The following is a 40,464-nucleotide window of genomic DNA, read 5'->3' as shown; positions in this document are numbered from 1 at the left end:
GATTACTCATTTTATATGCTACTCTTTCCATTTTCTTTTCTTTTATGTGTTCTATCCTGGAAGCCGCTCTATTGAGTGTAACCCCTTCTTATATAAAAATAAAAAATAAGGAAGGAAAAGCATATGCTAAAACCCTTGCTAATTTTAAGCAGGATATAGACAAACCTTTAATAGCGATTTTAACCGTTAATACCATTGCGCATACGGTTGGTGCTATTTTAGTGGGAGTACAGGCCGAAAAGATATACGGGGATGGTGGCAATGCAGTAGGAATTGTCTCAGCGATTATGACGATGGCTATTTTAGTTCTTTCTGAAATTATTCCGAAAACCATTGGCGCCACATACTGGCAAGGCCTGGGGAATTTTACTGCAAAAACCCTTAAAATAATGATCTTCCCACTGAAGTATACCGGGATACTTTGGCTTATGATGCTCACCACAAAATTAATAGGCAAATCGGCTCACGTTTCTTCTATGAACAGAGAAGAATTTGCGGCAATTACAGATGCAGCAGAGGAAGAAGGCGTGTTTGATGAAAGTGAAACCACGGTAATTAAAAATCTACTGGTATTTAAATCGGTTAAAGCAAAAGACGTAATGACGCCATATTCTGTGGCTATTATTGAAAATGAAGATACCAGCATAGAAGAATTTCACCGAACCCATAAGAATCTTAAATTTTCCAGAATTCCAGTTTATAAAAATCAAACCAACAATGTTACCGGTTTTATTCTGAAAGATGATGTGTTGGAGGAAATGATAGATGATAAAGGTGGTGAACCTTTGAGCACTCTAAAAAGAGATATTTTTATGAGCGCTGAAGATACTCCCATACCAGAGCTCTTTGAAAATTTTGTTCAAAAAAGAGGGCATATTTCCATGATCGTAGACGAATTTGGCAATACCGTAGGCCTGGTAACTATGGAAGATATTATTGAAACTTTACTGGGGCTTGAAATTATGGACGAGAGCGATAGTATTGAAGATATGCAAATGCTTGCCCGTCAAAACTGGGAAAAGCGCGCAAAACGTCTTGGATTAATTCAAAGGAAAGATAATGATGAACCAAAATCAGATATTTCTGAAAACTCCACTGGGGACAGCCAGGATTAGTGGAGACGAAGAAGGAATTTGGGCCATTCAAATTCTGGATGAGCAGATCCCGACTTCTACAGAAATTCCCGATTTTCTTCAGTCTGCCGCACAACAATTAGACGATTATTTTAAAGGAGAACTGCAAGAATTCAGTTTAAAATTAAACCCTAAGGGTACCAATTTTCAGCAAAAAGTCTGGAAAGCTTTAAGTGAAATCCCTTTTGGAAAAACCTGTAGTTACCTGGAACTTTCAAGAAAATTAGGTGATGAAAAAGCGGTGCGAGCGGTTGCGTCTGCAAACGGAAAAAATCCGCTTTGGGTGGTAATTCCCTGTCATCGTGTAATTGGAAGCGATAGATCTTTAACTGGCTATGCAGGCGGTTTACATAGAAAACAGTGGCTCTTAAATCACGAAAATAACACGTCACAACTCTCAATGTTCTAAAATTTCAGTTTTATGATTAGATTTTTAAAGATTTCCGGAACCGTAATTTTTGTACTTCTAATCGCTGTAATTATTCTTATAACTTTCGATTTTGGATATATTTTCCGCGGAATGCAGGCCACTTATTTCCAGGGAGAAAAAACAGCATTTATAGATGATTATCCTCATTTTGACAATCGACTTATTGAAGCGGGAACTGAAGTGGATACCTGGCCCGAACATTCAAATTACAACACTGCCACGACCACTGGTGATCTTGCCGAATTAAACGAAGAACTGGAAACTGCGGCTTTTTTAATTATAAAAAATGATAGTATTTGGTTTGAAGAATATTACCAGGAATATGGCCCCAATTCTAAGACCAATTCGTTTTCTATGGCTAAAAGTATTGTTTCAGCAATGCTGGGAAAAGCAATTAAGGATGGCCATATTACCAGTTTAGAACAACCGGTTTCCGATTTTTTTCCGCAGTTTAAAGAAGAATTAAAAGTTGGGGATTTGGCTTCTATGGCTTCCGGGTTAAACTGGAACGAGAATTACTACAATCCTTTTGGGATGACTGCCAGAGCTTATTTTGATGAAAATATTCGGGAACTGGTTTTGCGTCTTCAAGTTACCGAAACCCCAGGAGAAAGCTTTAAATACCTTAGCGGAAACACTATTCTCCTTGGGATGGTTATAGAAAAAGCCACGGGAGAAAATCTTTCAGAATATTTAAGTAAGAGTTTCTGGAAACCCCTGGGAATGCAAGAAGATGCGCTTTGGCAATTAGACAGCGAAGAAAGCGGAATGGAAAAAGCATACTGTTGTATTGCCTCCAATGCCCGCGATTTTGCAAGATTTGGTAAACTCTACAAGAACAAAGGAAAATGTAACGGAAAACAAATCCTGGATTCAGAATTTGTAGCACGATCTACCGAACCGCGTTTTGAAGATAGCCCGCAATATGGGTATGGGTTTTGGCTGAGTGATTATAAAGAAAAAGATATTTTTTATATGCGCGGCATTTGCGGGCAATATGTGATTGTAATCCCCAAGGACGATTTGATTATTGTAAGATTGGGGGAAAACCTTATTAAAAAAGACGAAGACGAAGAACACGCGCCCGATTTCTATAAGTATATTGATGAGACTTATAAAATGCTAAACGATGCTGCAAACAATTAAGCTGGAGAATATTCTATTTCTCGATATTGAAACCGTGCCCGAATTTGAAAATCACGGCCAACTTTCTGAAGACAAAAAATTGCTTTGGGAAGAGAAAACCCAATACCAGCGTAAAGATGAATTTACTGCAGAACAGTTTTATGACCGGGCCGGGATTTGGGCAGAATTCGGTAAGATTGTGTGTATCTCTGTTGGTTTTTTCAGCTTTAAAAATGGGGGAAGAACTTTTAGACTCACCACTTTTAGAGATAAAGAAAAAACCCTGTTACAGGAATTTGCTAATTTATTACAGGAACATTTTTCAAAACCGCATCACCTGCTTTGCGCGCACAACGGTAAAGAATTCGATTTCCCCTTCATAGCCCGCCGAATGTTAATTCACGACCTGGCACTTCCTTTAAAACTCAATTTATTTGGTAAAAAACCCTGGGAAGTTCCACACCTGGATACGCTGGAACTATGGAAGTTTGGTGATTATAAACATTTTACTTCGCTAAAATTACTCACCAATGTTTTAAAAATCCCATCGCCAAAAGATGATATTTCGGGTAGTGATGTTAGAAATGTGTTCTACAATGATAAAGACCTGGATAGAATTGTAAACTACTGTGAAAAAGATGTACTTGCCATTGCCCAGGTTATTTTAAAACTGCGGCAGGAAAAATTGCTGGAAGCTTCTGAAGTAGTAAGCGTTTAAGAACCTATTTTTAAATATGAGTTTTATCAGCAATAAAGCATTTTAACCTTCCCTAAAGATTTAACTATCATTTTATTACTAACTTTAGGTTATAACCAATAAAACCAACAGTTATGTATTTGTATATTGAAATGTGGAATGTAACCGGGAAATGGATAGACCTGTCTAAAGATAAGAGGCGGGAGCTCATGGAAAATATGCAGGATAGAATTACCGGTTTAAAAGATAATGGAGTAGAAAATCTTGGTTGGGCTCTAAATGACGAGCACACTCACTACCGAAGTCAATATCGCTACGTTACGGTTTGGAAAATGCCCTCTTTAGATAATGTGGAGACTTTAGAAGAAAATCTAAAAAAAGTAGGCTGGTACGACTATTTTTCTCAAGCAAATACCCGTGGAAAAATTATTTCGCAGGGAGAAGCTATAGACTTTCTCGTTAATCTTGAAGCAGAATCTACTTCACTAACTTAATATGAATTAAAATAGAAATATTTTCCGGCAGTAGTTTAGAGTACTGCCGGATTTTTTTTATAACTGCATTTCAGGAATATCACCTTCTACAAGTAACTTTCCTTCTGTAGCTTTTTGAATCTCTTCTACACTTACTCCGGGGGCTCTTTCCAGCAATTTAAAACCATCTTTAGTAACTTCAATAACCGCAAGGTTAGTTACAATTTTAGTCACACAGGCCACGCCGGTTAAAGGCAGCGAACATTTTTTAAGCAATTTAGAATCACCCGCTTTGTTGGTATGCATCATCGCTACGATAATATTTTCGGCACTGGCTACAAGATCCATGGCGCCGCCCATACCTTTTACCATTTTCCCCGGAATTTTCCAGTTGGCGATATCGCCGTTTTCAGCAACTTCCATTGCTCCTAAAATAGTAAGGTCTACGTGCTGCCCGCGGATCATCCCAAAGCTCATTGCTGAATCAAAGAAACTCGCACCGGGAAGTGCGGTTATGGTTTGTTTTCCAGCATTAATAAGATCGGCGTCTTCTTCTCCTTCTATTGGAAAAGGTCCCATTCCTAAAATTCCGTTTTCACTCTGAAATTCTACTTCTATATCATCGCGTACAAAATTGGCTACAAGGGTAGGAATTCCAATTCCCAAATTCACATAATACCCATCTTTCACCTCTTTGGCAATACGTTTTGCTATTCCTTCTTTGTCTAACATAATTCTAATTTTGTCATTTCCGCGAAGGCGGAAATCTATATTTCTTCAAAAAGACCGATTCGAAAAGACCCTAAAATCACTATTAAAAAATGAATGATTCTCAAATTACCACATTTTCAAATCTTCAAATAATCTTTTATTAGTTATTCGTTAACTGGTTATTTGTTCAATGGTCACTTTTAACTATTAACCTCTAACTCCCTTTTCGAACTGTTCTTTTCTCAATTCGCTTTTCGTAATTTTTTCCTTCAAAAATGCGTTGCACAAAAATCCCTGGAATATGAATCTGGTTTGGATCCAGTTCACCCGGTTCTACCAGTTCTTCAACCTCAACAACAGTTACTTTCGCTGCACCACACATTAACGGATTAAAATTACGGGCGGTTCCTTTAAAAATAAGGTTTCCGGCTTTATCGCCTTTCCATGCTTTTACAAAAGCAAAGTCTGCTTTAAAAGCTTTTTCTAATACGTACATTTTTCCATCAAACTCACGGGTTTCCTTAAACTGGGAAACCTCGGTACCGTAACCGGCAGGCGTGTACATTGCGGGATACCCTTGTTGGGCTGCCTGGCAGCGCGCGGCTAATGTTCCCTGCGGAATAAGCTCTACTTCCAGTTCTTCGCTAAGCATTTGGCGCTCAAACTCGTCGTTTTCTCCCACATAGGAAGAAACCATTTTATCTATTTGTTTCTTTTGAAGTAAAAGTCCGAGGCCAAAGTCGTCTACCCCGGCGTTATTGGAAATGCAGGTAAGATTTTTTACGTTAAGACGTACTAATTCTGAAATGGCATTTTCTGGAATCCCGCTAAGGCCAAAACCACCCAGCATAAAGGTCATACCATCTTCTACGCCCTGCAAAGCATCTTCTACATTTGCTACAGTTTTTCTAATCATCGGTATTTAATTTTACCGAAAAATACGAAAATAAAAATGCTGTTACAATGCTTTTAGGCTTGTAGATTATATTTTCCTGAAAAATAAAGCTGAATTTTTGCTAAATCCTAAAAGTCAAGTTCATCTGGAACACTATTATTTTCAGAATCACTTTCCTGATTATACTCGTCGCAATTTATTTCAATGGAGAGATTATCTGGTCTGGGAAAAGCATCCTGCGAAATATCCAGCGCTTCATCGGCATAAAGATCTTTCATATACATTCCCCAAATTGGTAAGGCCATAGTAGCACCCTGTCCATAAGTTAAATTTGGAAAATGTACCGCTCTATCTTCGGCACCAACCCAAACACCAGTTACAAGATTAGGAACCATTCCCATAAACCAGCCATCACTTTGGTTTTGTGTGGTTCCTGTTTTACCGGCAATAGGATTTTTAAAATCATAAGGATAACCGGTTACCCCGCGTTTGTAATGATCAAAATCTTTAGCGTAAGTTCCGCGTAAGCGAACCCCAGATCCATATTGAGTTACCCCTTCCAGAATATTTACCGTCACGTAAGCCGCTTCTTTATTTAAAACATCACGGGTTTCTGGTACGTGCTGGTAAAGAACCGTTCCATTTTTATCTTCAATACGGTTTACAATTACCGGTTTAACATAAACCCCTTCGTTTACAAAAGTGCTGTAAGCCGAAACCATTTCAAAAAGGCTCATATCTTCGGTTCCCAAAGCAATTGCAGGGCCTTCGGAAAAGTTTTCAGTATCAACTCCTAATTTTTTTACTAAGTCTAAAACCGGGCCCGGACCTGTTTTATCAATTAATCTTGCAGTTACTGTATTCACAGATTGAGCAAGCGCATTTTTTAAACTTATCATCCCTTCATATTCTCCATTGGCATTTGAAGGTGTCCAATCTTTAATATTTCCATATTTCCCCGCCTCAATAGTAAACCTATTTTTAGGCATAACATCACAAGGAGAAAGCTTTAACTGATCTATAGCTGTAGCATAAACAAAAGGCTTAAAGGTAGAGCCAACCTGGCGTTTTCCCTGTTTTACGTGATCGTACTTAAAATGTTTAAAGTTGGTGCCACCAACCCAGGCTCTAACTTCGCCGGTTTGAGGCGTCATAGACATAAGACCTGCCTGTAAGAATCCTTTGTAATAGAAAATAGAATCTTTAGGAGTCATAATCGTGTCTTTTATTCCATCCCACGAAAAAACACGCATTTTAGTTTCTTTATCAAAAGAAGCCAGAATATCTTCTTCAGATTTTCCCTGGTCTTTCATTTCCTTCCATCTTACAGATCGGCGCATTGCACTTTTCACAATACCATCAACCTGTCCCTGGTCTATATCCCGAAACGGGGCAGTTTTGTTATTCTTATTTTGCCGGTCAAATTCTTTCTGAAGGTGGGAAATATGCTTTTCTACCGCAGTCTCAGCATATTGCTGCATTTTAGAATCTATACTGGTATAAATTTTTAATCCGTCGCGGTAGAGACTATATTCACTTCCATCGGGCTTCGGATTTTTTTGAATCCAATCTTTCATAAATCCTTGTAGGTAAACGCGGAAATATGTTGCCATCCCTTCGTCGTGACCTTCGGGAGAGAAATCAAGGTTTAAAGGTAGCTTCTGAAGAGAATCTTTTTCCTGTTCAGAGAGATATCCGTTTTTATTCATTTGAACAAAAACCTGGTTACGGCGTTGTTTTACCAATTCGGGTCTACGTACAGGATTGTATAGAGCGGCATTTTTTAACATCGCCACCAAAACTGCCGATTCTTCTATACTAAGGTTTTTGGCTTCTTTCCCAAAGTAAATTTTTGAAGCTGAACGAATTCCTACTGCCTGATACACAAAATCGTATTTATTAAAATACATGGTAATAATTTCTTCTTTCGTGTATTGTCTTTCCAGCTGGGTAGCAATATTCCATTCTTTAACTTTTTGTAAAATCCGGGCAAAAGGATTGTTTGAAACCTGCTCGGTAAACAAAAGTTTAGAAAGTTGTTGGGTTATGGTACTGGCACCCCCGCGGGTTCCCAGGTAAAAAGCAGCCCTAAGGGTTCCTTTTGGGTCTATCCCGGCGTGTTTGTAAAATCGCTCGTCTTCAGTAGCTACAAGGGCTTCAATAAGATGATCGGGAAGATCGTCATACTTTATAGGAGTTCGGTTTTCACTGTAATATTTCCCTAAAGTTTCCCCATCTGATGAGAAAATTTCGGTTGCGAGATTGGTTTCAGGATTTTCCAGCTCTTCAAAATCTGGCATCTTACCAAATGCGCCCCAACCGGCCAGTAAGAAAATTAAAACTACAGCTAATAAACCAATGCCAAAAATCGTCCAAAAACCAATTATATAAGATCTTTTGCTGGTTTTAGACTTTTGCTGCTTCTTTTTTGTTGCGGCCATTTATTCAAAAATTATTGTAGGTTTTCTTCTATTCTAAAACCTATGTGGGTAATTCCTTCTAAATTTTTTATTCCTTCCACCTGGTCGTTTTTACGCATTGCCTGTTTAATGGCAATTTTATATTCGCCGGGTTCAGTAAAACTCACATTTTCTTTATACCACAGCTTACTTTCTTTTACATCACCAAAACCCGTACCAAGCCAACTTCCATTTGGCGCCGCCATTTCATATTCAAGGGTATCGGTTACCACTTTCCCCTGTGGAAATCGCATTTCGGTTATTAAAAACAGGTTTCTGTAATTATAATCTTTATTATTTCTAACGTTTATAAATAGGTTATAATTTTGCAAAGAATCAAGCTCGCCTAAATTAAAAACTAAAGTAGAATCTCTTTCCCATCCTCCCTGTATGGGCTTATACTCATCATAAACCCGTTTTTCATCACAGGAAACTATTAAGGTAAAAAGACCAATAAAAATTGAAAATACTGCAGCTTTACGCATTATTCGAAGGTTTTCCTTTACGTTTTCTCCGTTTCTTTGACTTGTGTTTTTTCTGTTGACCTTTAGGTTTATCAAAACGTGTTAAGCTATCCTGCCCCACCACATTATTGAAATCTCGTTTTTCTTCTAACTGAAGCTGAACTTCAAACTCTTCAAGGCTGCCAACGTCTTCTTTCTTTCTATTGGCTGCAATTATTTTATTCGCCTGCTCTGCGGTTAATTGATGCCAGTTCATCCATTCGCCTTCATAGGCATACCATAACACTCCTTTAAAAATGTCTATTTTTTGACAAACAGCTGTTCCTTTTTTGGTAAAAAGCTTGGTATCGGTGCGTGGAAAGGTTTTTAAAGCTTCAAGGTAAGAATCAAGTTCGTAGTTAAGACAGCATTTTAGCTTTCCACATTGTCCCGCTAATTTTTGGGGATTTAAGGATAATTGCTGATATCTCGCTGCAGAAGTACTTACCGATCTAAAATCTGTTAACCAGGTAGAACAACATAGTTCACGCCCACAAGAGCCAATTCCGCCAAGGCGGGCAGCTTCCTGGCGCAAACCAATTTGCCGCATTTCTATGCGGGTATTGAATTCTCTCGCAAATTCTTTAATTAACTGGCGGAAATCTACGCGATCATCTGCTGTATAATAAAAAGTTGCTTTTGAAGCATCTCCCTGAAACTCAATATCGCTAATCTTCATACTAAGATTAAGGCGAATTGCAATTTCGCGGGCTCTTTTCTTTATCGCTTCTTCTCTACCACGAACTTCCTCCCAAACGTCAATATCTTTTTGGGTGGCTTTTCGGTAAATCTTTAAAACTTCTTCGCTATCGGTTTTTACTTTTTTCTTTTTCATTTGTACCCTAACCAATTCTCCGGTAAGGCTTACCATACCAACATCGTGGCCGGGAGAAGCTTCTACAGCTACTACATCGCCCATACTTAGGCTTAGGTTTTCGGTATTTTTAAAAAAGTGTTTTCTTCCGTTTTTAAAACGAACTTCTACATAATTAAAAGGTTCTACACCATTAGGCATAGACATATTTGAAAGCCAATCGAATACAGAAAGTTTATTACAGGAATCTGTACCACAGGTTCCGTTGTTTTTACATCCTTTTGGCTGACCGTCTTTGGTTGAGCAACTGCTACAAGCCATAAATATTTATATGTTGTAAGTCTTGCAAATTGTTTTGCAGACTTTTTGGGTTTATATTGAGTTTCTAATCAAGAGCCTTGGGGCACTCCCACAAGTTATGAAACGAAAATTTATTATTTCACTAGAGACAAATCTCAGTACAATTAAATCTCGATTATCGAGTAAATATACCAATATTAATTGGCACTCACTTTTTAGAACGCTTTGTTAACTTTTATATTTTAAAACCTCTGAACGTCCTTTTTTGAATATTTTATTACTGTTGCCTTTTCCTTTTCGCAAAGCTTTTTGCTCCTCATAAGGTAAAGCGGCAATTTCCATACAATCTTTAGAACAGCAATTATTCATTTTCTCGGCACATTCTTCACACTGAATAAAAAGTAAATGACAGGCTTCATTTGCACAGTTCACGTGCTTATCGCAAGGTTTTCCACACTGGTGACAGTGCGCAATTACTTCTTCTGAAATCTGCTCGGCGCGGCGATGATCAAAAACGAAGTTTTTTCCTATAAATTTATTTTCCAGTTTTTGGTTTTCAACCTGGCGGGCATATTCAATAATTCCACCTTCCAACTGATACACGTTTTTAAAACCTTTGTGTTTATAATATGCGCTAGCCTTTTCACAACGAATTCCGCCGGTACAGTACATTACCAGGTTTTTATCTTCTTTATGCTCTTTTAGATCATTTTCAATAATGGGCAAAGAATCTCTAAAAGTATCTACATCTGGAGTAATTGCTCCTTGAAAATGACCAATTTCACTTTCATAATGATTTCGCATATCTACCAAAACAGTGTTGGGATCGCTAATAAGTTCGTTGAATTTTAAAGCATCAACATGAACTCCTTTATTGGTTACATCAAAAGTCGCGTCGTTCAATCCGTCTGCAACTATCTTTTTACGCACTTTTACTTTCAGTTTTAAAAAGGCTTTTGCATCGTGTTCTATGGCGATATTCAGCCTAACACCTTCTAAAAAGTAGATATTATCTATAAACTCTTTAAATTCTTCAAAACGTGTTGCCGGAACTGAGAGTTGGGCATTAATCCCTTCGTGGGCTACATAAATACGGCCAAGCACATCCATTTGGTCCCAGGCAATAAAAAGGTGATTTCTAAATAAATGTGGATTGCCAATTTTGGCGTAGGCATAAAAAGAGAGCGTTAAACGGTCTTCTCCCGCTTCGTCTATAAGTGCTTCCCTCTCTTTAGCGCTTAATTTATTGTACAGTTGCATGCTATACTAATTAGTTAAGGTTAAAGATATTTTTTGCAAAGATACTTAAAATTGAAGGAAGAAAAAATGCCCTGAAAAGTCATTTCCCAGGGCATTTTTTGTGTGGCTAATTCGGTTTGTAATCTTTTTTACTTTGTTTCATAAATTAGATTTTTAGTTTCTAGCCACCATCAACCCGGCAACTTACGTTCAACAAAATAATTGCTGAAGTACTACAACCACCAGGCATAATCAGACTTTTTTTCAAAAATCTCATAGGCAGGGTTAATTTTTAATTTTCACTCGAAAATCGAGATTTAAAACATTTTTTACAAATTCAAATATGCTTTAAACCTCAGGTTAGACAGTAAATATACAAAAGCTGCCCATATAAAATTGTGATGAAGGAAAACTTATAGTAATTTAGCAACTCTCTAAATAGATTATTCAAATTATGAGCAACGATAAAGAAAAAGAAGCAAAATTAAAGGCCTTAAAGCTTACCCTGGACAAAATGGATAAAACCTATGGAAAGGGTACCGTTATGAAGATGAGTGACCAGGCCATATCTGATGTAGATGCGATTTCTACGGGTTCTTTAGGCTTAGACCTGGCTATGGGTGTAGGCGGGTATCCACGAGGACGGGTTATAGAAATTTATGGACCGGAATCTTCGGGTAAAACCACTTTAACTTTACACGCAATTGCCGAGGCACAACAAAAAGGAGGTATTGCTGCTTTTATTGATGCAGAACATGCTTTTGACCGTTTGTATGCTGAAAAACTTGGCGTAGATATAGAAAACCTAATTATTTCTCAACCCGATAACGGGGAGCAGGCTCTAGAGATTACCGATAATTTAATTCGGTCTGGTGCTATAGATATTATCGTGATAGATTCGGTCGCAGCACTTACTCCTAAAAGTGAGATTGAAGGAGAAATGGGAGATTCTAAAATGGGATTACACGCCCGTTTAATGTCCCAGGCCCTTAGAAAACTTACCTCTTCAATTAGTAAAACCAATTGTACCGTAATCTTTATTAACCAGCTTAGGGAAAAGATTGGGGTAATGTTTGGAAATCCTGAAACCACTACCGGTGGTAATGCCCTTAAATTTTATGCTTCGGTTCGATTAGATATTAGACGTTCTACGCAAATAAAAGATAGCAATAGCAATGTAATGGGTAATAAAACCCGGGTAAAAGTTGTAAAAAACAAAGTGGCCCCACCTTTTAAAATGGCTGAATTTGACATTATGTATGGCGAAGGAATCTCTAAAATTGGTGAGATTATAGATATTGGGGTAGATTATGAGATCGTGAAGAAAAGCGGTTCATGGTTTAGCTACGAAGACACTAAATTAGGCCAGGGCCGTGATGCGGTAAAAATCTTGCTAAAAGACAATCCAGATTTAATGGAAGAACTTGAAGAAAAAATTAAAAATGCTATAAAAGTAGCCAAAGAAGCTTAGTATCAGCAATTAAGTTCACTTAGCTTTTTGTATTTTTAAAAGCAAATAATAATCAAATCTTAAAAATCCCTTAAAATGAGGGATTTTTTTGATGCTGGACGCAACCTTTTCATTCATACTGCATCTATGAAATAGATAACCCTAAAATAATTATTTTAAAATGAAAAGAATTGCCTTATTAATGGTCCTGGCGCTAAGCTTTTACAGTTGTGACACAGATGATGACGGTCCTAACGTAGCTTACGAAGTTGCAGAAATTACTGCCTATGAATTACCCGAATATTTTGAAACAGGAGAGGATTATGAGATTGAAGTCACCTATGAGCTAGCTGATGCATGTCATACTTTTGCAGGTTTTGAACAAGGTCCTTCTGAGGATGAAGATGATGAGGATGTTATCTTATATTACATCCACGCATTGAGTTCATATGACCCTAACTTAATTGAATGCAACGAAGAAGGCGAACTCACTGAAACTCGACTTGCCCGAAATGATTTTAGAGTAGCTTCTAATACAGAATACACTACTGTTAGGTTTATGTTACTAAGAGGTGTATCTTCTACTAACGAAAGTGATTACATCACAGTAGATGTGCCAATTGGAGAGCCGGAAGATGAAACTCCAGAAGAGAATACTAACGAATAACAATCTAAGTGAGTGAGTTTAGAAAAACTCATACTTCAGTGTAAAAAACAGGATATTAGGGCACAGGAAAAGCTTTACCGTATGTACTCCGGTAAACTTTTTGGCCTGTGCCTTAAATATTCTAATAACTACCAGCAGGCCGAAGACAACCTGCAGGATGGTTTCATTACCATATTCAATAAAATAGATCAATATGAAGATAAAGGATCTTTTGAAGGCTGGATGAAACGAATTGTGATAAATACCACCCTACAAAAGCACCGAAAAGAAAAATATTTTGAAATCATTAATGAAAACCTCCTGGAAGATCCGGTTGTGGAAATTGATGACGATGAAATTACTACCGATTTTCTATTAGAGAGCATTCAGGAATTACCTGAACGTTATCGCCAAATTTTTAACCTCTATGCGTTAGACGGATTTTCTCACAAAGAAATTGCCGAAATGCTAAACATAAGTGTTGGAAGTTCAAAATCTAATTTGGCCCGCGCCAGGAATATTTTGAAAGAAAAAATAGAAAACCACCTCAACGACAATAAGGTGCAATCACTATGAAAGAAAGAAAGAACATAGACCGGCTCTACCAGGAAAAGTTCAGGGATTTTGCCCCCGAACCACGACCTGAGTTATGGGATAATATTGCCGGCAAGCTGCAGGAGAAAGATAAGAAAAAGCCTTTTATAATTCCGTTATGGTTTAAAGTTGGCGGTGTGGCCGCGGTTTTAGCATTAATGCTGGGCGGCTATTTTTTTAGTCAGAATAATTTTACCAATACCGAAGTAGTTTTTGAAGTAGAAGAAACTGCAAAACCCCAAATAAATTTACCCGAAATCAATAAAAATGAACAGTTTGTAAATGCTTCAGAAATTCTCAAAAATGTTAATGAAGCTACTTTTTCAACTTCTGAAGGCGCCAACACCTCATCAGCTAATAACAATTCGGCTTTAGCTTCAGAAAATACTAATTCAGAAGCAACAAAAATTTCTAATACTTCAACTGAAACACAAAATTCAGGAAATACCGCAGCTAAATTAAATGAGCAAAATTCAGCAATAGCGGAAGAAGATCACCAGGATTCCGAAGAAGAAAATTATAAAAATCAGGATTTCATCATTCCAAATTCAAAAAACGAACAGCCTGAAGCAATTGCCGAAAACAGTGATGAAAATACTGAGAAAGAAGAAGCAATTTCCCTTAAAGACAGCCTGGAAGTTGCAGAGCAATTAGCCCAAATTGAAGAAGAAAAAAACCTTGATAAGGAAGAAGAATTAATTGCAGAGGCTTCTAAAAAGAAACTTAGGTTAAGCACTTTTGCGGCTCCTGTATTTTACGATAATATTGGCAGCGGGAATGCAATAGACCCACAATTTGCCGGCAATAATACCAGCTCGCAGGTAAGTATGGCTTACGGGATGAATTTAGCTTATGCTATTTCAGAAAAAATTAAAATAAGAAGCGGAATTTCTAAAGTTGCGATGAGCTATAATGTAGAAGATATCGTGTTTTCTGCATCCATAAATCCAAATACCATAAGTTCTATAAATTATGAGTCTGGGGGAAATAATGTGCAGTTAGAGAATGCGGCACCAAGCGGTCTACCGGGCCATAGTGATAGGGACAATTCTAACTTTTCTTCTGTCAATAATATGGCATTACCTGGGGAGATCAATCAGCAGTTTGGTTTTATTGAAGTTCCCTTAGAAATAGAATACAGCCTTCTAGACAGTAAAATTGGGCTTAACTTAATAGCGGGGGGAAGCAGCTTGTTTTTAGACCAAAACAGTATACAGGTAAATACCAATAATCAAAACACCAGGATTGGTGAAGCCAACAATATTAATAAAGTAAGTTTTAGCACTAATGTTGGTGTGGGATTAGATTACAAATTAACCGATAGTTTTAAGTTGAATGTAGAACCTATCTTTAAATATCAACTTAATACTTTTGATGATGCTCCCGGCGTACGCCCATTTTACTTTGGCGTGTACTCTGGAATAAGTTTTAGTTTTTAACACCTATGTAGTGAGTGGAATCCTTCAGAAGTTTTATTCTGAAGGATTTTCATTCTTTAAATCTTTAGAAAGCTCTTCAAATATTACCTGCCGTGTTTTATTTCTTAATTCCCTTCTATCTCCAGGCTCCATTCCTTGGGTATTAATAAATTGGTGGATTTTTACTCTAAGCTTCCCCGGTGATCCTGAAATAAATTTATACGAAAAACGCTTTTTATTATCGTAAAAAGTAATGGGCACAATGGGAATATGATGCGCAATTGCCAGTCTAAATGCTCCATCTTTAAAAGTGTCTAAAACCAGCGATCTATCTGCTGGCACGCCTCCTTCAGGGAAAATACAAATGCTTTCACCCATATCTAATCTTCTTCGAGCCTCAGTAACTACGTCCTGTTTGCTTTTAGCGCAATTTCTATCTACGGTAATATTTGTTTTTCGGTAGAAAAAGCCAAAAATAGGAATCTTTGCCAGCTCTCTTTTTCCAACAAAAATGAATGGTTGCTTAATAATAACCAGCATCATCATAATATCTATCATAGACGTGTGGTTGGCAACCAACATATAATTCTTGCTGGGATCAAGCTGTTGCATTCTGGTAATTTCAGGATAAAAACCCATTCCATATAAGATACATTTTGCCCAAATACGAGCGCAAACATAATATTTAGGATAAAGCCTTTCAGAAGAAGAGAAAACTACAAGCACGGGAAACATTACTAAAATTGGTAATACAAGAAGAATATAAAACCAAATTCTCCATAAAATAGTAAGTATTGTGCGTAGCATGTTCATAGAAACCAAAAGTACTAAATTGAACCGAGGGAATTCCGCAAAAAAAGTACCTTTGCAGAAAACAGAAAAAGCAGATGTCCAGAATTCTTACAGGAGTACAAAGTACAGGAACTCCACACTTGGGAAATTTATTGGGAGCAATTTTACCGGCTATAGAAATGGCCAACAAACCGGATAACGATTCTTTTATTTTTATTGCAGATATGCATTCGTTAACCCAAATAAAAGATGCCGAAACCTTAAGAAACAACACTTACTCTGTGGCCGCAACCTGGCTGGCTTGCGGTATAGATATTGAAAAAACGGTTTTTTACCGTCAAAGTGATATTCCACAAACGGCAGAACTTTCCTGGTATTTAAGCTGTTTTTTTCCTTTTCAACGTTTAACCCTGGCACATTCTTTTAAAGATAAATCTGATAGATTAGAAGATGTAAACGCGGGACTTTTCACTTACCCAATGCTCATGGCGGCCGATATTTTACTTTACGATGCCGAAATTGTGCCGGTAGGAAAAGACCAGCTTCAGCATTTGGAAATTACGCGAGATGTAGCTTCCCGTTTTCATTCAAAAATGGGCGAAACTTTTGTAATTCCTGAAGCGAAAGTCCAGGAAAATACGATGTATGTTCCGGGCACTGATGGTGCTAAAATGAGTAAATCTAAAGGAAACACGATAAATCTTTTTGTAACCGATAAAAAGCTTCGGAAACAAATAATGGCCATCGCCACCGATAGTACACCTTTAGAAGAACCTAAAAATCCTGATACCTGCAATGTTTTTGCTTTATACAAATTAGTAGCTTCTGAAGCACAAATCGCTGAAATGCGAAAGAACTATGAAGCAGGTGGATTTGGTTACGGACACGCCAAACAGGCTTTATACGAAGTACTTTTAGAACAATTTGAAGAACCCAGAAAAAAATATGATTATTATATGAATAACCTTGAGGAGCTTGACAAAGCCCTGGAAGTTGGCGCTGAAAAAGCGAGAAATGTAGCCAATGAAGTTATAAAAAGAGTACGAACAAAAGTGGGTTACTAAATTAATTCAAATAGTTTACCGGGTAAGGGGCGTACCACGCCTTTTAATTCCATATTAATTAAAATACCTGCAGTTTTATATGAGGGAAAGTTACAGTTTAGCGCAATGCTATCTAACTGGGCTTTCCCTTCTTTTTGTAAAAATGTAAATACGCTATTTTCTTCATCATCCATGTCTACAAAAAGCTGTTTTTGAACGGCTTTTGTCTCTTTCTCTGGTTGCCAGTTTAAGAGATAAACCAAATCGGCCGCAGAATTTAATAACTGCGCTCTTTGGGATTTTATTAAATTATTGCAGCCTTTACTCAATTTATCTGAAGGTCTTCCCGGCACCGCAAAAACTTCCCTGTTATAAGAATTCGCAATATCTGCAGTAACCAGTGAGCCGCCTTTTTCGGCACTTTCTATAACCACGGTTGCTTCGCTTAAACCTGCGATTATTCTGTTTCGTTTTAAGAAATTATTCCTGTCGAAGTTATCACTGCTCCAAAAATCGGTAAAAAAGCCACCGTTTTCTTCTACCGAAGCTACATATTTATGATGCACTTTAGGGTAAATCTGATCGAACCCATGCGCCAAACAACCAATTGTTTGTAAATTATTGGCGATGGCTGATTTTTGGGCGGTAATATCCACTCCATAAGCAAAACCAGAAACGATTACCGGGTTTAACGGACTCAATTCTTCGATGAATTTTTCACAAAATGCGATCCCGCTTTGTGTAATCTTTCGGGTTCCCACCACACTAATTATTCTTTGATTCTTTAAGTTGATATTTCCGCGTTGGAATAGCAATACCGGGCCGTCTATACAATGTTTTAATTTTTCAGGATAGTTTTCATCCTTAAAATAAAGCGTTTCAATATTGTTCTTTTCAATAAAATTTAGTTCCTGCTCGGCTGCTTTCAGGTGAGAAGCATCAAAAAATTCTTTTAAGCGAGAAACTCCAATTCCGTCAATTTTAAGTAAAGTTTGTTTCTTTTGCTCTAACACATTTTTTGCCGACCCAAAATGCCTGATCAGTTTTTTAGCAAGGGTATCTCCCAGGTTTGGAATGTGTTGCAAGGCCAAAACATACTGTAACTCTTCAGTAGACATATCTCGATTTTCATTAAAATTACAGAAAAAAAGGTTTGTTAATAAAATTTCTTTGGGTAACTTTAGGAGGATTAAAATAACACCTTATTTTTGCGGCAATGAAGATAGCTAACTACATACAGGATTTACTTTATCGTTACGAATGTGTAATATTACCCGGCTTTGGGGCATTTCTTTCCCAAAAGGAGCCGGCTTATATAGACAAAGAAAGTGAGGTTTTACATCCGCCGAAAAAGGTAGTTTCCTTTAATTCGCAGTTAAAGAAGAACGATGGGCTTTTAGCAAATTATATTGCTGCCACACAAAACGTGTCTTATTCTACTGCGGTTAATAAGATTACTGATTTTGTAAGTAAACTGGAAGAGTCTTTTAAGGAAGATGGTAAGGTAGAACTGGAGAATATTGGCCGTTTTTATTATGCAGAAGAAAAACTTCAGTTTGAACCTGTTGAAAAGGTAAATTACTTAACCGATTCTTTTGGGCTGGAAAACGTAAAAGCTTCTGCGATAAGTCGGGAAGTTTACAAAAAGCAGATTGAAGAACTGGAAGAAAAAGCCCCAATACATTTCACTCCAGAAAGAAGAAAATCTCCTTCTTATCTTAAATATGCCGCTCTTGGGCTTATAGCTTTGGGAATTTCGGGATTTGCAGGATTAAATTTTTACAGCAGCCAGGTTTCTCAACATAATATTGCCGAGCAACAACAAGCGCAGGAACAACTACAGGAACAAATTCAGCAGGCTACTTTTATAATTGATAATCCATTGCCGGCGGTTACTTTTAACGTTGCCAAACAAACCGGAAATTACCATATTGTAGCCGGTGCATTTCGTGTAGAAGAAAATGCAAAAACAAAGGTTACAGAACTTAGAAAAGAAGGCTATAAAGCACATCTTCTTGGCGAAAACAAGTATAGTCTTCACCAGGTTGTTTATGCCAGTCACGAAAAAAGACGTGATGCAATAAATATGCTACGCAAAGTAAAATCTTCTAACGAAGGTGCGTGGTTATTGGTGCAGGAACTTTAATAGTTCTTTAAGCGGTAAATTGCGCAAAGCATCTTATTTTTGCCCAAAATTGGCAAAATGCAGGCAAAACATCCAAAGGAATCCAGAACTACTTTAACCGATTTGGTTTTACCAAGTGAAACCAATCCCCTAAACAATCTATTTGGTGGCGAACTACTCGCCAGGATGGATCGTGCTGCCAGCATTGCTGCAAGAAGGCACAGTCGCCGTATTGTGGTTACCGCTTCGGTAAACCACGTGGCTTTTAATAAAGCTGTTCCCTTAGGAAGTGTTGTTACTGTAGAAGCTGCAGTTTCCAGAGCTTTTAAATCTTCTATGGAGATCTTTATTGATGTTTGGGTGGAAGATCGCGAAAGCGGAAACCGCTCTAAAGCTAATGAAGCCATCTACACATTTGTAGCCGTGGACGAAACGGGTTCTCCTGTTGCCGTTCCTCCTTTAGATCCCGAAACAGAACTTGAAAAACAACGTTATGACGCTGCCTTAAGAAGAAAGCAACTTAGCCTTGTACTTGCCGGTAAAATGAAACCAAATGAAGCCACAGAGCTTAAAGCTTTATTTAAAGACTAACCGTCTGGGTTTTGTAAATGAAGCCTTACTCCAAAACTAAGCAGTAATAAGCTGTGTTTGTTAAAATAATCATCCAGAACTGGCAGAGTATCTATTTTCATTCTGTCCCAGCGCAATGTTGCTTTAATAAAAATCGCGGCGGTTTTATCAAACCGATAGCCTAACTCGCTTCGCAACATTAAACTGTTTCCCTTTTCAGTAAAACGAGAATCTGGGGCGTGGTTCACATTATTAACCTCCCCAAAACCGGCCAGGGTATGTAAGTTCCACTCTTTATTAAAAGCGTAATAATAACCAAGATGAAGGCCCAAATAATGGGACTTAATTCTATTTATCCTCCCGGTATTACTTATATTTTCCTCTTTAAGATTTCCGCTCATAAAATTATATTCTCCACCAATTGTCAAAAAAGGTAATACAAACCAATTAAAATCCAGGCCAAAACCTAATTGAGAATAGTTCTCCCAGCTTGAATTATTTACACTATAACCTCTAAAAAATTCTCCTACAAAAAATACGGTTTCAGGATCTGTAGCTACATATTGATTTCTATGAGGTTCAGGAAGAGTATCTTGCGCAGTAAGTAACAGCGGAAAAAAGATTGCGATTAGGAAAAACTTAAAAGTTGAATTCATAAACCGGGTTTTCAGGAGATACTTCAACATTTATTGTATCGTAAACGGCTTCAGCGCTAAATTTATAATAAAACTGAATATTGCTGTTTTCTATGGTTTTAGCTGAAATTGTCATTTCGTCTTCTCCCGGCAATATTCTATTCCAATATTCGCTCTCCCCCTGAAACCGAAGGGAATTATCAAATGAATCTTCGCGAAGTTTTCTATATATTTCAGTAGAAGAATAAGAAAATTCAAAAAACAAAGTATCGTTTCTGGCCGAATTATTATTCAGCTTAACCTGAAATTCCTGAATTTTGGGCAGTTGTATATTTGTCAATTCAAAAGAATTTCCTCTCGAGCCAATAGAATCTAAATAGTGAATAGTGATAAATTCTTCCCTGTAATTCTGGTAATTTGGGTGATTTATACTTACTCCATAAAAACTATTATCGGTATCTAAACTTACAAAAGAAAATTCCCCTGCCACATTGGTAAAACCTTCGCCCAGGATCTCTTCAAGTCTGCCATTTAGAATAATACTTTCAGAACCCGAAGCGATAACATTTATGTTTTCTAAAGGTGCATTTTCGGTATCAAGAATATTTCCTGAAATCTGCATTCTTTTGTCGCCAATCACCGAAACACTATGATCGACACAACTTACGAGCAAAACCAAACTAAAAAGAAGTACTGCTTTTTTCATAGGTAAATAACCAGGCTTATACTTTTAAGATGCAAAAAAACGATAAAGGTTGCGTGGGGAAATTACATTTCCAGGATCCAATCTGCCGGATCCATCTTCTGCATGTTTTTGTAAATCAGGAAGTGTAAAGTAGTTTTTCCTGAAGTTCGGCTCGTAGCCACGGCGCCCAATTCCTGCCCGGTATTTACCACATCTCCTCTTTTTACAAAAACTTTCTCAAGATTATCGTAAATAGTTATGTAATCTCCGTGTCTCACCATAACCGCTTTATTAGCTCCTTTCAACACCTGGACTTCACTCACGGTACCGTTAAAAACAGCCCGGGCTTTTCCGCCGGGATCGGTATCAATATTTACCCCATTATTATTAATACTAATGGTTTTTACAACCGGGTGAGGTTGTTTTCCAAAACGGGAGGTAACAACACCAGACCTTACCGGCCAGGGCAAACGCCCTTTGTTTTTTACAAAATCGGCTGCGAGAGCTTTTGCTTCGGGAGTTAACTCGTAAACATCTCTTTCAGCAGAACCACTTTCTTCGTTGGATTTTGCAATAGACTCACGAATCATTTTCTCAATTTGTGCGTCTATTCTATTTATCTCCTGCTGTTTCTGTCTTATTTGTGCAGCAAATTCCCCTTCTTTACTTCTAATATTCTGCATTAAATCTTGCTGTGCCTTTTTATTTTTTTCTAATTGGGCACGGGTTTGCCTATTCTCGGCGATAAGGACATCTTTAGTTTCTTTTTGGTCGGCTAAATCGGCGTTTAGTTGCTGTAATTCTTCTGTACGCGCCTGTATCTCATCACCCTGTTGTTTTCTGTAGTTTGTGTATTGCTTCATATATTGCAGGCGTTTATAGGCCTGCAAAAAATTTTCTGAAGAAAGCAAAAACATAATTCTACTTTGGGTAGATTTACTTTTGTAAGATTTCTCAATCATACGCGCATAATCTTCCTTAAGCTGTTCTAATTCTTGCCTAAGACGGGAAATTTTATTTGTATTTGCACTAATTTGATTAGTAAGAAGGTTTGCTTGCTGGTTGGTTACTTTTATTAAATTCTCTGTGCTTCTAATTTGTTGATCCAGGTCTTCTACCTGGCTTAAAACTGAACGCTCTTTTTGTTTATTACTGCTTCGTAATTCGTTTATACGCGTAATTTCATTTCTAAGCTCTATCCGTTTTTTTTCCAGCGCCTCCCGGGTAGTTTGAGCTGATAGATTTCCCGCAGAAAGCAGTAAAAATATTAAGCAGAATAAGATGTTAGAAAATTTCTTAAGCTTCATTATAGATTAATTTCTTCATAACCGGACGGAATATCAAACGGAAAACTCAATTCTCCTCGATCAAATTCAAGAGAGCGGTAAGTGAGTTCTATCCTGGTGCTGCTTCCCGCTTCATTAGCAATAATATTAATTTCTTCCGGAAAAATCTTTCCTTCTACTTCCTGAAAATCTGAATACGTTACCGTCACACTCTTATTTTCCTGGGTTTGCGCCAGTTGCTGGGCAGCTGTTTTAAAATTTTTGGGATTCAACAGGAACATTTTCTTTATTAATCCTTCTTCAGCAGGCATAAATTGAAAGCCTTTGGCGGTTTGAGAGAATTCAAATTCTTCTTCCCTAAGATCGTAAATTGCCTGCCCTATTAGCAAATTTTGAAGTTTTTGAAAATCTAAAGGTGTTCCCAACAAATCACTTAACAATCTAAAATCCCCATCAAAATAAGTTTGGCTCACTTTTTCGTAATAGCTCACTCGCGAAGGGGTAATATAGGCTTTTGCCACCGGGAATCCCAGCACTGAAGCACTCATCCAAATCGCCTTATCTTTTTCCATTCTAAAACTAAGATTTACCGATTGGGTGCGTTCTTCGCTTTGATAAACCGTTCTTAATTTCCCGCTTAGAGTTTTAAAATCGGTTTCAGAATTATAATGACTTTCTATAATATTAGCGGCTTCGGCATTTTTAGTGGCAATCCCTTTTACTCCTTTTCGGCTTCCGCAGGAAACAACAAAAAGGCTTAACAATACCAATCCTAAAATCTTTCTATACATCTATTCAATTTCTTTAATTAATGCTTCGGCCTTCTTCAAAAATTCAACCGATTTTTCTTCTTCTCCCAGCGCTGCATGTGATTTGCTTAATTGGGTATAGAAATCTACCTGCATTTTGGGACTATCTATTAAATAATCCAGGCCAAATGTAAGTATTTCTATGGCTTCCCGATATTCTTCGAGTTGATTTAAAGCAATGCCCTGTAATAAAAACAAAACAGGCTGCGCCGGAAAAACCTCCAACATTTCCTTACTCAAATCCCGGGCCTCTTTATACTTTTCTAACTCTATTTGCAATAAAATAGTATTCTTAACTAACTGAAAATCTTCGGTACTTTCCGCCAGCCCGGCTTCAAAAAAATTAAGCGCCTCTTCAATTTCGCCTCTATTTAAATAATATTGTCCCAATTGGCCGTAGAGTTTTGGAGCATTCTCACGTTCACTAAGCATTTTGCTTACCTCCATTAAATCTTCTTCAAATTCTGGATTATTATCTACAAAAAGCAGAAAATCGTTTAGTACTTTAAATTTAGATTCTGGATCTATTTCTTCACTTTCAAAAACAATTTTCATTGAATTTACAGCGTCTTCTGGTTCTTGCCTTTCCAGGTGAAATTTATAAAGTGCCAAATGTACAAGGCTTGAACCAGGATTTGCAGCTAATAATTCCTGTGCAGTATTGTAAGCTTCTTCATTTTCTCCCAAGTCGCTGTAGATATAAATGAGGTTGAGATAATTCTGTTCGCTTTCAGGATTATTTCTAATACTTTTTTCCAGATTTTCTATTTGTGCCGCGGTATCACCGGTGCGGGCAAAAATTTGTCTTCGTAATTTATTCCGGTAAGTGCTGGGGCCTTCCTGTTGGTCCAGTTCATCTATAGTTTGCAATGCCTCGTCATACTGCTGATTCAGTAAATAAATATTAGCAAGTTTTTCTTTATAATCACCGTCAAACTTTTGAAGTTTTACCAGGGTTTCTATAGCTGCATTATATTGCTGCGCCCGGGTGTAGCTTTTATAAAGTTCATTTAAAACATCTTCTCTTTCTGGGGCTAACTGATGGGTTTTTTCAAGGTTTGCAATCGCCTTATCATAATTCTCTAATTCATTATAATTTCTGGCCATTTCAAAATACACCACCGGATTACCAGGTTCCAACTTTTGGCATTCTTCTAATGCAAGTATAGCTTTTTCGTAATTCTCAATGCCTTTTTGTTTTAAAGCCTCAAAGAATTGCTCCTGAAATTCGTCGGTTACATTTCCAAGATCATCCTGATTTACATCTTCAAGCACCACTTCTTTTTCCTGGGCAAAACTTTGTTGAAAGGAAAACAAGGCTCCTGAAAGCATAGCAATAATGAAGAAGTACTTTTTCATAAATAATTTTCAGGATAAAATTGAAGAAAAGAGGTTGTTTGAAAAATCGGGTTTCATCAAGCTGAACTGGTTTCAGCTTCTAACATGTTTTGACGAACAATAAATTAGATCCCCGAAAAAAATTCGGGGCCAGCTCTGAAATAAATTCAGGATGACGATCTTAAAAATTCTTCAAACAACCTCTTCAATAAGCTTATTCTAAAGTTGAGTAATCACCAATGCTAATTTGGGTAAAGTTCCCGTCAAATTTCGCAAAATTACCTATCATCGCATTATCCAGTTTTGCATTTCTCACTTCAGCAAAAGTTTGAATTAAGCTATTCTTTACTTCAGCATCAGTAATTTTAGTTCCGTCGCCCACTGAAACATTAGGACCAATTTTAGCATTTACCAATTCTACATTCTCACCAATATAGCAAGGTTCAGTAATTTCAGAATTAGTGATCTTCACAGAATCTGAAATCAATTTTTCACCATCCTGGTGAAGGAAATTCAGCATTCTGCCATTGGTTTCAACGGTTACATTTTTGTTTCCGCAATCCATCCATTCATCAACGGTTCCGGTTTTAAAGATCCTGTCTTCGGCCATCATTTTCTTAATACCATCATTAATCTGGTATTCGCCGCCGTGCATCAGGTTTTCATTAAGCACTTCTTCCAGTTTCTCTTTTAAAACAGCAATATCTTTAAAATAGTAAATACCAATTACGGCCTGGTCACTTACGAATTCTTTTGGCTTTTCAACCAATTCTATAATCTCGTTCTTTTCGTTAAGGTTTACCACCCCAAAGGCTTCGGGATTAGCTACTTTTTTAGTCCAGATCACCGCATCGGCATCTTTATCAAGTTTAAAATCAGCTTTTATCAAGGTATCAGCATAAGCTACAACTGCGGGGCCGGAAAGAGATTCCTTAGCGCTCATAATAGCGTGACCGGTTCCCAAAGGTTGATCCTGACGGTAAATAGATGCTTTTGCATTTAAGCTTTTTGCCAGGCCTTCTAAACTTTCTACGATATCATCTCCAAAAAAAGCAGGATCGCCCAAAATAAAAGCTATCTCGTCTATAGGTTGGTCAAGAATTTTTGCAATATCTTCTACCAAACGATGCACGATTGGCTTTCCAGCTACAGGAATTAAAGGTTTTGGTATTGTTAACGTATGAGGACGAAGTCGTGAACCACGACCCGCCATAGGAACTATAATCTTCATTTATTTAGTTTTTGTGATCTTCAATCCTTGAAAATCGATATTCATATTAATTTTCCGCACAACCGGTATTAACCGATTAAATTATATTCTTATTTATTTCCCGTACTTCCAAATCCACCTGCTCCACGAGTGGTTTCTTCCAGCATATCAACTTCTGCCCAGGAAATGTGTTCGTGTTTAGCAATCACCATTTGAGCAACACGCTCGCCATTTTCTATAGTGAATTCTTCATTAGATAAGTTTACCAAAATCACCCCTATTTCACCACGGTAATCGGCATCTATCGTGCCGGGCGCGTTTAACACGGTAATTCCTTTTTTGGCAGCCAGGCCGCTTCTTGGTCTAACTTGAGCTTCGTAACCTACCGGAAGTTCAATAAAAAGCCCGGTTTTAACGATAGTTCTTTCTAATGGTTTTAACGTAACAGCTTCAGAAATATTGGCTCTAAGGTCCATTCCTGCTGAAGCTTCAGTTTCGTAATGCGGCAGTTTATGTGCCGATTTATTGATGATCTTTACTTGCATAGTTAAGATTGTAAAATTTTAATAAGTTGTTTTCTTTCAGAAACATATACGGTTCCCAGAAAGACTATTAATAAGCTAATTCCCACGAAATAATTTCCGCGGAAAACATAAAATGAAAATACCGAAAATAAGATGGAAAGCATTAAATAGCCACCTATTTTTTTAAGGTTATAGGGAATTGGGTAATATTTTCTTCCGTAGAAATAAGAAAGCAGCATCATTACTCCGTAAGCAACCAAAGTTGCGATCGCAGAACCGGTATAGCTTATATACGGAATTAAAATAATATTGAGTGCAAGGGTAAATAGTGCACCTACTACTGAAATATAACCTCCAAACCGGGTACGATCTGTAATCTTATACCAAACGGAGAGATTATGGTAAATGCCCAGAAAGAGATTTGCCAGTAAAATAAGCGGAACAATATGCATTGCCTCCCAGTAAGTACTATTCTGAATTAAAAGTTCTTTTAAAATATCTATAAAAACAATTACGGCTACCAGTATAAAACTTCCAAAAACCACGAAATACTTGGTAATAATCGCATAGGTTTCCTGGGCGTTTTTAGCTTCAGCGTGACTAAAGAAAAACGGTTCTATTCCCAGTCTAAAGGCCGTAGCAAAAAGCGTCATAAACAAGGCTAATTTATAGCAGGCCGCATACGCACCAATCTCATCTCTGGCAATATCCTGCGGGAGCAGATAATCTAACATAATCCTATCAAAAACTTCGTTTATTGAAAAAGCAAGTCCCGCGATCAAGACCGGAAAAGCATAAGACATCATAGCTTTCCAGAGTTTGCTATTAAACCTGAAATCTATTTTAAAATAGAAAGGAAGCATCATTAACAGCGTAACACCGCTGGCCACCAGGTTGGAAATAAAAATATAACTGATCTCAAAATCTGGAACATAAATACTTTGGAAAACTGAATTTTCTAAAGCCAGATCTTGCAAAAACAGTAAAAAGAAAATATTTAACCCAAGATTTATGCAAACATTTATAATCTTAATTACAGCAAAACGCATAGGTTTTTCAGCTGCTCGAAGCCAGGTAAACGGGATAATAACCAGGGCGTCCAGGAATAGAATCCAAATAACCAGTTGAATATATTTAACCGGGATATTTACCATTTCCGCAATAAAATCCTGTGCTAAAAAAGCCACAGCGAAGAACACTAAAGAAGTCGAAACCAGAGACCAGCCCGAAGTGCTTAGAACCTCCTTCTTGTTCTTCATTTTATTGTAAAACCTAAAAAATGCGGTTTCCATCCCATAAGCAAGGATGACATTAAAAAACACAAAATAGGCGAAGATTATAGAAACTTCGCCATATTCTGCTTTTGGTAAAACGTGGGTATAAAGTGGTATTAATAAAACATTCAGCATACGCGGCAACACCGTGGCGAGGCCGTAAATAAATGTTTGCTGAAATAGTTTTTTAAAGGTACTCAACAGGAGAGGAAATTAGATTTTAGTTCTGTTCTTGGATTCCTGTTAACTTGTAATATTTGGTTTTATCATTCTGAGAAAACACGAGAATAGCTTCGTCGTCTTCAAGCTCAAACGGCATTTCTTCTGTCTTCTGTGGAACCCTGTTTTTGTTTTCTTCGGCGGGATCAGAACTCATAATATCCATACCATTGGTACCGAAATTAGCAATAAATAAGTTGGTTTGCTCGCTATCCTGAACCAATGGAGATTTCATTCCTCTAAAATAAACACTTTTTAAATTCACTCGATTATCCTGAATAACGGCCACAGGAATGTGGAGATCTAACCCATTTTCACCCTGGGTATAATAAATATCCTGAAACTGTGCGGGTGCACGCTCCTGCAGTTCTTTATTGCTACCGCAACCTGTAATTAAAGTTAAAACAAATATACTGCTGAATAAAAAAAGTAGTTTTTTCATAATAGAAAGTTTGTTGTTTAAAAGTACAAAAACAAAACGCATACCAAATAAAAAACCCGTAGTTAACTTACGGGTTTTTAGAACGGAATTACTTCCGGAATATTATTTTTTGGTTTTATCCATTCAATGCTTCAGCACCACCAACAATCTCCAGGATTTCATTGGTAATAGAAGCCTGTCTCGCTTTGTTATAAGACAATTTAAGATCGTCTCTAAGCTCTTTGGCATTATCGGTTGCCTTGTGCATAGCCGTCATACGTGCGCCGTGTTCTGAAGCGAAAGAATCTCTTAATGCTTTAAACAATTGCATTTTTAGAGATTTAGGAATAAGCTCTTTTACGATTTCGATCTTTGATGGTTCGAAAAGATAATCCAACTGTTTTTCTTCTTCGGTATCAAATTGTTCAATGGGCAAAAATTGTTCGTGTTGTACAATTTGAGTAGCCGCATTCTTAAACTGGTTATACACCAATACTATTTTATCATATTTTTCATCTAAGAACAACTGCATCAATTCTTCTGCGATTTCAGATACGTTTTCAAACGTTAGATCGTCGTAAATTTCGTTGTTATTTTTATATACTTCGAAGTCCTTTTTAAGAACATCGTTGGCTTTTTTACCTAAAGTATAAAGTGAAACATTTTTAGACTGGTAATCGTTTTTGGTTTTATACCTAACGCCTTTTACAATATTAGTATTAAAAGCACCTGCAAGACCTTTGTTAGATGAAATAGCAACAACCAATACGTTTTTTACCTCACGGTCTTCGGCGTATTTACTGCTGGTATCATCATCCAGGGTTGCACTTAAATCCTGTAACAGCTGGGTTAATTTTTCAGAATAAGGTCTCATTTGCGTGATCGCATCCTGAGCCCTGCTCAACTTTGCCGCCGACACCATTTTCATGGCGCTGGTGATTTGCATCGTTGAAGATACTGAAGTAATCCTGCTACGTAATTCTTTTAAGTTTGCCATTTTATTTAGTATTGAGTATCGAGTATTTAGATTTTAGACAAAATACCCGATACCTATAATTTATTTAAAGTTTAAATATGAACTTAAGTTTCTAACTACTCCAAGCTCAATACTCAATACTATTTTTTATACTTAGCTGAAAGCTCTTTTGCTACTGAAACTAAAGTATCTGTAACTTCATCGGTTAATTTACCGGCCTTTAGCGTATCTAAAACATCTCTATGCTTAGTATCTAAAAACTGTAAATAATCTCTTTCAAATTCTTTTACTTTCTCTACCGGCACATCCTTTAGCAAGTTTTTAGAACCTGCATAAATAATTGCGATTTGGTCTTCTACCGGGTAAGGATCGTTTTCTGCCTGTTTAAGGATTTCTACGTTACGCTTACCTTTTTGAATTACTCTTAAAGTTGTAGGATCAAGGTCTGAACCGAACTTAGCAAAAGCTTCTAATTCACGGTATTGTGCCTGGTCTAATTTTAAAGTACCGGCAACTTTTTTCATCGATTTAATTTGTGCTGAACCACCTACACGAGATACAGAAATACCAACATCAATCGCAGGACGAACCCCCGAGTTAAATAAATCTGAAGTAAGGAAAATCTGACCATCGGTAATCGAAATTACGTTGGTTGGGATATATGCTGAAACGTCTCCTGCCTGAGTTTCAATAATTGGAAGCGCGGTTAAAGAACCTCCTCCTTTTATTTTTCCTTTAAGAGAATCAGGAAGATCGTTCATATTTTGTGCAATATCGTCGTCATCAATAACCTTTGCTGCACGCTCTAATAATCTTGAGTGTAAGAAGAAAACATCTCCAGGATATGCTTCACGTCCCGGTGGGCGACGTAAAAGCAAAGATACCTCACGGTAAGCAACGGCTTGTTTAGAAAGATCATCGTAGATAATCAAAGCCGGGCGACCGGTATCTCTAAAATATTCCCCAATAGCTGCACCGGCAAATGGAGCATACACCTGCATTGGAGCAGGATCTGATGCGTTTGCAGCAACAATGGTAGTATAAGCTAAAGCTCCTTTATCTTCAAGTACTTTGGCAATACCTGCAACGGTTGATGCTTTTTGGCCAATCGCTACATATATACAATGTACAGGTTCTCCTGCATCGTAAAATTCTTTCTGATTAAGAATAGTGTCAATACAAACAGTAGTTTTACCGGTTTGACGGTCACCAATTACAAGCTCACGCTGCCCTCTACCTACCGGTACCATTGCATCAATAGACTTGATTCCTGTTTGTAAAGGTTCTGTTACCGGCTGACGGTAAATTACACCTGGCGCTTTACGCTCTAATGGCATTTGAAAAGTTTCCCCTTCAATATCACCTTTACCATCTATAGGCTGTCCTAAAGTATCTACTACACGACCTACAATTCCTTCACCAACATTGATGGAAGCAATTCTTTCGGTTCTTTTTACTACAGATCCTTCTCTAACATCCTTAGAAGGCCCTAATAAAACGACACCTACATTGTCTTCCTCAAGGTTTAGTACCATTCCTTCAAGGCCGCTGTCAAACTGAACCAATTCTCCGTATTGCGCGTTGGCTAAACCATACACATTGGCGATACCATCACCAACAGTAAGAACAGTTCCCACCTCGTCTAAAGAGGCTCCGCTTTCAAAACCTGATAATTGTTTCTTTAATATTGCTGATACTTCAGCAGGATTTACTTCTGCCATAATTATTTAAGATAAAATGCCACTATAATCTCGTGACTGTTTTTATTAAATTTTTCAAAGCCCATTATAGGCATTTTATAAATAAGACCAAAAACGATTCGAAACTGCTTTTGACCGACAAATTTTATATAGTAGAACTATATGAATTATCTTTTAATTCTCTTTTTAACCTATTGAGGTTTCGGGATACGCTGGCGTCATATTGTAAATCGCCAATTCTTAAAACAAAACCTCCTATAATATCTTTATTGATAACATTTTTAATCTTAGCGCCGGCTCCGGTTAATTTCTTTACCTTGGCTAAAATCTTTTCTTCTAGTTCTGCTGTTAATGGAACTGCGGTAGTCACTATAGCTTCCTGAGACTTATTCAAGGTATTGTAACGTACTATATAATTTCTTGCTACAAGATCAAGAAGATTAATTCTTCCATTTTCAATAAGTACATCAAAACTGCCCTGAGTAATTTCACCGGCATCTTTAAAGATTTCATTTAAACTGGCTTTTTTAACCGATGAGTTTACAACCGGACTTTTAAGCATATCGGCAAGATCTGGACTACTTGCAATGGTTTGAGAAATTTGCTGCATATCTGTAAAAACAATATCTGCTGTATTTTTCTCTTTTGCCAAGTCCAAAATTGCTTTGGCGTAACGTTGTGCTGCCCTGGTTCCTTTCATTACATCTTAGTTTAAGGTAGCGTCTTTCAACATCTTATCTATCATTTGATGTTGTTTCTCTTCGGTAGATAATTCTTTTCCAATCACTTTTTCAGCAATCTCAATAGAAAGTGTAGCTACCTGGTTTTTAATATCGGCCATTGCTGCACGCTTCTCCATCTCGATGTTTTCTTTAGCTTTGGCTACAATTTTATCTGCCTTTTCCTGGGCATCGCCTTCAGCTTCAGCAATCATCTTCTCCTTCAACTGGCGTGCTTCTTTAAGCATTTCGTCTCTTTCGGCACGAGCTTCCTGCAATAATTTTTCATTATCTGCCTTAAGATTTTGCATTTCTTTACGCGCATCTTCAGCAGAAGCAAGGGCTTCATTAATAGATTCTTCACGGGTTCTTACCGCACCAAGAATTGGCTTCCAGGCGAATTTGGCAAGAATAAGCATCAGCACTAAAAATACGATGGTTTGCCAAAATATTAGACCAACTTCTGGAGTAATTAAATCCATAATTCTTTATTTATATAATACCGTTAACATCATTTTTTTTAAAAAGCCCATTCGCAACCAACCGTTACGAATGGGTTTTTGAAATCTTCTTAGGTGGTCAATACACCTAAAAGCGCAGCTACAACTCCAAAAAGAGCAACACCCTCTACAAGTGCAGCAGCAATAATCATTGCAGTCTGGATTTTTCCAGAAGCTTCTGGTTGACGGGCAATAGCGTCCATTGCGGCACCGCCAATTTTACCAACGCCAATAGCGGCTCCAACAACTGCTAATCCAGCTCCTAAAGCTGCAAGACCTACGTGTAATAATTCCATAGTATAAAAATTAAAAATTAAAATTAATGATGTTCATGTTCCGCAACCGCCATCCCAATAAACAGGGCCGACAGCATTGTAAAAATAAACGCTTGAAGGAATGCTACTAACAATTCCAGTATTGTGATGAAAAGGGCAAAAGGAACCGAAATCCCGGCAACTCCAGCGCTTTCCAATATAAATATCAATCCAATTAAACTCAATATAATAATGTGACCCGCGGTAATATTCGCAAATAAACGAATCATAAGTGCTACCGGCTTAATGATTAAGCCAAGCACCTCTACCACCGCCAAAATTGGCTTCACAAAAGTAGGTATTCCCGGCATCCACAAAGTATGTTGCCAAAAATCTTTATTTCCGTTAATTAAAATTAAAGCAAGGGTAAAAAGACCTAAAGAAACGGTTACCGCGATATTTCCTGTTACGTTGGCTGCACCTGGCAACAAACCTAAAAGGTTAGTGATCCAAATAAAGAAGAACACTGTTAATAAAAACGGCATAAACTTCATATACTTCTTATCACCAATTTGAGGTCTTGCGATCTCATCGCGAACAAAAAGCACTAAAGTCTCTAAAATATTATTGAAACCAGCAGGAGCTTTTTTATTCTTTTTGTGGTGACCGGCCAAACCGAAGAAGAAAATCAACATTAAAATAACAGTTAAGAACATAGCAGCTACGTTCTTGGTTATAGAAAAATCCCAGGGTTTACTGGCATTTAATACGTTATGCTCTTCATCAAACTCCACAGTTTCTGCACCTGCGTCTAATTTGTAAATATCTTCGTGATAATTTACAAAACGCATCCCATCTTTTTCTACCACGTGATGCCCTTCGGTATCGTGATGAAATTCACTAGACATAAAAGTTACAAAACCACCTTCTTCAGTAAAAAGAATTACCGGTAATGGCAATGTAAAAGAACTATCTCCTTCCCCAAAGAAATGCCAGCCGTGAGAATCACCAATGTGGTGCATAATCATATCGGTAGGATTAAATTCTTTAGATTCTTCTGCCTCCGGATCTGCTTTGGCAAAAGCGTTAAAAGGAAGTAAGGCTAAGGCTAGTGTAAACGTCACTATAATCTTTAAAGATTTATGTGCTATCATAGTACCTGGTCTGCTTAAAATTATGGGCTTTAAATTCGGCTGCAAAGGTATACTTTTAATTTTTATTTGAAAGCACCCCAACTAAAATTTTAGCAAAAGCGTTATTTTTATCATTATAACTGATAAACAGTATTTTAAGTCTTGTTTATTAGTTTCACTGCGTACAGGGTCTCAAAGACCAAAAACAAAAAGTAAGGAATAAAAAAAGCAAGAACATTTACAAAGACTGCATTTACCTCGCTCAAGACTAATGGCAGCAAAAAAATTACCGCCGCTACCATTTTAAACAAGCTTAATCCCATAAATGCAAACCCGGTTTTATCGGTGAAATTCTTATAAACAAAAACCAGGCTTAAATAAATTAGAAATGTGGCCAGAAAATGAAAAAGATAAATACTAAAACTACTATAGTAAAATTCTACTTCAAATACATACTGCTGTAATAGGAATTGAATAAGCCATAGTAAAATACTAAAAGGAAGCAATCGCTCTAGGAAAGCTAATAATTCATTTTTCATTTTTTTCGTCTTCTTCGCTCATTTTAATTACACTTCTATAAACCTGGTAAAGCGCTATAAAAACGCCCAACAAGGATAAGGAAATTGTAAATGCCGAATATTTATTCGGAAATTTCCCGTCTAACCAAATGCCCAATAACACACCTCCGGCGATAATAATTCCCATCTGGAAAGCAATATTCACAAAACCCAGGTATTTATTTAAATTATCGTTTTTCATAATTTAAGCTGAAAAAATCTTAATTGATCGGTTGTGGGTATTCTTCTAAATTCTTTTGAATTTGTATAATCCTATAATTTTCTGAGGAAATAGGCATTGATTCTTGTTCCACTAAATAATCTTCATTTATTTGAAGTAATTCAGCAAAACCTTCTGCACGATTAAGATCTTCAAGGCCGTGTACCATTACAAAAATCGTTTCCGGATTATAAACATCTATAGAAACTGAAAGATGATCGTATTTAATTTCTGAAATCGCTGTCTCTATTTTTTCTTTTAAGGCTGAAGCTGCTTCCTGTTCTGAAATATCAAACCTGTAAAGTAGTTTATAATTCTGCTGAAGACTGTCGGTATTAAATTCCAAACCACTTAACTGTGGAATTGTTTTATTTAAAATTCCCTGGGCTTTTTTTCCTTCCTGGGTTTGCGGATAGGTTAAAGCCACGTGATTTAATGCATTTTTATAAGCTTCCAAACCTAAAAGTCTTCCGCTGGCCTGGGCTTTTAAAAGTTCAAGCTTTGCAACAATGGGATCTCCAGCAAATTCTGAAATATAACGGTTTGTTTCAGCAATAGCCTTTTCAAAATTTTGTGCCTCAAAATTTCGGTAAAGTTCTGCATAAATTGCTTCATGAGAATTTTCATCTTCTCTAATACTTTCAGGATTCAAAATATAGGCGGCATAGCGGGAATCTGGGTAATTCTCCAAAATTTCCTGCTTCATTTCTTCAGCCCTAAAACTTTGATTTGTGGCCTGGTAAATCTGGTACAAATTATACATAGAAGGCAAAATAAGGCGTTCGTCTGAAGAAATTTCTAAAACAGCCTCCAATCTATCCTGCGCCATTTTATATTCCCTGAAATTCTCTTTATAAATTATTCCGAGTTGATAATACGCAAAATCCCTGTCCCGGGTTATGGTATCCAAAACGGCCAAATCTGTCGGGATTTGATCTATGTAGGTATAAGGATCCAGCCGCGGATCGTTGTCTAAAACCTGCTGTGAAAGCCCGGCTTCTTCTGCCACTGCATCTTCCCTTTCAAAACTAACTTCTGCCCAGCGCCAGTTATCTGCTAACGGCCTATCTCCCCACTGATTCAAAAATTCCTGTCTCCCCTGTTGAACCCTCACTTCACTATAAAAATAAAAAGTACGCGCAGAAGCTGGTGGCTGCCTGCTTTCTATGGCCGGTAAATTCACAGGCATAGCAGCTGCATTATTATCGGCTTCTAATTTAGCTCGTAAATCTGTGGTATAATTCTTAAAATAATCCAGTTGTTCAGCCGGCATCATTTGGCTTAACTGCAAGATGCTATCGTTTTTATAAGCTATGTCTTCATACCTAATAACATCTTCCAGGTTATCCCTTTTCTTTTTTATAGTTCTAAATTCTCTTAGTTGCGGATCCATCTCTGCCAGGGTACTGTCAAAATATTTACTGGCGGCCAGGTAATTGCTTCGGTCAAAATTAATATTGGCCAGGATTTCATAATTAATGGAACTTAAATAAATATCACTCGCCGGTTCACGCAGCGATTTTTTATAATATTCTACCGCAGTATCTACAGAATCTAAACGGTTATAATATTCACCAATTTGGAAATAAATTTTATCTAAAAATGGTCGATTTTCGCGGTCTTCTTCCAATTCACGAAGCATTTCCCGCAATTGGTAATTATTGCCCTGCCCCATTTCAAAATTCCGGGCTTTTTGCACATAGGCATTAATCATATAAATTCTAGGGGCTTTCCTGTTCAAATCTATCACTTCATCAAAAGCAGCGTTTGCTTCAGAAATTTCTCCCAATCGATTATGAAGTTGGCCAAGAATATAGAAATAGCGTCCTTTTTCTTCGTTGTTTTCGGTAAATTCGGCTGCATTCCTTAAGGGAACAACCGCACTGTCTAAATGCCGCAGATTGATATAAGCCTGGGCCATAGTTGCACTGGCATCAGCAATATCCTGTTCTTCAAGATGCTCTAAATCCAGTACTTTTTTGAGATTATTCACCGCAAGACGATTATTATCCAGGCGCATATGGGTTTTTTCTCGCCAAACACGGGCGTGAATAATATTGTTGCTGGCAGGATAACGTCTTAAAATATAATTGAAAGCTTCTAACGCTGGAATAAAGCGTTGATCAAAATACCGGGCTTTTCCCAGCAATAAATAAGCTTCATCTATTTGCGGATTTCTTTCTTTTCCTTCTATCAGCATCGAGTGCCGCTGAATTGCTTTTACCGCTTTTTCTTCGGCGTAGCCAAAATTCTGATTTCTGATGCTATCTGGCAAAACGATGTTTTCATCAATTTGCATACGCTCAATGGGTAAGATATCCCAGTAATTATCGGCGTAGTTTTGGTTGAGTTCCTCCTTACCTTGCTCCAGGCCTAAATTACCGTTATAGAGCGTATTATACTCTGTAGTAATGGCGTGCCAGTTTCGGTTTACAAAGGTGTTATTTTTGCGTGAACAGCCAGCGATGCTCCCAACCAGGAGCAACAATAAAGTAAGTTTGGTAATTGTATTCAAAATTAACCGGTTCTCGATGGCTTTATAACTAAAAATCAGTTTGTTTAGTGTGCAAAAATACGCTTCTTTTTACAAACGCAAACCAATTTGCTACAGTTCTTCAGCCTGAGCCGCGCCTACTTCACCAGAAAAATAACTTTCCAATTCGCTTAAAGTAGCCTCAGAAGTTTTAATATCTTTTACCGGTATACCTTTAGCTAAAACCACAATTCGCTCACACACTTCGGTCACGTGAATAAGATCGTGGCTGGAAATTAATACAGTGGTTTCACGATTTTCGGTAAGATCTTTAATAATCTTTTTTAATCGAATTTGAGTTGTTGGATCTAAATTGGCAAAAGGCTCATCTAAAATCACCACTTTGGGATTTCCTATTAGCGCCGCAACAATTCCCACCTTTTTCTGATTTCCTTTAGAAAGGTCTCGTAAATACTTTCTACGACCAATAATTTCGCCGTGGAAAAAATCTTCAAAATTGGCTAAGAAAGCATCGATATCAGCTTTGTTGGCGCCGCGTAAATCCCCTACGAAATAAAAATACTCTTCGGGAGTTAAATAGCCAATAAGAAAGCTTTCATCTATAAAAGAAGCGGTAAAAGGTTTCCAGTCTTCACTCTGGCTTACCGTGATCTCATTATTAAAAATATTTCCCGTGGTTGGCTGAATTAAATCCAACAATAAACTGAAAAAAGTGGTTTTACCGGCACCGTTGTTCCCAACCAGGCCAAAACTTTCTCCTGTTGGAATATCAAGATGATCTATATTTAGAACTTTTGTGCCGCCGTATATTTTACTAAGGTTTGTAGCAGTTATCATATTTATAAATTTTATTCGCCGGTTTGTTTAAAACCATTAATCATTGCGTATTTTCTTTTTTGGTAAACTCCGGCAATGTATTTCATTAAACTAGATCGCAATAGCAGACCAAGAATTCCCAAGCCGGAAAGCCCAATTAAACCTGCTTCAAATCCTATGAAATAATCCAGAAGCCAGAAGATTAAAATTGGTAAAAACATTAAGGGTAGGCCAACTATCCATTGAGCTGCACCCGTGCCCTGATAATTCATAAACGGACTTTTATCCAGGTCTATTCTCTTTTTATTAAAAGAGCCTGAATACAGCAAAATAGGAACATTTACGCCAATATTATATAAAGCGGCCACCATATTTATCAATAAAATATTCCAGCCAAAATAAATATAAGGCGTGCTTAAAATAGCCAGTATTATTACGCTAAAGCTAATTAACATCGCTTTGGAAGACAGGTAATCTTTCAGCGGGATGTTTTGCGACATAATCATTGGGTAATAAGATGCATCCCACGAGGGCACAAATTGACCAAAATTGATCATAAAAATTCCGGTCATAAAAATACCTACAAATACATACATAGCTGGATGCCCATACATATCGCTAGGGTAAATAAACAAACCGTAGCATAACAAAAGCAAAGACATATAAATTGTTGTTTTGGGCCTTTTATTTCTCCAAATTAGTTTTAAATCTAATTGAAGAAAAGGCGCAAGGGCTCCAAATTTTTTAGTCCAAACAAAATCTTTTGTATCGGCATCTTTTTGTTTTTCCTTTAAACCGGCATCGAGATAAAACTTGCTTTCCAGGTTAAGTTGGTTCCATTTATAAAAAGCAATTACCAAAATTATAGGTACAATAGCCAGGTAAAAATTCAAAACCAGATAATCCATCATTTTACCAAACCAGAAACTTATCTCAAAAACTTCAAAATATTCCAGTGCGCCCAAAATCACTACTAAAAGAATGGCGGGAATTAATGCTTTTAGATTATCGGTAAATTTCTTTTTAATAATAAAATTCAGAAAATTGACGCATTGGGTAGTGGCAATCATCGCTACCATCCAACCCAGAATATTCCAGGTTCCATAATCACCTTTATAAATGCAAAAAATTCCGAACGGAATAATTATAAATAATGGCAGAAAGTTAAAAAAGGAATACATAGACTTAAGCAGCACAAAATTCACCGCTTTTCGTCTGGGAATTGGCAAATTTAAAAGTGGTTTTATATCTAAAACAGGCAGTGTTTGCAACATAAACCTAAAACCGAGTTCAAAAACCAGCCATAGTAAAACAAAACGGTTTACCATTTGTAAAGGATCCTGGTCTGGAAAAGTTTCCTGCAGCAAAGGATAAAGACCAATTCCCAAAGCGAGAAATGCGACAGAAAAATATAAAGCCAGGAAAATAAGCAGAACTTTTAATCCAATACTCTTCCCCACACTTGCAGAACGGAAAAAAGATTTCCATTCTAACCATAAAAACCGTTTAAACATAATTTAATAATTTAACCCATTACCGGGATTAAAAATGCTAACCCAAAATGATTAAATACCCGAAATAAAACACCAGTTTAATCAAGTCACGGGCATATTTACCTTACATGTATAGAAATTTAGGTATTTGTTACACTCTTTAATTTCACATACTTTGTATTTTTGCCAAAAATAAATTTTTGATGAATCAGTTTTTTCCGTTAGAAATAAAAGAAGTTATTAGGGAAACCCCGCAGGCAGTGAGCTTGTCTTTTAATATTCCAGAAAACTTAAAAGAAGAGTTTAAGTTTGAAGCGGGCCAATATATTACGATAAAAATAAAATTAGGCGACGAAGAATTAAGACGTGCTTATTCGCTTTGCTCGGCACCAAATTCAGGAGAATTCAAAGTTACCGTGAAAGAAGTTGAAGGCGGTAAATTTTCGGTAATTGCCAATAATAAACTTAATGCCGGCGATGTTTTGGATGTTCACCCGCCAGAAGGGAAATTTATTTTAAAACCTACCGGTGAAGCTAGAAATTATGCAGCCTTTGCAGCAGGAAGCGGGATTACCCCGGTGCTTTCTATTTTAAAAACTGTTTTAGCCGAAGAACCTAAAAGTCGGTTTGTGCTTACTTACGGAAATAAATCTCCAGAAGAAACTATATTTTTCAAGGAATTGCTGGAACTTCAGGCTAAATTCCCCGATAGACTTTTTATTGAATTTGTATATAGTCGTACCAGGGAAGACAATTCACATTTTGGAAGAATTGAAACCAGCACGGTGAATTTCGTGGTGAAAAACAAGTTTAAAGATCACGCCTTTGATGCATTTTACCTCTGTGGACCTGAAGAAATGATTAACCAGGTAAGCGATGTTTTAAAAGAAAACGGCGTTACCGAAGACAAAATTCTTTACGAACTTTTTACTTCTGAAGAAACGGGAGCTATAGAAACCAATGTAGAAGGTCAAACCGAACTTACCATTATGGTAGACGATGAGGAAACCACTTTCTCTATGGATACTAAAGAAACGGTTTTAGACGCTGCTTTAGAGCACGATTTAGACGTGCCTTATTCCTGCCAGGGCGGGATTTGCAGCAGTTGTATTGCCAGGATCGTAGAAGGAAAAGCCGAAATGCGTAAAAATCAAATTCTTACCGACGACGAGATTGCAGAAGGTTTGATTCTTACCTGCCAGGCGCAACCGCTTACCCCAAAATTAAAGGTAGATTACGACGATGTATAGTTTCTTACCGGAAAAGTCTGAAAAGCTTACCTTGTAGGAACAAAAAATATTTATGCTGAAACTCAAAAATGTCTCCTTTGCCTATGCTGAAGAACCGGTTTTAAAGAATATCGGATTTACACTGGAAAAAGGAGAAAACCTCTCTGTAATTGGGGAAAGCGGCTGTGGAAAAAGTACGTTACTAAAAATTATTTACGGCCTGCTGCATACCGATGGCAAGATTTTTTGGGGAGAAAAAGAACTTTTAGGCCCTAATTTCAACCTTGTGCCAGGCGAGCCGTTTATAAAATATCTTGCGCAGGATTTTGATTTAATGCTTCCTTTAAGTGTTGCTGATAATATTGGAAAATATCTCAGCAATCAATATCCTCAAAAAAAGAAAAAACGTATTAAAGAGCTGCTAGAAGTTGTGGAAATGACCGAGCTGGCCGATAAAAAAGCGAAACTCTTAAGCGGTGGCCAACAACAGCGCGTAGCTTTGGCAAGAGCACTGGCCAATGAACCCGAATTGCTTTTACTGGACGAACCTTTTAG

The 40,464-nt window shown here is 37.3% G+C and carries 42 protein-coding genes; 14 read left to right on the top strand and 28 right to left on the bottom strand.

The genetic code is table 11. From position 1 onward, the window contains the following. The 5 genes from AACZ30_RS03540 to AACZ30_RS03520 all read left to right on the top strand — a co-directional run. Window positions 1-1,115 (top strand): CNNM domain-containing protein (locus AACZ30_RS03540; protein WP_339647809.1); only part of this gene is annotated, 1,115 nt, incomplete at its 5' end. Then, on the top strand, window positions 1,060-1,542 hold the full coding sequence (locus AACZ30_RS03535) for a methylated-DNA--[protein]-cysteine S-methyltransferase (protein ID WP_339647808.1): 483 nt from the start codon (window positions 1,060-1,062) through the stop codon (window positions 1,540-1,542). The genes AACZ30_RS03540 and AACZ30_RS03535, both read left to right, overlap by 56 nt. A 12-nt stretch (window positions 1,543-1,554) precedes the next feature. Continuing rightward, window positions 1,555-2,709 (top strand): serine hydrolase, encoded by a 1,155-nt coding sequence (locus AACZ30_RS03530; protein WP_339647807.1) that lies wholly within the window; start codon window positions 1,555-1,557, stop codon window positions 2,707-2,709. Next, a complete protein-coding gene (locus tag AACZ30_RS03525; RefSeq protein ID WP_208223869.1) occupies window positions 2,693-3,406 on the top strand; it encodes a 3'-5' exonuclease in 714 nt (237 codons plus the stop codon). The genes AACZ30_RS03530 and AACZ30_RS03525 overlap by 17 nt, the downstream gene beginning before the upstream one ends. A gap of 113 nt (window positions 3,407-3,519) precedes the next feature. After that, the gene (locus tag AACZ30_RS03520; protein ID WP_208223867.1) at window positions 3,520-3,879 is read left to right on the top strand and encodes a DUF6616 family protein; all 360 of its coding nucleotides are present in this window, start codon (window positions 3,520-3,522) and stop codon (window positions 3,877-3,879) included. A 57-nt stretch (window positions 3,880-3,936) separates the two neighbouring features. Here AACZ30_RS03520 and AACZ30_RS03515 read toward each other — a convergent pair whose 3' ends face one another. From AACZ30_RS03515 to AACZ30_RS03490, 6 genes are all read right to left on the bottom strand, one after another. After that, window positions 3,937-4,590 (bottom strand): CoA transferase subunit B, encoded by a 654-nt coding sequence (locus AACZ30_RS03515; RefSeq protein ID WP_208223865.1) that lies wholly within the window; start codon window positions 4,588-4,590, stop codon window positions 3,937-3,939. A 193-nt stretch (window positions 4,591-4,783) separates the two neighbouring features. Continuing rightward, window positions 4,784-5,485: a CoA transferase subunit A gene (locus AACZ30_RS03510; protein ID WP_339647806.1), complete on the bottom strand. Its 702-nt coding sequence runs from the start codon at window positions 5,483-5,485 to the stop codon at window positions 4,784-4,786. Between the two features lie 107 nt (window positions 5,486-5,592). Further along, window positions 5,593-7,905 (bottom strand): transglycosylase domain-containing protein, encoded by a 2,313-nt coding sequence (locus AACZ30_RS03505; protein ID WP_339647805.1) that lies wholly within the window; start codon window positions 7,903-7,905, stop codon window positions 5,593-5,595. An 11-nt stretch (window positions 7,906-7,916) separates the two neighbouring features. Next, window positions 7,917-8,408: a gliding motility lipoprotein GldH gene (locus AACZ30_RS03500; RefSeq protein WP_075325488.1), complete on the bottom strand. Its 492-nt coding sequence runs from the start codon at window positions 8,406-8,408 to the stop codon at window positions 7,917-7,919. Continuing rightward, the gene (gene ricT, locus AACZ30_RS03495; protein ID WP_075325487.1) at window positions 8,401-9,561 is read right to left on the bottom strand and encodes a regulatory iron-sulfur-containing complex subunit RicT; all 1,161 of its coding nucleotides are present in this window, start codon (window positions 9,559-9,561) and stop codon (window positions 8,401-8,403) included. Before ricT ends, AACZ30_RS03500 begins: the two co-directional genes overlap by 8 nt. A 207-nt stretch (window positions 9,562-9,768) precedes the next feature. After that, a complete protein-coding gene (locus AACZ30_RS03490; protein WP_093304518.1) occupies window positions 9,769-10,800 on the bottom strand; it encodes a rhodanese-related sulfurtransferase in 1,032 nt (343 codons plus the stop codon). 433 nt (window positions 10,801-11,233) lie between these two features. On the opposite strand from AACZ30_RS03490, the gene recA reads away from it, so the two are divergent. From recA to AACZ30_RS03470, 4 genes are all read left to right on the top strand, one after another. After that, window positions 11,234-12,250 carry a recombinase RecA gene (recA, locus tag AACZ30_RS03485; protein WP_339647804.1) on the top strand — a complete coding sequence of 339 codons (1,017 nt, stop codon included), beginning with the start codon at window positions 11,234-11,236 and terminating at the stop codon, window positions 12,248-12,250. Window positions 12,251-12,410: 160 nt separating this feature from the next. Continuing rightward, on the top strand, window positions 12,411-12,896 hold the full coding sequence (locus AACZ30_RS03480; protein WP_339647803.1) for a hypothetical protein: 486 nt from the start codon (window positions 12,411-12,413) through the stop codon (window positions 12,894-12,896). A gap of 12 nt (window positions 12,897-12,908) precedes the next feature. Beyond that, window positions 12,909-13,451 carry a sigma-70 family RNA polymerase sigma factor gene (locus AACZ30_RS03475; RefSeq protein WP_208223855.1) on the top strand — a complete coding sequence of 181 codons (543 nt, stop codon included), beginning with the start codon at window positions 12,909-12,911 and terminating at the stop codon, window positions 13,449-13,451. Then, on the top strand, window positions 13,448-14,908 hold the full coding sequence (locus AACZ30_RS03470; RefSeq protein WP_339647802.1) for a hypothetical protein: 1,461 nt from the start codon (window positions 13,448-13,450) through the stop codon (window positions 14,906-14,908). Before AACZ30_RS03475 ends, AACZ30_RS03470 begins: the two co-directional genes overlap by 4 nt. 33 nt (window positions 14,909-14,941) lie before the next feature. Here AACZ30_RS03470 and AACZ30_RS03465 read toward each other — a convergent pair whose 3' ends face one another. Beyond that, window positions 14,942-15,622 (bottom strand): lysophospholipid acyltransferase family protein, encoded by a 681-nt coding sequence (locus tag AACZ30_RS03465; RefSeq protein ID WP_339647801.1) that lies wholly within the window; start codon window positions 15,620-15,622, stop codon window positions 14,942-14,944. Window positions 15,623-15,774: 152 nt separating this feature from the next. Here AACZ30_RS03465 and trpS point away from each other — a divergent pair, with 152 nt between their 5' ends. After that, window positions 15,775-16,743, top strand: coding sequence for a tryptophan--tRNA ligase (trpS, locus tag AACZ30_RS03460; RefSeq protein WP_339647800.1), 969 nt, complete (start codon window positions 15,775-15,777; stop codon window positions 16,741-16,743). Here trpS and dprA read toward each other — a convergent pair. After that, window positions 16,740-17,840 (bottom strand): DNA-processing protein DprA, encoded by a 1,101-nt coding sequence (dprA, locus tag AACZ30_RS03455; RefSeq protein ID WP_339647799.1) that lies wholly within the window; start codon window positions 17,838-17,840, stop codon window positions 16,740-16,742. The two genes, trpS and dprA, sit on opposite strands and share 4 nt — an antisense overlap. A gap of 98 nt (window positions 17,841-17,938) precedes the next feature. On the opposite strand from dprA, the gene AACZ30_RS03450 reads away from it, so the two are divergent. Both AACZ30_RS03450 and AACZ30_RS03445 read left to right on the top strand, forming a co-directional pair. Next, window positions 17,939-18,868, top strand: coding sequence for an SPOR domain-containing protein (locus tag AACZ30_RS03450; RefSeq protein WP_339647798.1), 930 nt, complete (start codon window positions 17,939-17,941; stop codon window positions 18,866-18,868). Window positions 18,869-18,925: 57 nt separating this feature from the next. Then, complete coding sequence (locus tag AACZ30_RS03445; RefSeq protein WP_208223838.1) at window positions 18,926-19,438, top strand: acyl-CoA thioesterase; 513 nt, start codon at window positions 18,926-18,928, stop codon at window positions 19,436-19,438. On the opposite strand, the gene AACZ30_RS03440 is transcribed toward AACZ30_RS03445, so the two are convergent. The 20 genes from AACZ30_RS03440 to AACZ30_RS03345 form a co-directional block, all read right to left on the bottom strand. After that, window positions 19,435-20,073 carry an outer membrane beta-barrel protein gene (locus AACZ30_RS03440; protein WP_339647797.1) on the bottom strand — a complete coding sequence of 213 codons (639 nt, stop codon included), beginning with the start codon at window positions 20,071-20,073 and terminating at the stop codon, window positions 19,435-19,437. The two genes, AACZ30_RS03445 and AACZ30_RS03440, sit on opposite strands and share 4 nt — an antisense overlap. Continuing rightward, window positions 20,057-20,758: a carboxypeptidase-like regulatory domain-containing protein gene (locus AACZ30_RS03435; RefSeq protein WP_339647796.1), complete on the bottom strand. Its 702-nt coding sequence runs from the start codon at window positions 20,756-20,758 to the stop codon at window positions 20,057-20,059. Before AACZ30_RS03435 ends, AACZ30_RS03440 begins: the two co-directional genes overlap by 17 nt. A gap of 62 nt (window positions 20,759-20,820) precedes the next feature. Next, window positions 20,821-22,044 (bottom strand): peptidoglycan DD-metalloendopeptidase family protein, encoded by a 1,224-nt coding sequence (locus tag AACZ30_RS03430; protein WP_339647795.1) that lies wholly within the window; start codon window positions 22,042-22,044, stop codon window positions 20,821-20,823. Then, window positions 22,044-22,814, bottom strand: a complete 771-nt coding sequence (locus AACZ30_RS03425) for a DUF4292 domain-containing protein (RefSeq protein WP_339647794.1) — start codon at window positions 22,812-22,814, stop codon at window positions 22,044-22,046. Before AACZ30_RS03425 ends, AACZ30_RS03430 begins: the two co-directional genes overlap by 1 nt. After that, entirely contained in the window at window positions 22,815-24,191 is a 1,377-nt protein-coding gene (locus AACZ30_RS03420; protein WP_339647793.1) for a hypothetical protein, read from the bottom strand. Between the two features lie 193 nt (window positions 24,192-24,384). After that, window positions 24,385-25,401: a sugar phosphate nucleotidyltransferase gene (locus AACZ30_RS03415; protein WP_339647792.1), complete on the bottom strand. Its 1,017-nt coding sequence runs from the start codon at window positions 25,399-25,401 to the stop codon at window positions 24,385-24,387. A gap of 89 nt (window positions 25,402-25,490) precedes the next feature. Then, a complete protein-coding gene (dut, locus tag AACZ30_RS03410) occupies window positions 25,491-25,925 on the bottom strand; it encodes a dUTP diphosphatase (protein ID WP_339647791.1) in 435 nt (144 codons plus the stop codon). 2 nt (window positions 25,926-25,927) lie between these two features. Beyond that, complete coding sequence (locus AACZ30_RS03405; RefSeq protein ID WP_339647790.1) at window positions 25,928-27,379, bottom strand: oligosaccharide flippase family protein; 1,452 nt, start codon at window positions 27,377-27,379, stop codon at window positions 25,928-25,930. Window positions 27,380-27,398: 19 nt separating this feature from the next. Beyond that, complete coding sequence (locus tag AACZ30_RS03400; protein WP_339647789.1) at window positions 27,399-27,839, bottom strand: hypothetical protein; 441 nt, start codon at window positions 27,837-27,839, stop codon at window positions 27,399-27,401. A 115-nt stretch (window positions 27,840-27,954) separates the two neighbouring features. Continuing rightward, entirely contained in the window at window positions 27,955-28,815 is an 861-nt protein-coding gene (gene atpG / locus AACZ30_RS03395) for an ATP synthase F1 subunit gamma (RefSeq protein ID WP_093304528.1), read from the bottom strand. A 119-nt stretch (window positions 28,816-28,934) separates the two neighbouring features. Next, complete coding sequence (gene atpA / locus AACZ30_RS03390; RefSeq protein ID WP_075325468.1) at window positions 28,935-30,515, bottom strand: F0F1 ATP synthase subunit alpha; 1,581 nt, start codon at window positions 30,513-30,515, stop codon at window positions 28,935-28,937. Window positions 30,516-30,639: 124 nt separating this feature from the next. Beyond that, complete coding sequence (gene atpH / locus AACZ30_RS03385; protein WP_339647788.1) at window positions 30,640-31,194, bottom strand: ATP synthase F1 subunit delta; 555 nt, start codon at window positions 31,192-31,194, stop codon at window positions 30,640-30,642. Window positions 31,195-31,200: 6 nt separating this feature from the next. Next, window positions 31,201-31,695, bottom strand: a complete 495-nt coding sequence (locus AACZ30_RS03380; RefSeq protein ID WP_075325466.1) for a F0F1 ATP synthase subunit B — start codon at window positions 31,693-31,695, stop codon at window positions 31,201-31,203. Window positions 31,696-31,784: 89 nt separating this feature from the next. Beyond that, window positions 31,785-32,009, bottom strand: coding sequence for an ATP synthase F0 subunit C (gene atpE, locus AACZ30_RS03375; protein WP_037318413.1), 225 nt, complete (start codon window positions 32,007-32,009; stop codon window positions 31,785-31,787). Window positions 32,010-32,032: 23 nt separating this feature from the next. After that, window positions 32,033-33,121: a F0F1 ATP synthase subunit A gene (gene atpB, locus AACZ30_RS03370; protein ID WP_075325465.1), complete on the bottom strand. Its 1,089-nt coding sequence runs from the start codon at window positions 33,119-33,121 to the stop codon at window positions 32,033-32,035. A 134-nt stretch (window positions 33,122-33,255) separates the two neighbouring features. Further along, a complete protein-coding gene (locus AACZ30_RS03365; RefSeq protein WP_093304532.1) occupies window positions 33,256-33,639 on the bottom strand; it encodes a hypothetical protein in 384 nt (127 codons plus the stop codon). Next, window positions 33,629-33,859 (bottom strand): AtpZ/AtpI family protein, encoded by a 231-nt coding sequence (locus AACZ30_RS03360; RefSeq protein ID WP_057482400.1) that lies wholly within the window; start codon window positions 33,857-33,859, stop codon window positions 33,629-33,631. Before AACZ30_RS03360 ends, AACZ30_RS03365 begins: the two co-directional genes overlap by 11 nt. Before the next feature lie 19 nt (window positions 33,860-33,878). Further along, a complete protein-coding gene (locus AACZ30_RS03355; RefSeq protein WP_339647787.1) occupies window positions 33,879-36,392 on the bottom strand; it encodes a hypothetical protein in 2,514 nt (837 codons plus the stop codon). A gap of 90 nt (window positions 36,393-36,482) precedes the next feature. Continuing rightward, the gene (locus AACZ30_RS03350; protein WP_093304538.1) at window positions 36,483-37,208 is read right to left on the bottom strand and encodes an ABC transporter ATP-binding protein; all 726 of its coding nucleotides are present in this window, start codon (window positions 37,206-37,208) and stop codon (window positions 36,483-36,485) included. Window positions 37,209-37,219: 11 nt separating this feature from the next. Then, window positions 37,220-38,701, bottom strand: coding sequence for a DUF5687 family protein (locus tag AACZ30_RS03345; protein ID WP_339647786.1), 1,482 nt, complete (start codon window positions 38,699-38,701; stop codon window positions 37,220-37,222). Window positions 38,702-38,883: 182 nt separating this feature from the next. Between AACZ30_RS03345 and AACZ30_RS03340 the strand changes: the two genes are divergently transcribed. Next, the gene (locus AACZ30_RS03340) at window positions 38,884-39,930 is read left to right on the top strand and encodes a ferredoxin--NADP reductase (RefSeq protein WP_339647785.1); all 1,047 of its coding nucleotides are present in this window, start codon (window positions 38,884-38,886) and stop codon (window positions 39,928-39,930) included. 52 nt (window positions 39,931-39,982) lie between these two features. Further along, window positions 39,983-40,464, top strand: a 482-nt coding sequence (locus AACZ30_RS03335; protein ID WP_339647784.1) for an ATP-binding cassette domain-containing protein, incomplete at its 3' end; no start/stop codon positions are given.

Source organism: uncultured Salegentibacter sp., from assembly GCF_963972535.1.
GTDB lineage: Bacteria > Bacteroidota > Bacteroidia > Flavobacteriales > Flavobacteriaceae > Salegentibacter.
Note: the sequence above shows the minus strand (reverse complement) of the source record. Positions and strands in the feature narration are given on the sequence as shown.

Bases quoted from the DNA above. Each gene is read 5' to 3' on its own strand.
- AACZ30_RS03535 (WP_339647808.1), top strand. From the start codon at position 1,060: ATGATGAACCAAAATCAGATATTTCTGAAAACTCCACTGGGGACAGCC.
- AACZ30_RS03530 (WP_339647807.1), top strand. From the start codon at position 1,555: ATGATTAGATTTTTAAAGATTTCCGGAACCGTAATTTTTGTACTTCTA.
- AACZ30_RS03525 (WP_208223869.1), top strand. From the start codon at position 2,693: ATGCTGCAAACAATTAAGCTGGAGAATATTCTATTTCTCGATATTGAA.
- AACZ30_RS03520 (WP_208223867.1), top strand. From the start codon at position 3,520: ATGTATTTGTATATTGAAATGTGGAATGTAACCGGGAAATGGATAGAC.
- AACZ30_RS03515 (WP_208223865.1), bottom strand. From the start codon at position 4,590: ATGTTAGACAAAGAAGGAATAGCAAAACGTATTGCCAAAGAGGTGAAA.
- AACZ30_RS03510 (WP_339647806.1), bottom strand. From the start codon at position 5,485: ATGATTAGAAAAACTGTAGCAAATGTAGAAGATGCTTTGCAGGGCGTA.
- AACZ30_RS03505 (WP_339647805.1), bottom strand. From the start codon at position 7,905: ATGGCCGCAACAAAAAAGAAGCAGCAAAAGTCTAAAACCAGCAAAAGA.
- AACZ30_RS03500 (WP_075325488.1), bottom strand. From the start codon at position 8,408: ATGCGTAAAGCTGCAGTATTTTCAATTTTTATTGGTCTTTTTACCTTA.
- ricT (WP_075325487.1), bottom strand. From the start codon at position 9,561: ATGGCTTGTAGCAGTTGCTCAACCAAAGACGGTCAGCCAAAAGGATGT.
- AACZ30_RS03490 (WP_093304518.1), bottom strand. From the start codon at position 10,800: ATGCAACTGTACAATAAATTAAGCGCTAAAGAGAGGGAAGCACTTATA.
- recA (WP_339647804.1), top strand. From the start codon at position 11,234: ATGAGCAACGATAAAGAAAAAGAAGCAAAATTAAAGGCCTTAAAGCTT.
- AACZ30_RS03480 (WP_339647803.1), top strand. From the start codon at position 12,411: ATGAAAAGAATTGCCTTATTAATGGTCCTGGCGCTAAGCTTTTACAGT.
- AACZ30_RS03470 (WP_339647802.1), top strand. From the start codon at position 13,448: ATGAAAGAAAGAAAGAACATAGACCGGCTCTACCAGGAAAAGTTCAGG.
- AACZ30_RS03465 (WP_339647801.1), bottom strand. From the start codon at position 15,622: ATGTTTCCCGTGCTTGTAGTTTTCTCTTCTTCTGAAAGGCTTTATCCT.
- trpS (WP_339647800.1), top strand. From the start codon at position 15,775: ATGTCCAGAATTCTTACAGGAGTACAAAGTACAGGAACTCCACACTTG.
- dprA (WP_339647799.1), bottom strand. From the start codon at position 17,840: ATGTCTACTGAAGAGTTACAGTATGTTTTGGCCTTGCAACACATTCCA.
- AACZ30_RS03450 (WP_339647798.1), top strand. From the start codon at position 17,939: ATGAAGATAGCTAACTACATACAGGATTTACTTTATCGTTACGAATGT.
- AACZ30_RS03445 (WP_208223838.1), top strand. From the start codon at position 18,926: ATGCAGGCAAAACATCCAAAGGAATCCAGAACTACTTTAACCGATTTG.
- AACZ30_RS03440 (WP_339647797.1), bottom strand. From the start codon at position 20,073: ATGAATTCAACTTTTAAGTTTTTCCTAATCGCAATCTTTTTTCCGCTG.
- AACZ30_RS03435 (WP_339647796.1), bottom strand. From the start codon at position 20,758: ATGAAAAAAGCAGTACTTCTTTTTAGTTTGGTTTTGCTCGTAAGTTGT.
- AACZ30_RS03430 (WP_339647795.1), bottom strand. From the start codon at position 22,044: ATGAAGCTTAAGAAATTTTCTAACATCTTATTCTGCTTAATATTTTTA.
- AACZ30_RS03425 (WP_339647794.1), bottom strand. From the start codon at position 22,814: ATGTATAGAAAGATTTTAGGATTGGTATTGTTAAGCCTTTTTGTTGTT.
- AACZ30_RS03420 (WP_339647793.1), bottom strand. From the start codon at position 24,191: ATGAAAAAGTACTTCTTCATTATTGCTATGCTTTCAGGAGCCTTGTTT.
- AACZ30_RS03415 (WP_339647792.1), bottom strand. From the start codon at position 25,401: ATGAAGATTATAGTTCCTATGGCGGGTCGTGGTTCACGACTTCGTCCT.
- dut (WP_339647791.1), bottom strand. From the start codon at position 25,925: ATGCAAGTAAAGATCATCAATAAATCGGCACATAAACTGCCGCATTAC.
- AACZ30_RS03400 (WP_339647789.1), bottom strand. From the start codon at position 27,839: ATGAAAAAACTACTTTTTTTATTCAGCAGTATATTTGTTTTAACTTTA.
- atpG (WP_093304528.1), bottom strand. From the start codon at position 28,815: ATGGCAAACTTAAAAGAATTACGTAGCAGGATTACTTCAGTATCTTCA.
- atpA (WP_075325468.1), bottom strand. From the start codon at position 30,515: ATGGCAGAAGTAAATCCTGCTGAAGTATCAGCAATATTAAAGAAACAA.
- atpH (WP_339647788.1), bottom strand. From the start codon at position 31,194: ATGAAAGGAACCAGGGCAGCACAACGTTACGCCAAAGCAATTTTGGAC.
- AACZ30_RS03380 (WP_075325466.1), bottom strand. From the start codon at position 31,695: ATGGATTTAATTACTCCAGAAGTTGGTCTAATATTTTGGCAAACCATC.
- atpE (WP_037318413.1), bottom strand. From the start codon at position 32,009: ATGGAATTATTACACGTAGGTCTTGCAGCTTTAGGAGCTGGATTAGCA.
- atpB (WP_075325465.1), bottom strand. From the start codon at position 33,121: ATGATAGCACATAAATCTTTAAAGATTATAGTGACGTTTACACTAGCC.
- AACZ30_RS03365 (WP_093304532.1), bottom strand. From the start codon at position 33,639: ATGAAAAATGAATTATTAGCTTTCCTAGAGCGATTGCTTCCTTTTAGT.
- AACZ30_RS03360 (WP_057482400.1), bottom strand. From the start codon at position 33,859: ATGAAAAACGATAATTTAAATAAATACCTGGGTTTTGTGAATATTGCT.
- AACZ30_RS03350 (WP_093304538.1), bottom strand. From the start codon at position 37,208: ATGATAACTGCTACAAACCTTAGTAAAATATACGGCGGCACAAAAGTT.
- AACZ30_RS03345 (WP_339647786.1), bottom strand. From the start codon at position 38,701: ATGTTTAAACGGTTTTTATGGTTAGAATGGAAATCTTTTTTCCGTTCT.
- AACZ30_RS03340 (WP_339647785.1), top strand. From the start codon at position 38,884: ATGAATCAGTTTTTTCCGTTAGAAATAAAAGAAGTTATTAGGGAAACC.